The following is a 56,786-nucleotide window of genomic DNA, read 5'->3' on the forward strand; positions in this document are numbered from 1 at the left end:
AGCTGGACAGTCATGTGACCCGGCGGTGCAGTTCAGCCTGCACTTTGGTGTTTGTCGCCGGGCAGCGGCGGTTGCTGGCGCCGGGTGCGCGTCTGGGGTTTCATGGTTATGCACTGGGCGAAGCAGAGAAGCTTCCACGTTTCGATATTGCAGCCGAGCAGGAGCGGGATCGCAGTTTTCTGCGCAGTCGGGGAGTGTCCGAAACCTTCCTTGCCCGGATCTATCAATCTGGCCCGGATGAGATCTGGTTTCCCAGTGTGGAGGAGCTGGAAGCGGCGGGGGTTGTAACGCAATCGCCCTGAAATGGCCGGGGAAATGTTTAAACTTTCAATATGTGGCCCGTGAAAACTTTAAACTTCGGGCTTTTGATAGCATCAAAAGTTTCATGTTTCGAAAATGAAAAACCCCGCCTGAGGGGCGGGGTTTTCCGTGTTCTGTAAGAGAGGGCTTAGCCGATGATCGCGTTCAGCGTGGCCGAGGGGCGCATCACTTTGGCTTTCAGCTCAACCGAGGGGCGGAAGTAGCCGCCGATGTCAGCTGCCGGGCCCTGAGCTGCGGCCAGCTCGGCCAGGATCGCCTCTTCGCCCTCTGCCAGTGCTTTTGCAACCGGGGCAAACTCGGCCGCCAGATCCGCGTCATCGCCTTGTGCCGCAAGGGCTTCGGCCCAGTAGCGGGCGAACCAGTAATGGCTGTCGCGGTTGTCGGGCTGACCCACTTTGCGCGAGGGCGATTTGTTGTTGTCGAGGATACCCTGGGTGGCTTCCTCGGCCGCACGTCCCAGAACACCGGCTTTGGCGTTGCCTTTGACGTCCGCGAGGAAATTCAGGCTTTCACCCAGCGCACAGAATTCACCCATCGAATCCCAGCGCAGGTGGTTCTCTTCCACCAGCTGTTGCACGTGTTTCGGGGCCGATCCACCAGCACCGGTTTCAAACAGACCGCCGCCTTTCATCAGCTTCACGATCGACAGCATTTTGGCCGAGGTGCCCAGTTCCAGGATCGGGAACAGGTCGGTCAGATAGTCGCGCAGCACGTTGCCGGTGATGGCGATGCTGTCATCACCCGCAGTGATGGTTTTCAGCGACTGAGCGGTGGCTTCGCGCGGGGCCATGATCTGGAAAAGGTCAGACTTTCCAGCAGCTTCCAGTGCCGGGGTCACATATTTGATCAGCTCGGCGTCATGGGCGCGACCTGCGTCCAGCCAGAAGATCGCTTCCGATCCGGTCAGGCGCTGACGGTCGAGGGCCAGTTCGATCCAGTTCTCGATCGGGGCCTTTTTCACGGTGCAGGCGCGCCAGATGTCCCCGGCTTCGACGTCATGCGAATGCAGGGTTTCACCGTTGGCGGTGACCACGCGGATGGTGCCGTCTGCGGGGGCTTCGAACGTGGTCGGGTGCGAGCCGTATTCCTCGGCTTTCTGTGCCATCAGGCCAACGTTTGCCACGGCCCCGGCGGTGGCCGGGTTCAGGGCGCCATTGGCTTTGAAGAAGTTGATCGCTTCGTCATAGACGGTGGCATAGCAACGGTCGGGGATCACGCAGTTGGTGTCGCCTTTGTTGCCGGCCTCATCCCAGCCTTTACCGCCAGCGCGGATCACGGCGGGCATCGAGGCGTCGATGATCACATCCGACGGAACGTGCAGGTTGGTGATGCCTTTGTCCGAGTCGACCATATACATTGACGGACGGTCCAGAGCGGCGATTTCGGCTTTGATCTCGTCAGCGTTGTCCATGCCATTGATGGCATCCAGAACCGCGCCCAGACCCGAGTTCGGCGACCCACCGGCCGCGGCAATGGCTGCGCCATGCTTGTCCCAAACCGGCCCCAGCCATGCTTTGACTGCGTGGCCGAAGATGATCGGGTCCGACACTTTCATCATCGTCGCTTTCATGTGAAGCGAGAACATGGTGCCGTCTTTCTTGGTGTCTTCGATGGCGTCTGCCAGGAAGGCGCCCAGAGCTTTTGCCGACATGAAGGTCGCATCCGCAATGGTGCCTTCTTCCAGCGCCCAGCCGTCTTTCAGAACGGTCACAGCGCCGTCACGGCCCACGAATTCGATCTTTGCGTCACCGGCTTGGGCGGCAGTGATGGTGGCCGAAACTTCGTTTGCATAGAAGTCGTTACCCGGCATCGAAGACACTTTGGTTTTGCTGTCCGATGCCCATTCCCCCATCGAATGCGGGTTGTTCTGAGCATAGTTTTTCACGGCTTTTGCAGCGCGGCGGTCCGAGTTGCCTTCGCGCAGAACCGGGTTCACGGCAGAACCTTTGATCGCGTCGTAACGTGCGCGGATGGCTTTTTCTTCGTCGGACTTCGGCTCTTCCGGGTAGTTCGGAATGTTGTAACCTTGCGATTGCAGCTCTTCGACGGCGGCAACCAGCTGCGGCACCGAGGCCGAGATGTTCGGCAGTTTGATCACGTTGGCGTCCGGGGTTTTTACCAGTTCGCCAAGGGCGGCCAGATCGTCGGACTGGCGCTGTTCAGCGGTCAGGTTTTCCGGGAAGGTGGCGATGATACGACCCGCGAGCGAGATGTCCGGGGTGCCCACGGTGATGTCGGCGCTTGATACGAATTTGCGGATGATCGGCAGGAAGGAGGCCGAGGCCAGCTCCGGCGCTTCGTCTACAATGGTATACAAAATATCTGGCTGCGATGTGTCGGTCATGTCAGAACACCCCTTTTTTTCGCTGAAAGGATCACCGCCGGGCACCTGCCCAAAGCTGGTGAGATGTGAGATTTCCCCCCTCCCTTACACAAATTGCGTGAAGAAAAAAAGGGGCGTAGCGCTATCAGCGCAGTGAAAAAAGGCCGCAGCTTGTGCCACGGCCTTCCGGTTCGATCAAAGCCGGTCAATGATGGCCTGGGCGATGGTCATCGTGGTGCCGGTGCCGCCCAGATCCGGGGTCACGCGGTCTTTGGCCTGCACGGTTTCGATCACCGCTTTCTTCAGGCGCTGGGCGTCGTCGGTTTTGCCGACATGTTCCAGCATCAGACCCGCAGCCATCAGAAAGGCGCAGGGGTTGGCCTTTTGCTGGCCTGCAATATCCGGGGCTGAGCCGTGCACAGCCTCGAAAATGGCGGCGTCTGTGCCGATATTGGCACCCGGGGCCAGGCCCAGACCGCCGACAAGCCCGGCGGCGAGGTCAGACAGGATGTCACCGAAGAGGTTGGTGGTGACGATCACGTCAAATGCGTCCGGATACATCACCATCTGCATGGCGCAGGCATCGACAATGCGTTCGTCCCAGGCCACGCGGTCTTCATATTCCTTGGCGATTTTGCGGGCCTCTTCCAGAAACATGCCCGAGAGTAGTTTCAGGATGTTGGCCTTATGCACGATCGAGACCTTTTTGCGTCCATTCGCCAGAGCATATTCAAAAGCGGCACGGGTGATGCGCTGGGCACCTTCTTTGGTATTGTACCCGGTTGAAAAGACTTTGCCTTCCGGGTCGCCATTGTGTTCCATATAGCCTTCGTCCGAGATGTAATACCCTTCCAGGTTCTCGCGGAAGATCACCATGTCCACATTGTCGAACCGACCGTCGAGCTTGATCGTCTTGGTCGGGCGGACATTGGCATAAAGGTTGAAGGCCTGACGCAGTTGCAGGTTGATCGATTTGAAGCCACCGCCCACCGGTGTGGTCAGCGGGCCTTTGAGGGCCAGTTTGGTGTTGCGGATACTGTCGATTGTGGCCTGCGGCAGCGGTTCGCCCGCCGCGTCAATGCCAGCCATGCCAGCCTGCTGCACGTCCCACTTGAAGGGCGCCCCCATGTGATCGAGGATGGCGGTGACAGCTTCGGTGATTTCGGGTCCGATCCCATCTCCGGGGATCAGAGTGGCGTCGATTTGGGTCGTCATGGCGGAAACTCCCTGCTTGTGACTTACCGTTTGGCCTATGGATTCTGCTGGTTGATATAAACGGTATACAATGGAATACAATAGAAAACTAATATTCTGAAATGTGAATGGTATCGGGATTTTAAGCGCGCTCGCCCCGGTTCTCTCTTGCGTAAACACCAAGAAATTATAGGGTTTTCTCAAGAGGATCTTGCCATGACCATCTTTAATCTCGGATCGATTAATATCGACAATTTTTACCAGCTGCCGCATCTTCCGGGGGCTGGCGAAACGATCAGCGCCGCACATCATGCGATTTCGCTGGGGGGAAAGGGGGCCAATCAATCTGTGGCGGCCAGCCTTGCCGGTTGCCCTGTGCACCATATCGGTGCCATCGGATCAGATGGGCATTGGTGTCGCGTGGCGTTGGAGCAGCGCGGTGTGGATGTGCGCGATATCGACGTGACAGAAGGGGCAACCGGCCACGCCAATATCTGCATTGATCCTGATGGCGAGAACATGATTGTGCTGATGCCCGGTGCCAACCATGCGCTGAGTTGGGATTTCGTGCGCTCGGCACTGGAGAGGATGACGGCGCAGGACCTGCTGCTCTTGCAGAACGAGACCAACCTGGTGCCCGCGGCTGCAAAGTTTGCCCATGAACGGGGTGCAAAGGTGATCTATTCTGCGGCACCCTTTGATGCATCCGCCGTGCGAGAGGTGCTGCCATATTGCGATCTTCTGGTGATGAATGAGGTTGAGGCAACCCAGCTTTCCGCCGCGCTGGGCGTTGGGCTTAACGAGATTGATGTGCCTGCTTTACTGGTCACAAAAGGGGCAGAAGGGGCGGTCTGGAGTGATCAGAAAACCGGGCAGGAGCTCCGCGCGCCTGCTTTCAAGGTACAGCCCGTGGATACGACCGGGGCCGGAGATTGTTTTATTGGTTACGTGGCCGCAGGGTTGGATCAGAAACTGCCCTTGGAGCAGGTGTTGCGCCGGGCGTCAGCCGCAGCCGCCCTTCAGGTCACCCGTAAAGGCACGGCCGAGGTGATGCCCATGGCAGAAGAGGTGACAGCGTTTTTGAAGGCGCGAGTTTAGGGGCTTGACGCTACCCCAAGAGCTTGGCCAGCTGCATTGCGGTGGTCATATCCCCCGACAGCTTGATCTTGCCCATCATGACCGCCGTCATTGGATTGAGCTTTCCAGTCAGCAGTTTCTGCAGGTTCTCGGTCGACAGGCGCAGGGTGCAATCCGTGTCACGGTTTTCGGTGCTGGCGGCGTTTTCGGCCAGCACGATCACCCCATCCTCGCCGCAATCAAATTTCAAAGACCCGTTAAAGCTGCGCCCTTCGAGGCCGGATTGTATCCCCTCGGCAAGTTTTTGTAGTGGCATGTCAGTTCCTCCCATTTGCTTCTCGATAGAAAGACGATCCCGGGTCTGGCAAGCATGACCAAAGGGGAGGTGGGGCGCGCCGGGGAATTTCCGGGCGCTGTCATCAGAAATATCAGGCCTGGCTCAATATTTCGATTGTGCGGGCGCAGGGGTGTCCCGCGTAATGAACGTCAAGCACCTGTCGGAACATGTCCGGCGCGTTCGGGACGGCAGCAAACAGCGTCATGCAGGAGCGCAGTTTCTGCGCATCCACAGCCCCCAGGATCTCAACCGGATCCGTGCCAGCGTGTTCCAGCAACAGGGATGCCGCAACGACTAGGCGCCGTTTCAGTTCATCATGCGCCAGATAGGCGGTGGCCTCGTTCAGATCCTCCAGCCCATAAAGCTGCGACATGTCGGACCTGCCCAGCTCGGCCAGTTGCGGAAAGACGAACCACATCCAGTGGCCGGTCTTTTTTCCGGCCTGCAATTCGCTCAGGACATCGCTCCAAACGGTGTCCTGAGCTTCGATGAACATGTCCAGCTCATCGTCGATATCTTCGTCGTCGTAGCTCACTTGCCAACACGACGGTTGCGGTCGGCAATCAGCTTCAGGCGAAGGGCGTTCAGCTGAATGAACCCGGCCGCATCGGTCTGATCATAGGCGCCCATGTCTTCTTCAAAGGTCACATGCGCCTCGGAATAGAGCGAGTGATCCGACCAGCGACCAACCACGCGGGCCAGACCCTTGTAGAGTTTCATGCGCACAGTGCCGGTGACATGTTCCTGCGACAGGTCAATCGCAGCCTGCAGCATTTCGCGTTCGGGCGAATACCAGTATCCGTTATAGATCAGTTCGGCGTAACGCGGCATCAGCTCATCTTTCAGATGCATTGCGCCACGGTCCATAGTGATCGATTCGATGCCGCGATGGGCGTCGAGCAGGATGGTGCCGCCCGGGGTTTCATAGATCCCGCGCGATTTCATGCCCACATAGCGGCCTTCGACCAGATCCAGACGACCGATGCCGTGCTTGCGGCCATATTCATTGAGCTCGGTCAGGATGGTTGCCGGCGACATTTTCACGCCGTTGATACCGACGGCATCGCCCTTTTCGAACTCGATCTCGATGAATTCCGGGGTGTCCGGTGCGTCTTCGGGATGCACGGTGCGCTGGTAGACATAATCTGGTGCGTCCTCAGCCGGGTCTTCCAGAACCTTGCCTTCAGACGAGGTGTGCAGCAGGTTCGCGTCAACCGAGAAAGGTGCCTCGCCACGTTTGTCCTTTGCCACCGGGATTTGGTGCTGTTCGGCGAATTCCAAGAGCTTGGTGCGCGAGCCCAGATCCCATTCACGCCAGGGCGCGATCACAACGATTTCCGGGTTCAGCGCATAGGCCGCCAGTTCGAACCGAACCTGATCGTTGCCTTTGCCGGTTGCCCCGTGGGACACGGCGTCGGCACCGTGTTCTTCGGCAATTTCAACCAGACGCTTGGAAATCAGCGGACGCGCGATCGAGGTGCCCAGCAGGTAAAGCCCTTCATATTGCGCATTGGCACGGAACATCGGGAACACGAAATCGCGCACGAACTCTTCGCGCAGATCTTCGATATGAATGTTTTCCGGTTTGATGCCCAGCATCTCGGCCTTTTTGCGGGCCGGCTCCAGCTCTTCGCCCTGACCAAGGTCGGCGGTAAAGGTGATCACTTCGCAACCATATTCGGTTTGCAACCATTTCAGGATGATCGAGGTATCGAGACCACCGGAATAGGCCAGCACAACTTTCTTGGGTGCAGCTTGCGGTGCAGTGTTGGAAGAAATCATCATATTCCCTTTCACGAGCGTGTCACCGCGCGCTTATCCCGTTTTTGTCCGGGGGGCAAGTATTGCAGGGCCATCCCGTCCTTGCTTTGATCGGCTTTCCGTGATTTTAGAAGTCTAATACACGTATTGATTGAAAGGGGTTGGTGTGTCTGGTCTGGATGTCTTGAAACATTCCTGGAAAATGGTGTGGCGCAACAAGATGGATGCTGCGCGGATTTCTGTGGTGTTGTTGCTGTTGTCCATGGTTGTTGGGTTCGCCCTCAGTTATTCGGTCGCGTTTTCACCTGAGTTGCTGCTGGCATTGGACCCGATCGGGTTCGTTTTGGTGCAGCTTGTTCAGCAGGTATTGTCCCTCTTGATTGGTGCTTGGATTGCGGTGGCCTGGCATCGTTATGTTCTGATGAATGAGGATCCAACAGGCTGGTTGCCGCAACTGCGTGGGCCACAGGTGATGACATACGCGCTCTGGGCGGTCCTGATGATGATTGGGGTCGTTGTGCTGTCTTTTCCGCTGATTTTGGCTTCCTTGCTCATGATTGAAAGTATCGAAGCAGGGGCGGTTCCGAATACCGGGCAGATCGTATTTCTGCTCATCTCCTTTGTGGTTGTGATGACCCTTGCCATGATTGCAATGATGCGTTTGTCGACAGTGCTTGTGTCGCGCGCGCTGGGCGAACGGTTGGGGATCAAAGAGGCATGGGCGGCAACGCGCGGGTCCAGCAAGATGATCTTTGCCCTGTTCTGCTGGATGTTCCTGATCCTGTTCGCCGTGATGTTGGTGGTGGGAATTGTGGCGGGCATTTTGGGATCAATGGGGCTGACGATTTTGGTGTTTGGAGTTGTGGTGCCCATCTATGTGTTTGGGGGGTGGCTGTTTGCCATGCTGCAAATCAGCATCATGACCACGATCTACGGCGTTTATGTTGAAGGGCGAGAGCTGCCGTATTCCGGGGGAAAACTGGCGTAAACCACCTTGCCAAGAGCCTGCCCTTGGGTCAGACATTCCAGATGAGCGATTTTCTGAAAAAAGCCCGTGTGGCAGAACAGCAGATGCGGGCGCTGTTCCCCGCGACGCCCTTGCAGCGCAATGACCATCTGTCGGCCATGTATGATGCCGATATCTGGTTGAAGCGCGAAGACCTCAGCCCTGTGCGCAGCTACAAGATCCGCGGGGCGCTGAATGCGATGGGCAAGGCGCTTGCGAAAAATCCAGATCAGGACGTGTTTGTCTGTGCTTCCGCGGGCAACCATGCGCAGGGTGTGGCGTTTGTGTCGCGTCATTTCGGCGTCAAGGGCGTGATCTTCATGCCGGTCACAACCCCTCAGCAGAAAATTCAGAAGACCCGGATTTTTGGGGGAGACTCGATCGAGATCCGCCTTGTAGGCGACTATTTCGACGATACGCTTGCGGCCGCGCAGGAGTATTGTGACGAAGTGGGCGGGCATTTCCTCTCACCCTTCGATGATAAGGATGTGATCGAGGGGCAGGCCAGCGTCGCAGCTGAAATCTCCGCCCAGCTGGGGCGCAACCCGGATGTGGTTGTCCTGCCTGTGGGCGGTGGTGGCCTGTCTGCCGGGATCACCAGATATCTGGCTGAAGTGGCTCCGGAGACCGTGCTGCATTATGTCGAACCCGCCGGGGGGGCCTCGCTTGCGGCTGCGATTGCGCAGGGGCAGCCGGTCACCCTTGATCGGGTTGATAATTTCGTGGATGGGGCTGCTGTGGCACGGATTGGGGCACAACCCTTTGACGTGCTGCGGGATGTGCCATCCGCGCGGGTCCATGGGGTTCCCGAGGATCGGATCTGCACAACCATGCTTGATATGTTGAACGTGGAAGGGGTGGTGCTGGAACCGGCCGGGGCATTGTCCGTTGATGTGCTGAAGGATCTGCGGGATGAGGTCAGGGGCAAGACGGTGGTTTGCGTGACCTCTGGGGGCAACTTTGATTTTGAACGCCTGCCGGAGGTGAAAGAGCGCGCTCAGCGGTATTCCGGGTTGAAAAAATACTTCCTGCTCCGCCTGCCCCAGCGCCCCGGCGCGCTTAAGGACTTCCTGCAAATCCTGGGACCAGACGACAACATTGCGCGTTTTGAGTATATGAAGAAGTCCGCCCGGAATTTTGGCTCGGTTTTGATTGGGATCGAAACCACGGTGCCTGAGAATTTTGATGCGTTGTTCGATGCGCTCGAACAGAAGGGCTTTGCCTATTCCGATATCACCGATGATGAAATGCTGGCTGAGTTTGTCATTTAAACGAAACGCTGATTTCAGTGCGCGGTGAACACCTCTTTTGAGGCGAAATACGTATCGAAGACCGGCGTGAGATCAACATCGGCGGCCATGCCGCGGGCTGCCATCTGTTCGCCGTCTCCGCATAGTTTTGACAGGGCGTCAAAGCCCAGATTCACGGCAGAGCTTTTCAGAAAATGCAGGTCCTGTTCATATTGTGACGGGTCGGGGTTGTTGCGCAACCGGTCGATGACCTCATCCACCTCCATCAGGAACATCTCTGCTACCTCGGCAAAATCCTCTTCGCCGATCTCTGCTTTCAATTCCGCGACGCGATCCCAGCTGATCATCCTGCCCTCATAAGAAATAAATCGTTGATACTGCGCCTTGAATAGCCGGTGATGGTTAAGCTGGGGTTAGTGTGACAGCAAATTTCCTGCAAATTTTAAATTTAAACCGCCGTTAAATCTCTGGGGGCTATGGCTGAAAGGAATGTAAGCGACTCGCAATGGCGATGAAGGGTAACCCGTGGCAAAATCTGCTATAAATCCAGATATGATCAACTCTGCTGTCAGAGATGGCGCAGCCTTGGGGGAGGCCTCCGTCAACACTGTTCTGGTCGTGGATGACAGCCGCGCGCAGCGGATGATTGTAAGCTCAACCCTCAAACGTCAGGGGTTTACCGTTGTTGAAGCCGGATCCGGTGAGGAAGCGCTGGAGAAGATTGCCACGGAAGATATCGACCTGATCCTGTCTGACTGGATGATGCCGGGCATGGATGGCCTGGAGCTTTGTCAGGCGTTTCGCGCGATGGAGAGAGACAAGTATGGCTATTTTATCCTTCTGACGTCCAAAAGCGAAAAGGGCGCGGTGGCGCAGGGGCTGGATGTCGGGGCGGATGATTTCCTGAATAAACCCGTCAATGCCGAGGAGTTGCGGGCCCGGATCAATGCCGGTGGCCGGATCATGTCCATGGAGCGGGAGCTTCAGGAAAAGAACAGGCTGGTCAACGCAACCCTTACTGAAATCCAGACAATTTACGACTCCATTGATCGGGATCTGATCGAAGCGCGCAACATGCAGCAATCTTTGGTGCGTGAACGGTTTCGTGATTTTGGGTCCTCGGAGATCAGCTTGCTGTTGCAGCCTTGTGGGCATGTGGGCGGCGATCTTGTCGGGATGTTTCAGGCTGATGAGAATACCGTCGCGATTTACTCGATTGATGTGTCAGGCCACGGGATTGCCTCTGCGCTTCTGACGGCCCGCCTTGCATCATATTTGTCGGATGGATCGCCTGAGCAGAATATCACCATGTCCACGGGCCTGCGGGGGAAATTGCGCCTGCGTGATCCGGAAGAAGTGGCCTATCTGCTCAATACCATGATGCTGGAGGATATGCCTACTGAGCATTACTTCACCATGATTCTCGCCTATCTCGACCTGAATACAGGTGTGTTGAAGCTCACCCAATGCGGCCATCCAAACCCCGTGTTGCTGCGCGCAGATGGCAGTGTGGAATATGTTGGGCAGGGCGGTTTGCCGATCGGGTTGATCCGGGGAAGCAGCTATGAGCGTTTTGAAATCGCTCTCGAACCGGGCGACCGGCTCATGTTCTATTCGGATGGATTTACCGAAGCGGAGAATGAGAAGGACCAGATGCTGGAGGAAGAGGGGTTTGAAAGAATGATCTCACGCAATGCCTCATTGAAAGGGCAGCTGTTTCTGGATGGGCTGGTGTGGGAGCTGGATAATTACTGCGGCAGCCGGGAATTCGGTGATGACTTGTCGATGGCAGTGATTGAATACAAGGGCCAAACGCGTTGATGTTTGGGGGATTGGCGAAATAATTCGCGCGCTCCCTCTTTTTCCAACGGTTGCCGCGACCATATAGACGCGGTATGCAAACGAATTGCCGAAAGCTCAGCCGTGGATAGCCCGATGACACTAGGAAACCTGATTGCCTGGGATGATACCATCCTGCCCTTCCAACTGGACAATTGTGACGTGCGGGGACGTGTGCTGCGTCTGGATGGTGTGCTTGACACGATCCTGTCGCAACATGACTACCCTCCGGCAATCGAGGCATTGGTGGCTGAGGCAGCGATGCTGACTGCGATGATCGGTCAAACCATAAAATTGCGCTGGAAACTGTCTCTTCAGATCCGGGGGGATGGGCCGGCCCGCCTGATCGCCACAGATTACTATGCCCCCGCGAAAGAGGGTGAGCCGGCGATGATTCGCGCCTATGCCAGCTTTGATGAAGAGCGCCTGTCGAATGAGGCACCTTCTTTCGGGCAAATCGGCAAGGGCTTTTTTGCGGTCCTGATTGACCAGGGTGATGGCAAGAAACCCTATACTGGCATGACTCCGCTGGTGGGCAGTTCCTTGTCTGACTGCGCGCAGACCTACTTTGCCCAATCGGAACAATTGCCGACCCGTTTCCATCTGACGTTTGGAAAATCCACCTGGGCCGGTGGTCAGGAAAGCTGGCGCGCAGGTGGGGTCATGTTGCAGCATATGCCAAAGGCGGGTTCTCACGTGTCACCAGATGGCGGTTCAGGCAAAGACGGTCTTCTGGTTGCCGACGATCTGATCACTGAGGACAACAAGGAAAACTGGAACCGCGCCAATATCCTGCTGTCGTCGGTGGAGGAGCTCGAGTTGATCGGGCCGTCCGTCGCGCCGACCGACTTGCTGACCCGTCTGTTCCACGAAGAGGCGCCGCGGATCTTTGAACCGCAGGCGATCCGCTTTGGGTGCACCTGTTCCGAAGATCGTGTCCGTGAAAGCCTGTCGATCTACTCTGAAAAAGACATTGCCTACATGACCACGGAGGAAGGGCGTGTGACCGCTGATTGTCAATTCTGTGGTGCGCATTATGATCTTGATCCAAAGACTGTCGGCAAAGATGCCAAAGGACCAGATGGTGACGTCAGAGATTGATCGCATTCGAACTGCCTTGGGCCACTCTGGTGGCGGCAGTTCCGATTTTGACCTCAACCCGGATATCAGACCACCTACGGGGCGCAGTTTGCGCCCCGCTGCCGTTCTGGTGCCATTGGTTCATGAACAGGGCGCGTTGCGACTGATCCTGACCAAACGCGCCTCTCACCTTAAACATCACCCCGGTCAAATTGCTTTTCCTGGCGGAAAGATCGATGCGGAGGATAAATCGCCCGCGGCCGCAGCCCTGCGGGAAGCCTGGGAGGAAATCGGCCTGCCGCGTGATGCGGTAGAGCTGATTGGCGAACTGCCCCCCCATGAAACCGTCACCTCCTACACCGTGACCCCGATCCTCGGGCTTGTCACCCGACCATTTGAGGTGGTGCCAGAGCGTGGTGAGGTCGAAGAGGTTTTCACGGTTCCGTTCGAACATGTCTCTAACCTGGCGAAATATGCGAAACAGGGCCGGATCTGGCAGGGGCGCATCCGGTATTATGAAACCGTCCCGTTCGGCCCCTATTACATTTGGGGGGCAACGGCGCGCATGTTGCGTGCGCTTGCGGAAAGGTTGGCTTTATGACCCGGTTGCAAGGGGATTGGTTTCGGTCTGCGCCCGTACAACAGCTCGCCCATATATTTTCCGAGGCAGGGTTTGCGCTGCATTTTGTAGGGGGGTGTGTGCGCAATGACCTGATGGGAGAGCCGATTTCCGATCTAGATCTGTCCACCAATGCCCTGCCGGATCAAGTGTTGAAACTGGCCGGGTCGGCCGGTCTGAAATCGGTGCCGACTGGCATTGAGCATGGCACCATTACCGTGGTGGTTGACGGCGAAGGTTTTGAAATCACCACCTATCGAAAAGATGTGGAAACGGATGGCCGCCGTGCAGTGGTTGCTTTTGCCCACACGATGGAAGAAGACGCACATCGCCGCGATTTCACCATGAATGCGCTTTATGCAGACGCTGACGGGCGGGTGATTGACCCGCTTGGCGGATTGCCCGACCTTCTGGCGCGCCGCGTGCGGTTCATTGACAATGCCGGGCAGCGTATCCGCGAAGACTACCTGCGCATTCTACGATTTTTCCGGTTTCATGCCTGGTACGGCGATGTGGCGGAAGGGCCGGATGTTGAGGCGCTGTCGGCGATTGCAGAAAATCTGGGCGGGTTAGGGGCTTTGTCCAAGGAGCGAGTTGGTGCAGAGATGCGCAAGCTCCTATCCGCGCCGGATCCCGCACCTTCTGTCGCGTTAATGTCAAGTTGCGGTGTGTTAGGGTCTGTTTTGCCCGGGGCAGAGGCGACTTATCTTGCCGTTCTTGTGCATCTGGAAGGGAACAGGGCGCCAGATCCAATGCGCCGCCTCGCAATCCTTGGGGGGGAGGCCCCAGAGGATCGCCTGCGGCTGTCGCGCAAAGATGCCCGCCGTTACGCTGTTTTGCGTGACCAGATGGGGGCATCGACGTCCCTGTCGGAGCTGGCCTATCGGGATGGGGCTGACATAGCAAATGACGTGGCCTTGCTGCGCGCCGCAATGATGGGGCAGGCTCTTTTGCCGAATACGGATAACGCAATATCACGGGGCGCCCGTGCCGTGTTTCCCGTCAAACCTGCAGATCTGATGCCGGACTACACGGGGCCGAAGCTGGGCGCACACATCAAAGCCCTTGAAGCGCGTTGGATTGCATCGGATTTTACACTCACCCGCGAGGAGCTGTTGAAATGAGCGCCACCACACATCTGATCGAACGTTTGGGCCACCTTGGCGATGGCATCGCCGCCGGACCGGTTTTTGCCGCCCGAACCCTCCCGGGCGAAGAGGTGAGTGGAGAGGTGCAGGACGACCGGATTGAAGCCCCGCGCATTGTGACGCCCTCACCAAACCGGGTCAAAGCTCCTTGTCCGCATTACAATAGCTGTGGGGGGTGTGCATTGATGCATGCCTCCGATCCATTTGTGGCGGAATGGAAGATGGATGTGGTGCGAAATGCCCTGTCTGCGCATGGGTTAGAGACTGATATCCGCCCGATTATCACCTCGCCGGAGCGTTCGCGGCGCCGTGCAACCCTGTCCGTTCGGCGCGGCAAGAAGGGCGTGGTTGCCGGATTTCATGGGCGTCGCTCAGGTGTGATTTCGTCAATTCATGATTGTCGATTGCTGTCCCCGACGCTGCTTGCGCAGCTTCCCGCGATTGAGGCGCTGGCGAGGACGGGAGGATCACGCAAGGGCGAACTTTCTGTCAATCTGGTAGAAACGCTGGGTGGGGTGGATGTCTCTGTCACGGGTGGGAAGTCACTGGAGCGCAGGTTAGAGACTGATCTTGCCCAAGTATTGCATGAATTTGGCCTTGCCCGCCTGACATGGGATGGCGAAGTCATTGCGAGTGAATCGCTACCCCTGCAGCAATTCGGAGCGGCGCAGGTGGCCCCTCCTCCCGGTGCATTCCTGCAAGCGACCCTGGAAGGTGAACGGGCACTGGTTGAGGCGGTTGAGGAAGCCATTCCGCAGGCCGCATCCATCGTGGATCTGTTCGCGGGTGCGGGCACCTTGAGCCTGCCCCTTGCGGGTCGCGCCCGGATCCATGCGGTGGAAGGGGTTGAAGCGATGATGAAGGCCTTGGATGCTGGATGGCGGCGGGCCTCTGGATTGAAGCAGGTTACCACCGAAACCCGGGATCTGTTTCGCCGTCCCCTTTTGCCGGATGAACTTAATCGCTTTGACGCGATCGTGATTGACCCGCCCAGGGCAGGAGCCCTCGCGCAGGTAAGGGAAATGGCACAATGCGAGGTTTCTCAGGTGGCCATGGTCTCATGCAACCCTGTCAGTTTTGCCCGGGATGCCCAGATTTTGGTGGCGTCGGGGTATCAGTTGGCTTGGGTGCGTCCGGTTGATCAGTTCCGTTGGTCCCCCCATGTTGAACTGGCGGCGTCTTTTCGCAGGATCTGACTGCGATAGGGTCCAGAGGCTGCATTGATGTTGCCCAAAGGTGGGGGAATGCGGTATGCCAAGGAAAAACACCCGGGCAAATAACAGGCAACATCCATGCGATTGATCTTTGCAGTTCTGGCAGCCGTTAGCCTGATGGTAACGGCGTCTTGCGGAGCAAAAACCAAAACTCTTCGCCATTATGATGGGCCAGAAGTGACCCAGATTGTGGTGTCGAAGAGCAATCGGAAACTATATCTATTGCACAAACGGGACGTTCTGAAATCCTACGAGATTGACCTGGGCTTTACCCCAGCGGGTGACAAGCAGTTTCAGGGGGATGGGAAGACACCGGAAGGTCGGTATCACATCAACCGCAGAAATGCGCGTAGCACGTTTCACCTCAGTCTTGGGATTTCCTATCCGAACGCCCGCGATATTGCCTATGCAAAATCCCAGGGGCGAGATCCTGGCGGGGATATCTTTATTCACGGTGGGCCACGCAAAGGGATTGACCCCGAAGGCGCGGACTGGACAGCTGGCTGCATTTCCGTTTCGAACCGTGAGATCGAAGAGATCTGGGTGATGGTCAACGATGGCACGGTGATTGACATCCTGCCATGAGGCAGGGCTGATGACCGCGCCGGAAGGATCAAATGAAAAAGCCGCCCTGTCACCAGCGCGGCTTTTATTTTGTGGTGGTGAGATCTCTACCACCGAATGGACAAAAGACCTTATTCCGCCAGTTTCTCTTCAATTTTGGCGGCAAAATCCTCGTAAGACATGTTCGAGTATTTCTCGCCGCCGATCATAAAGGTCGGGGTGGCGCGGATCTCATCTGCGGTGGCGTTCTGCTGATAGGCCGCCACCAGGCTCTGGGCAAAGCTCTCGTCGGTCAGGCAGGTTTCCATTTCTTCATTGGTCATCCCTGCGGTGCGCCCGATTTTGCGCAGATTGTCGAGGATGGTGGCCGGATCCCCTTCGCCAATCCAATCCTTCTGACCCGAATAAATCATGTCGGTCATACCATAATACCGGGTTTCTCCCGCGCATTGGGCAATCATGCCGGCCCAAAGACCGAAGCGGTCAAAATAGACTTCGCGGTGAATGAACTTCACCTTGCCGGTGTCGATATAATCCTTTTTCAGCTTCTTGAAGCTGTCCGTGTGCCAGTTGGCGCAATGCGGGCAGGTGTAGGAGGCGTATTCAATCACGGTCACCGGGGCGTCTTCGTTGCCCAACACGATGTCCTTGGCAGGCATGACGTCCGCGTCCTGCGCCACGGCCATGGAAATGCCCGGAAGGGAAGATTGGTTTTGGGACATGAAAAAAGCACCACCTGCGACAGCGATGGCGGCAGCGGCAATCATGGGGAGGAAACGGTTCATCGGGTCTCAGCCTCTTGGTTTCTGTTTTCTGTGTATATTCTGGCCCAGCGTCTCTAATGCAGCGCGCAGACCCTCATCTCCGATATCAGCGGTTGAGTTTCTGATCTGATTTTTGACGTCTGGATCGAGCGTTTTCTTAGCGGGCGGGGCTGGGGTGAATTGTGCCTGCCCCTCTGCAAATCCGGTGGCGGCGGTCTGGGTGATGCGAATGCGGGAAATGGCGTTGTAGCCGTAACAGCTGTTGACACGGGTGCGCAGCTGTTCCTTCTGCATCTCAAGCATCGGCGCCTGCGCCCCGGTGGTCAATACGGTCAGGGTCGCCCCCATGCCGCCGCGCCCGTAAGACACATCCACAGGTCGGGCAATCGCCGAAACTTCCTGCCCGACAATCTCGGCCCAATGGGTCAGCACCCGCGTCACTGAAAAACCGCGCGCCTCACCCGCCTTGCGAATGCGGGCGGTGAGCAGGCTCGATGTGCGTTCGAACCCGCGTCTGCGTCGTTTTTCTGTGACGGGTTTGGTCACGGCTGGCAACTTCCTCATTTGTCTTTATTTTAGGTGCTTAAACATGCAATGCCAGCGGAAAGCAAACAAGGGGGGTCACAGATGTGTGACGTGGTTGAGGGTGAGCCGAAACCTGCCGATCTTCTGGCGTGGTATGACCGTCATGCACGGGTTCTCCCTTGGCGGGTTGGTCCGGAGGATCGTGCAGCCGGGGTGGTGCCGGACCCTTACGCGGTTTGGCTTTCGGAGATTATGCTGCAGCAAACCACCGTGGCGGCAGTGAAATCCTATTTCACCCGGTTTATGACCCTATGGCCAACCGTGCAGGACTTGGCTGGTGCGCAGGATGAACGGGTGATGGGGGAATGGGCAGGGCTTGGCTATTACGCCCGCGCGCGAAACCTGCTGAAATGCGCCAGGGTCGTGGCGGATAGAGGGGGGAAATTTCCCCAAACACGGGCAGAGTTAGAGACACTTCCCGGTGTCGGACCCTATACCTCTGCGGCTATTTCGGCGATTGCGTTTGACCAGCCGGACGTGGTGGTTGACGGCAATGTTGAACGGGTGATGGCGCGCGTGTTTGAAATCACCACCCCTCTGCCGGACGCCAAGCCAGAGATGAAGGCCGCGGCCGGACGGCTTACCCCTGATCGGCGTCCGGGTGACTATGCGCAGGCGGTGATGGATCTGGGGGCCACCATTTGCACGCCCAAAAACCCCGCTTGCGGCATTTGCCCCTGGCGCGAGGCATGTCAGGCACGGTGTTCCGGTCTGGCCTCAGATCTGCCCCGAAAGCGAAAGAAACCCCCGAAACCAACACGTTACGGTATAGCGTATCTTGCACGGCGTGAAGATGGCGCCTGGTTGGTGGAGCGTCGGCCGGAAAAGGGTCTTTTGGGAGGAATGCTGGGCTGGCCTGGGGCTGAATGGGGGGAAGCACCATTGGAAGATCCGCCCCTGTCTGGGGAATGGCATGACCCCGGTGCGCAAGTGCGGCATACATTTACCCATTTTCATCTGCATCTTTCCCTGCGGGTGGCGGAAGTGCCGATGAGCACTCAACCCGAGCGGGGGGAGTTTCAACACCTGCACCCAGCGGACCTGCCGACCGTCATGCGAAAGGCTTATGATCTTGTTCAGCGCGATGGTGCTGCCAAATCGAGCCCGTCTTCCTGAAATCAATGACCAGTGCGCTGCACCACAACACCGATGGTTTGCAGCATCAGTTTCAGGTCATAGCCAAGTGAGTGTTGTTCGAGATAGTTCTGATCGAAATGGATACGATCCAGAAAATCTGATTGTCCCCGCGCCGCCACCTGCCAGGGGCCAGTTATACCGGGGCGAAGAGAGAAATAGGCCGTCCCCCCCGCCTCTCGATAAAGTGGTTCCTGACTGGCCATGAATGGGCGGGGCCCGACAAAGCTCATATCCCCCAAAAGGACATTGAAGATCTGCGGCAGTTCATCAAGGCTGGTTGCGCGCAGAAAGTGCCCGATAGGGGTAATGCGTGGATCGTTTTCCAACTTCTGTTTTTCGCGCCACTCACGGGCAATTCCCGTGTCCAGGGCGCATAGTTCTTCCAGCCGCTGTTCGGCGTCTTGGACCATTGTTCGCAATTTCCAGCAGCGAAACCGCTGGCCTTTGAGGCCGATACGTTCCTGTGAGTAGAGCCCCGGCCCGCCGTCCCGCCGGATCAAAAGGATGAAAAGTGTAATGATAGGTGCGAGAACGGGTAGCAGGAAAAGCGCCAATAGAATGTCGAAACCTCTTTTCCCAATTGTGCGATAGGGTCTGAGCGTGCCGGTCTGCGATGCGGCTTCACGCTGTTTGTCATGCGAATTTTTGTAACCGAAGTCTTTCACAAGATGACCCTGGAGCTGAAAAGGAGACTTGGAACTTAGACAGGAAGCACGATTAATTGGTTGCCTAATAGTTAAACCCAAAAAAGCACTAATGAAACGTTAAAGGTGATTAAAATTGTATAAACATGCCTTTTGGTTGTGCGTGTGGTTTTTTCCAGCACTCAATACAGAGGTTAAACTATTGGATTTTAGGTGACTCTTCGCTCTCCCCTTCGGCCTCTTCTGGTGAAAGCAATAAATCTGAGGTGGGGTTCCTATTTTCCCAACGAAACGCGGCAAGGTGCGCACAGGAAATTAACGATGCTGAGCGTTTCTGCCTCGCAACAAACCCCAAAGTCGGGATCGCACCGTGCCGCGATGCTTGTGCTTGAAATCGTTCAGGCGTAAGCCTTGTGCAATGAAAGAGGAACTTGCCATGGTCCCCGCTCAGACAGTTGCCAGTTTTCGGCGTGCTGCCCCGTTTGGAATATCAATCCTGCTGCCCTTGCTGGTCTGGGTATCGGCAACACAGGGAGGGTGGTTTCTTTTGTTGCCGCCTCTGGGAACTTGGTGGTTATATACCGGTCTTGACGCGCTTTTGGGGCGCAATACCGAAAATCCCGACCCTGAAACGCCGGACGATCAATTGCTCTGGTACCGCCTGATCACCATGATCTGGTTTCCCATTCAACTGGTGCTGATTTACGGGATGCTGGCCTATGTGATCGAAGCGGATCACCTGTCTGTGGCTGAAAAGTTCGGGGTGTTCTTTGGCGTGGGGGTGCTGTCAGGCACAATCGGCATCGTGTATAGCCACGAATTGATGCATCAGTCCAATAGGTTGGAGCGCTGGCTGGCTGACCTGTTACTGGCCACCGTCCTCTATAGCCATTTCAGAACCGAACATCTGCTGGTCCATCACCCGCATGTGGGCACCACCCGCGACGCGGTGACGGCAAAATATAACGAGGGGTTCCACAGGTTCTTTTTCAGGGTTCTGCGGGAAAGCCCGCGATCTGCCTGGGCTGCGGAAAAAGCGATGCTTGCGCGTCGCAACCTATCGGTCTGGAATGCCAGAAATCCGTTCTGGAGGTATGCCATCCTGCAGGCGCTCGCCCTTTTGCTGGCCGGTCTTGTCGGCGGCGCGCTGGGCGTGGCCCTTTTCCTGTTTCAGGCGCTGGTTGCGGTCTGGCAGCTCGAACTGACCAATTATGTGGAGCATTATGGCCTGACCCGCCGCCATCTGGGAGAGGGAAAATACGAACCCGTGCGCCCACATCATTCGTGGAATGCCGACCACAAGGCAACCAACTGGCTGTTTATCAACCTGCAACGCCATTCGGACCATCATTACAAACCCGCGCGCCGCTTCCCGTTGCTGCAGACCTATCCCGATGACGTCGCGCCACAATTGCCCTTTGGCTATGTGGTCATGACAATGATGGCGATGATTCCTCCGCTCTGGCGCCGCCGCATGAACCCGCGTGTGCGCGCCTGGCGCAAAAGATATTACCCGGACATTGAGGATTGGACCCCCTACAAACGTGGTGATCTGCCGCCACCGGTGATCCGCTGAGCGCGCGCTCCGGGCTTCTTTTTCTTGCTGAAAATACCTCGGGGTGAGCCTCGAAGAGGCGAGGGGCAGCGCCCCTTTTCTGACATGTAAAAAAAGCCCCGCTCACGAAGAGCGGGGCAAGTTATGTGTGCCGTGGATTTTGCCACAGCACGGCGGTACATCGTTATCCGGGCGCCCCAAAGCGCGCCCGAGTTATTCTTGTTTTTGGGGTAATGGTGGCGTCAGACCATCTCGGCGCGCACTTGCTGGCGCAAGACGTCGATCGGGGCTTTCTTGCCATCCTGTTTGAAGTGCCAGTAGGTCCAGCCATTGCAGCTCGGCGCGCTTTCCAGTGCCGCGCCAACCTGGTGGATCGACCCACGGGCGTCGCCGGAAATCAGCGTGCCGTCTGCGCGCACCTTGGCGGTCTTGCCGCGCGGGCTGGTCAGCACCTCGCCCGGGCGCAACATGCCACGCTCAACCAGCTGGCCAAAGGGCACACGTGGTTCCGCGCGTTTGGATTGGGTGGTCTGCAGCGCTTCCTTGTCGAATTTCCGCACTTTGGAAATCCGCTTTTCAGCCACTTTGCGATAGGCTTCTTCGCGTTCGATGCCAATGAAATCCCGACCAAGCATTTTGGCCACGGCGCCTGTGGTGCCGGTGCCGAAGAACGGATCAAGGATCACATCACCGGGATTGGTCGAGCCAACCAGAACGCGATGAAGCAGGCTTTCAGGTTTCTGGGTCGGATGGGCCTTGTCGCCGTTTTCGTCTTTCAGGCGTTCGTGCCCGGTGCAGATCGGCAGCACCCAGTCAGAGCGCATCTGGATGCCTTCATTCAGGGCCTTCAGGGCCTCGTAGTTAAAGGTGTATTTCGCGCCTTCGGATTTCGACGCCCAGATCATTGTCTCATGGGCGTTGGTAAAGCGTTTGCCGCGGAAGTTCGGCATCGGGTTTGACTTGCGCCAGACCACGTCATTCAGGATCCAATAGCCCTGATTCTGCAGCTCGGCCCCCATGCGGAAGACATTGTGGTAGGATCCGATCACCCAGATCGCACCATTGGGTTTCAGCACACGGCGGGCCGCTTTCAGCCAGGCGCGGGTAAATTTGTCATAGGCTTTGAAACTGTCAAACTGGTCCCAATGATCATCAACCGCATCCACCTTGGAATTGTCGGGGCGATGCAGCTCGCCTTTCAATTGCAAATTATAGGGGGGATCGGCGAAAATCAGGTCAACGGAGTTTTCCGGAAGACTGTTCATCACCTCGATGCAGTCACCCGCCAATATCTCATTGAGTGGCAGCTCGAGAGCCGCCTTTGCTTTGGTTTTGGTTGTCATTTCTGCCTCATGTACCGGCGCTATTTGCGCTCTTTAGACGGCGCATTTTTGCGCTCATTCATTACCGTCTAAGATGAGGCCTTGTGGATAACGGGTCAAATTCTTTTTTGAATCAGCCCATTACATTTTTCTGTTGATACAAGATGTTGTGGATCGGTTTAAACGAACGCCTATGATGTGGGGTTATCCCCAGCTTGGCCAACCCCTCCTTGTGGATTTTTGACGGATAGCCTGCGTTTGTTTCCCATCCATATCCGGGAAACTGTTGCGCCAAATCCACCATGATGCGATCGCGGGTGACCTTCGCCACGATGGATGCGGCGGCTATCGACACGGACCGACTGTCGCCTTTAACGAGAGTTTCGTTTGGAATTGTCAGCCCCTTGGGTGCCATATTGCCGTCGATCAACAGGTGATCGGCTGGGGTGGACAGGCCCGCAACCGCACGTTCCATCGCCAGGTGGCTGGCGTAAAGAATGTTCAACTCATCAATCTCTTCGACCGTGGCATGGGCAATCGACACATCCGCCAGGTTCAGAATTTCTGCAAACAGCGCCTCGCGCTTTTTGGCGGTCAGCTTTTTACTGTCGTTCAGCCCGTCGGGGATATGGTTTGGGTCGAGAATGACAGCGGCAGCCGTCACCGGGCCCGCCAGCGGGCCACGGCCCACCTCGTCCACACCGGCAACGCGGCAAAACCCGCGCCCGTGGGCGGCCTGTTCGAAACTATAGTCGGGAATTGTCTTGGTCATGGGGATGGCGTGACTGATCTCATGGGATTTCGCAAGAAAAAAGGCAGAGACCGAGGTCTCTGCCAGTTGCACATGACCGGAAAGGGTGGTCATGCGAAGGCGACGGAATGGATGGGTGGTCGCCTTCCTTACCAAACGGATCAGCGGCGTTTGCGATAGCCGGCTTCGCGCAGGCAGCGGGGGTGATAAACTTTGCGCGAGACCCAGACACCGTTCTTGTTCTTCACCACAACCGTGTCCCGGCAGGCCCTGGGCAGCGAACGCACGTGGTTGTAGCGCTTTTTCAGACAATTCCGCCCCCAATAGCGTTTCTTGCCAAACTGGGTCTTGAAGCTGCGCAGGCATTGGCGCGGGAGCGTGTATTTCGGATCCCTGCGGTATCTGTCGTCATAGCGGTCGTGATCAACAGAGGGGCGCCGGCGATCATCGTTATTGTCGTTGGAGATCACCGCCCCCACCACGGCCAACCCAAGCAGGGCGGCAATCAACGCGCCAATTTCATCATTATTATCACGAGATCCGGCAAAAGACGGCGCGAGAGAGACCGGGTTCAGGCTGAGGGCGGCAACCAGCAGGGGCATCATCAGGAAGCGGTTGACTGAGGGCAGGGCAATGCGGGTCATGGGGGGCTCCTTATCGGGGTCAGTGGATCTTCGGGGGCATCTTTGAAAGGATGCGCGGGTCATGACCCAAGCCTGCCCGGAGCGCGGCGGGACAAGCGATATCGGCGCGTGGTTATCGGATAACGGGGTGCGATTCTCCTGTTTGATATTGAATATCCCATAAGGTCCGCGCATGGTTTCGGCATGAAACAGATCCTCTATTCCCTTGCCCTTGTGGCCATGGCATTTCCGGCTCAGGCCGCGTGTTATGTCGATTACAAAGCCAAACGGGATGACCCGTTGAAACTGCATTATGGTGTGATGGAGCTGCCGGATAGCGCCTGCACGAACAGCTCAAACGCGCGCGAACAGGTGGCCGCGCGACTGGCCCGCCATGGATGGGTGCTTTTGAATGTGGTATCGCAATTTGATACGGATGGGCTTGCGGAAAGGAAAGACAGTGCCGGACAATTTTTCCTTCGCTACTGAGGCGCGCAAGGGGGCGTCCCCCGTGGTCGTGGCCGGGGTTGCGGCAATTGTTGCAATTCTGCTGATGGCGGCCGTGTTCCTGTTTCTGAGCCTGCCTGATGCCAACGCGTTCAATGCGCGGGTTGAGCGGATTTTTATCGAGAATGACAATCTGACTTCAGGGGCCGAAATCAAGCTGCTGGAAATTCTGGCCCAGTCGGGCACGGCTTTTTCCGACACGCTGACCAGCTATCGCATGGTGATCTTTGTCCTGCTGCTCTTTGCCTCTGCCATGCTGATCGCGGCGCTGGTTTTCCTGGTGACAATTATCGGACTTAATCGCCGGATGGGGGAAATCGAACGGGCTGGCATTCAGGTCAATTCGCTTCTGATTTCGCGTGAAGAGCGCACGGTTTATCTGAACAATATGGAACTGAAACTGACCGAGGCGGCGATCGAAACCCTGTCTGCCCTTGCCGAGGCGCGCATGGATGACGATGTTCTGTCGGGGTCTGAGCTGGAAGGGCTGATATCGGGCCGTGACGCTGCGGATTGTGATGAGGCCGCCGGGGCCACCCGGATCAAGCGGCTGCGTGACGCCATGGGCAACCAGATGATGAGCGAGCTGCTGGTCAAGACCATTGCACGGCGCGGCTACATGCTGTCGATCGACAAGGATGTCATCCAGATGGTCTGACAGGACCTGCGCTTATTGCAAACGGTATCTAAGCAACTCCTCTGATCTGGCCTTCGGGCCTTTTGCGGACGGCGGGTCCTCCTGCCGCCCGTTTTTTTTGTGCGTTTCGGAGATAGGGGTGGATATCTTGTAGGTTGTATTTAATTATGGAAATATCACGCTTAGGACGAGTGTTGCGTCTGGGTCTTCGGACTGGCGACATTGGTTCGAGGCTGTCTTGATGGGCTTTCGGCAAGGAGGTCTGAATGCAGATCGTTCCGGTGTTGTTATGTGGTGGGTCGGGCACACGTCTTTGGCCGCTTTCCAGGAAATCTTACCCCAAGCAGTTTTCCCGACTGATGGGGCAGACATCACTGCTGCAAATGTCGGTCCAGCGTCTGACCGGGCCGCAATTTGCACGTCCTGTGGTGCTGACCAATTCGGATTTCCGCTTTATCGTCACCGAGCAACTGGTTGAGGTCGGGGTGGATCCCGGCGCGATCCTGATCGAACCTGACGGGCGCAACACGGCCCCAGCCGTTTTGGCGGCGGCCATGTTGCTGCACAAAGAAAACCCGGATGCGCTGATGCTGGTGGCCCCGTCGGATCATGTCATCCCGGATACTGACGCGTTTCAGGCGGCAATTGAAGCGGGGGTAGAGGGGGCCATGCGCGGCAAGCTGGTCACCTTCGGGATCAAACCAACCCATGCGGAGACCGGGTATGGCTATCTCGAACTGCCACAGGTGCCGGGGAACTGTGTCAGGCTTTCTGATCTGACGGCATTTGTGGAAAAGCCTGATGCGGCCAAGGCGGAAGACATGCTGGCAGATGGGCGGTTTCTCTGGAATGCCGGGATTTTTCTGTTCACAGTTTCCACCATTCTCGAAGCCTATCGTCTGCATGCCCCCGATCTGATCGCGCCGGTTCAGGCCGCCGTGGAGGAGGGAGAGCCGGATCTGGGCTTTTTGCGTCTTGATCCCACCGCCTGGTCCGAGGTCAGAGATATTTCGATTGACTATGCGGTGATGGAACAGGCGGACAACCTGGCAGTTGTGCCCTTTTCTGCAGGGTGGAGTGATCTTGGCGGCTGGGACGCGGTCATGCGGGAATGTGAGGCGGACGAACACGGTGTGGTGACGCATGGCAATGCAGACGCAATTGACTGTCGTGCCAGCCTGCTGCGATCCGAAGATGATGCGCTGGAACTGGTCGGGATCGGACTGGACAACATCATTGCGGTTGCCATGCCGGATGCGGTTCTGGTGGCAGACCGATCACGGGGGCAGGATGTCAAAGAGGTGGTCACCCTGCTGAAGGCAAAAGGCGCGGCTCAGGCAGAGCAGTTTCCGATGGATCACCGCCCCTGGGGCCATTTCCAAAGCCTCGCCCAAGGGGATCGGTTTCAGGTGAAACGGATTGTGGTCAAGCCTGGTGCCTCGCTCAGCCTGCAATCGCATCACCATCGGGCCGAGCACTGGATTGTGGTGCAGGGCACTGCGCAGGTCACAATCGGCAATCAGGTCCAGCTGGTGACGGAGAATCAGTCGGTCTATATCCCGCTGGGGGTCAGGCATCGAATGGAAAACCCGGGCAAGGTGCCGATGACCCTGATCGAAGTGCAGACCGGGGCCTATCTGGGTGAGGATGACATTCAGCGCTTTGATGATGTTTATGCGCGTGGCCAGGGGGCCAGGGGCTGAGATTTGGCCGGGGATCTGAACATGACGCAATCCGCTTTTCACCCCATGACCTGTTTCAAAGCCTACGATATTCGGGGCCGGTTGGGGGAGGAGCTGAATGAGGGGGTGGCCGAGCGTATTGCCCGCGCCTTCGCACAGGTCCTGCAGGCCAAAAAGGTTGTGTTGGGCCATGACCCGCGGGCGTCCTCCACCGCGCTGTCTGGTGCTGTTTGCAAAGGGTTGATGCGGGCGGGTGTCACGGTTGTTGATCTGGGACTTTGCGGCACCGAAGAGGTTTATTTCGGCACTGACTTCCACAATGCAGATGGTGGGATCTGTGTGACCGCATCGCATAATCCGATGGATTATAACGGGATGAAGATGGTCAAGGCAGGGGCCGCGCCGCTGGATCCGCAAGAGGAGTTCGCCCGGATCAAAACCCTTGCAGAACGAGGGGAGTTTACCGCCGACCTGCCCGGTGGGTGCCACGATGCCTCGCAGGCGGAGCTTACCCGGGCGGCATATGTGCAAAAGGTGCTGTCTTTCGTCGATGTCTCGCAGCTTGCGCCGATGAAAGTGGTGGTCAATGCGGGCAATGGGGCTGCCGGGCCCAGTTTCGACGCAATTGCCACAGCCATGAGCGATGCGGGGGCGCCGGTCCGGTTTTGCCGGATGCATCACCAGCCCGATGGCCGCTTTCCAAACGGCATCCCCAACCCGCTTTTGCCTGAAAACCAGCCGGTCACCGCGCAGGAGGTATTGGCGCAGGGGGCTGATCTGGGAATTGCCTGGGACGGAGACTTTGACCGCTGTTTTCTGTTTGACCATGAAGGCCAGTTTGTGCCGGGGGAATATGTGGTGGGGCTGTTGGCTGAAAGCTTTCTGAGCAAAGACCCTGACGCAACGATTGTGCATGACCCGCGTGTGATCTGGAACACACAGGATCTGGTGAATGCCGCCGGAGGGCAGGCGATCATGGCCCGGACCGGTCATGCCTTTGTCAAACAGGTGATGCGGGACACGGGCGCGATCTATGGCGGTGAGATGTCCGCCCACCATTATTTCCGTGATTTCATGGCCTGTGACAGCGGTATGATCCCGTGGTTGCTGGTGATTGAACTTCTGTCCCGCAAATCTGTCCCGCTCGCCGATCTGATCCGTGCGCGGCGCGCGGCTTTCCCGTCATCGGGAGAGATCAATTTCCGGGTGGAAAACGCCGATCAGGCGCTTACCCGTGTGGAGCAGACCCTTGGCGCGGATGCGATCAGGCGGGACGATACCGACGGGATGAGCCTTGATTTCGGGGCGTGGCGGCTCAACCTGCGCCGGTCAAACACGGAACCACTTTTGAGGTTAAATGTAGAAACCTGTGGGGATTTGTCGTTATTAGCCGAGAAGGTGGACTTGCTGCGCCAACTGTTGTCTTCATAAGACGTTTCGGGATAAACGGCAGCACATGTTTATTCTGAAACGCCTACGACATAGATATCTCTGACAGTGTTTCAACTTTTCCCTGTCTTTGGTTAAAGTCGAAACGCTTTAGGGGCTGCTGGTGGCGGGCTACTGCCGCATGAGAACGGTTTAGGATCCAGATTATGAAGATTGCGGTTGCGGGTATTGGCTATGTTGGGCTGTCAAACGCGGTGCTGTTGGCACAGAATTGCGAAGTGGTGGCGGTGGATATCTCACCCGAGCGCGTGGCCATGCTGAATGCGCGGCAATGTCCGATTGTGGATGCGGAACTGGAAGAGTTTCTGGCGCACAGACCTTTAGACCTCAGCGCGACGGTTGATCCCATCGAAGCCTATCGGGATGCAGATTTCGTCATCATTGCCACGCCCACCAATTACGACCCCAAGGACAATTATTTCGATACCAGCTCAATCGAAGCTGTCGTGCGGGATGTGATTGCGGTGAACCGGCGGGCGACGATCGTGATCAAGTCGACAATTCCCGTGGGCTATGTCGAACGGATACGGGAAGAGCTGAACACGGATCAGGTGATCTTTTCCCCCGAGTTCCTGCGGGAAGGGCGCGCGCTTTATGACAACCTTCACCCCTCGCGGATCATCGTGGGGGAGCGGTCAGAGCGGGCGGCGCGTTTTGCTGACCTCCTGTTGCAGGGCGCGGTGAAGAAAGATGTGCCGGTCCTGTTCGTGGATGCGCGCGAAGCCGAGGCGATCAAGCTGTTTGCCAATACCTATCTCGCCATGCGGGTGGCCTATTTCAATGAGTTGGACAGCTATGCCATCGCCGGGGGAATGGACACACGCCAGATCATTGATGGCGTGTCCTTGGATCCTCGGATTGGCGGGCATTACAACAACCCGTCTTTTGGCTATGGGGGCTACTGCCTGCCAAAGGATACCAAACAGCTTCTGGCGAATTATTCCGAAGTGCCGCAAAACCTGATCCGCGCAATTGTTGACGCCAACCGCACCCGCAAGGATTTTCTGGCAGAACAGATCCTGCAAAAAGAGCCCAAGGTGGTTGGGGTCTATCGTCTGGTGATGAAAGCTGGTAGCGACAATTTCCGCCAATCCTCGATCCAGGGGGTCATGAAACGGATCAAGGCCAAGGGGATTGAGGTCATCGTTTATGAACCGGTGCTGGAGGAGGAAACCTTTTTCGGCTCCCGCGTCATCCGGGATCTCGATGCGTTCAAGAACGAGGCGGATGTGGTGCTTGCCAACCGGATGACGGATGACATTCGCGATATCGAGGACAAGGTGTTCACCCGCGATCTGTTCGGTGCCGACTGATCCTGCCCGGATGATGTTTCGGGTTTAGCCCGCACCGGGGATGACGCGCAGCGCCAAACTGCCGGTATGGGGGCTGATCCACTGTCGGGATTGAACAATCCCGCCGCGCTGTCGGTCCAGCCAATACAGATTTTTCAGTGTGGTATTGCCGTTTGTGCAATCCGCGACCATCAGGTCGGTCTGGGCCACATAGGGCCCCAGATCAACCGACCGGGCGCCCCGGTTGCTCAGACGGCAACGAAAGGTGCTGAAGCTGGTTTCATCATTGGCGTTGAGATGGGACAGGTAAAGCTCTGTCACGGTGTCCCGGCGTGACAGGATTGCGGGAAGAAGGCGGGAAATGTCGGCAGACATCAGGTCCCCTCCCAAACCACGCGTGGCCAGCACCAGCCCCTCTTTCATGCCCAAAGACACCCCGTCCCCTGATATCCAGGTCTCTTCGCCCCGGATATTTACCTGCTGGCGCAGAAATTGTGCATAGGCGCCCGGGCGATTTTCAACCGATACGACATAGGCGGGCGCACCGGTTTTGGCGAGGGCGACAAACTCTGGATTGGGGTCAGGCAATGTGTTGCGCTGCCAGATCCCGGCCATCAGGGCCTGTTGCTGCGGATCCGAGGAACAGGCCGTCAGAACCAGCACCAGCAAACTGAGCAGGCGGGAAAAGTGCGTCAATTTCATCTCCAGAACCTTCCCCATCCATCTTCCAGTTCCGTCACATGACTGTCGCGGATCAGATCATACAGACGGTTTCGAACCTCCAGCCGGGCACCGCCGTCGCGCTGGACCGGCCTTATGGTTGTTGAAAACCCGCTGCGGGCGGGGGCGCCCACCAGCCAGGTGATCGGGATGTCAAAGCGGATCCCCTTGTCGAACGACCCTTCGCCAAACGTATCAAACGGCACATCGGTCAGGGTGAAAAAGGCCCCCACCCGGAACCCGTTGTTGAATTCGCGATCAAATGAAACAGTTGCGCCCCAATCCCCGGCCAGATAGCGCCCGGCATCCAGCTGCCCCAGATAACCACCGCCAAAATCATAATAGGCGGAAACGTGGCCGGTCACGATGTCGCGGCGCTGAAACCCGAACAGCTGATCGAAATTGCGCTGCCGCGCATAGTTGATCTCGGCCCCGAGAGCGAGCGGCCCTTCGACGGGTTTCCACAAGACCTCACCAGAGAGGCCGCCATACATGGTTTCAAAATACCCTGCGCTCAGCCGGCCATACAGATCGGGCCCCGGACGGAAAAAATACTCGCCGGTCAGATGTTTGATCTGCAGGTCGGATTGCTTGGCATATTCGGTGATGTCGGTGCGCACATGGGGCAGTTTCGAGTTCGAGGGCCTCGTGCTGGTGTTCAGGTTGCCGAAAGCCCGCTGGCGCAGGGCGCCGGAAAAGATCAGTCCGCGCACGGGTTCGAACGAGGCAAAGGCCTGCAGCCCCAGATCCGCGCGCACGGGATTGTCCGGGTCAAACAGTTCCGGCTCCAGATAGGGGGTGAGGGACCAGTCAAACAGGGGATAGGTTTCTGCGACGGGCGGGATGGCCTTGCCGCGGGCATCAGAAATGGAGGTGCGGGCAAAGCTTTTCCACGCCCCGTCGAGGTCATATTCCAGCTCTTCCAGATCCTGTCGCCTCAGGCTGCTGCGGGACAGGGCCATGCCGTGACGCACCAGTTCGATGTGAAAGGTGGTGATGGAAGAGGGCAGGGTGTTGGCAGCCACGCGCGCTGCGCGTCCCAGCGCCTGGGAAGCGGCGGGGTAGCGGGTGTTGATCAGGCGCAGTGTGGCCTCGGACCCTGAAAGGGACACCCCTTCCAGGATCAACCCCTGATCGCGAAGTGCCTGTGTCAGGCGAGCTTTTCCCTGATCTGCGCTGTGCCCCTCCCAACCTTGTGCCCGGCGAAATGCGGCAGGGATGAGCGCAGGCGGGGCGGCCTCGATCCCTCCGGGAATGGCTGCGCGCTTTGGATCGGTGATGAAACTTGCCGAAATGCCAATTTCAGACCCGTGCAGAAGATAGGCGGACAGATTGGCATATCGTGAGCTGTAGGTCAGGCCGAAATTGAAAGGGGTTTGGTGTGTGAACCCGGCATTTGTGCCTTCAACCTCATAGGCATCCGAGGAATATTCTGCCTTCAGGGTCAGGTTTGGGGTGATCTTGTAAGACAGCCCGCCAAAAAGCGCGGCATCACCCCGAAACCATTGGTCAAAGTCCAGCTGGCCGGTGTCTCGGCCATGTGAAAGGGCGTTTTCTGAGCGGGATTTGAACCTGTTCGAAAAAACCGAAAGCGGGTTTTGAAATCCGCCATAACTGCCGAGGCGCCCCCACCCGATCCCACCGGTAACTGCCAGTCGATTGTCCAGAAAATGTTTGGTTCCCGCTAGGAATTCAGAGGCATAGGCCCCGGTGCCGCCAAAATCACGCAACCCGATCACGATGGACGGCCAGTTCAGGCTCTCTTCCGTGAGCAGATAACCGACATCAAAGCTACGGTCATATCGCGCGCTGCCATTGCCATCAAAATTGTCGATGATGGCGTATCGGAATGTGCCGTAGAGTCTGGGGGTCAGTTGAAAGGTCAGGTTGTAGCGCTGGCTGCCATCATGCCGTGCGATTGAGCTGATCAATGCCCCGTCGGTCAGCATCTCGCCTGTGGGCATGTCGATCAGTCCGGGTGTGCCGAATGTCGAAAGGGGCACCGTTGCCGGGGCCTCGGCAAGGGCGCCTGTGGACAGCCCTGCCAGGATCAAACCCGCTTCAACTATGACGCGATTTATGCTCACGACCCATTCCCGGTTTGTCGCGCGGATTTCAGGCCGCAACAGATGGTGAAACACATTCCGACCCAATTATGCGAGATCTGTTCGCGTCTTGGCTATGATGTGATGTGCTTGCGTTCAGGTATTTGTAACCTGAAAGAATTCCGTCCTACAATCTTGGATTGTGGCAGCCGTAAGTTTCCCGTTTGCAAATGCACCGGTGTCGACAGAGATGACCCCGGCCTGAATGGTGGGGGTGGTGACAACCCGATGGCCCCGCACCACCCAGATCCCATCCTGGCGTGGTCTCTTTCCAAAATCCGGGTGCCCCCATGTCAGGGCGCGGGCGGGTTGTGCGGCAATGGGGCGTGCGGGATCTGCGCCTGCGTGAACAACGGCGATGTTTCCTTCGTGCCACATGCGCCTCAGCCTGCGAAGCCAGGCCTCCAACCCGTCCGGCATAGCATCACGTAAAGCCTGCTGCATGTGACGTAATGTGCGCTCATCCGTGCTTTGGCAAAGATCGGACAGCCCAAAGCTCGCCATGGTTTGCAGCCCGCCAAATTGCAGCCAGCGGCTGCCGGCTTTCACGGGGTGGTCCAGGAAATCAAGCATCATTTCCTCGTGGTTTCCCATAAGGAATATGCTGTCCGGGCGCTGTTGCTCCAACTCTCTGAGGCAGGACAGGACATCGGCGCTATGGTCGCCGCGATCAATATAGTCACCGACAAAAATACGGCGGGTGGTGGGCATTTCCCTGTCCAGAAAGGTCAGCATTTTTTCGAGGCAGGAGATTTGCCCGTGGATGTCACCAATCACCGAAATGGGTGTCTCAGGCTGCGGTGGGGCGCCCGAAAACTCAGCATGGGTCCCGGCGGAGCGGCGGTTCCTGAACAGGTTTCCAAACATCCGAATGCCCCTGAGTGATGCCCCTAAAGCCAGCAGGTATCGCAAGGTGCAACCTGCCTGCTGAGATACAATAGGCGTTGTCGCCCCGGTTGTGAAATCTGAATTGGGTTGGGTGTTGCCTGCGGGGCGGGGAACAGAACGGTCGGTTTCAGAATTGGTAAAGGCGCATTGATAGGTCCTTTGTCTCGCAACATCGTCAATGCGACGAGTTTGTTGTGGTTGGATGAACTCCGAATAAAAGGAAATACACATGTCAGACCCTTTCAAGAGCCGTTCCCCCGGTTTGAATGGCCCCGCCACCGATCTTCTGCCTGTTGTGCCTTCGGACAGTGTGGACCTTGATACGGTTGCCATTGCGTTGCTGGTTGAAACCGGAGGCACCGTCAGTTTCGTGACCCAGTCTGGTGCCGCGCGGACCGTGACGCTGGGGGATCAGACCATTCTTCCGGTTGGCACACGTCGGGTGAATGCAACTGGAACGACCGCTTCGGGCATTCACGCCTTTATTGTCGGGTGAAATATGCGTGGGCTTGATTTCAGCATTGCATCCCTGGCGACGAGGCGGAAACGCTCTGCGTTTTCCCCAAGTTCGATCGCCGGGCTTGTCGCCTGGTATGATCCAAGCGACCAAACGAGTTTGTTTCAGGACATCGCGATGACGATCCCGGTCACCCAGTCAGGTGATCCGGTTGCCGTGATGTTGGACAAGAGCGGCAATGGCCACCACATGACCCAGGCCACCAGTGCCTCCCGCCCGGTTTACCAGACGGATGGGACGCATCATTGGTTATGGGCAGATGGGGCGGATGACTTCCTGACCGCCCCCCCGATGATTTCCGATTATGATTTTACCATGCTGGCAGCGGTTGAGGCGATGGCGGCCAATGGCGGCATTGTCACCCTGCATTCCAGCAGCAGCCGATACTGGAGCCTGCATACCGGCGCAGTTGATGCAAACACGGTTTACCGTGCCCTTGACCGACAGGGGGCCGGCACCACGATCTCTGTTTCCGAGACGGTTGCAACCGCACCGGCGATTGTGCTGGGTCAATGGCTGGCCAATCAGGTGTCCCTGTCCGTTGATGGGTCGCCTTTTGTCTCAGCCGCCACCAGCGGGACGGCAAATGACGCAATTAACCTGCGACTGTTTTCGTTTCGCGATGGCAATCATACCAGCGGCAAACTCCATGCTGCCGCCGTATATGACCGGTCTCTGGATGCGGGTGAGCGGGCCGCGCTTGTATCTGCGTTTGCGGATCAGCAAGGCCGTTCGCTTTAGGGGTATCTGTGGGCAAACTGGGAAGAGATTAGCCGGGCAAGTGGCTCGACAGGGCTCGGAGCAGGGACTAATTTGGGGGGGCAGGAAGTATAAGGCTGATCAATGTCCCCCCCTCCCAGTTCCCATTCAGACCTCCCCCTATCCGACGGGCCTTTGTCCGAAGAGGTCATGGCCAGACGGGATGCCCCCTGTTTTCCGTTGCGCCACCGCCTGCTGCGCCTTGTCTGGATGATCGTGTGGAAACTATTTGCCTCATGGACCCCGCCGCAACTGGCGGGGTGGCGGCGTTTCCTGCTGCGCGCTTTCGGGGCAAAGATCCATCCAACCGCCATGGTGCGCGGAGGGGCCAAGATCTGGTATCCACCAAATCTGGAAATGGCCGCCTTTTCGGTGATGGCGGGCGGTGTGAACTGTTACAACATGGATAGGGTCGTTCTGGATGAGGGGGCCATCGTCTCGCAAGGGGCCTATCTGTGTGGCGGAACACATGATTACACGCTGGCCACACGTCCGTTGGTCACGCGCCCGATAACAATCGGTGCACATGTCTGGGTCGCGTCAGAGGCCTTTGTCGGGCCCGGCGTAACGGTTCCGGAAGGGTGCGTGATTGCAGCACGTGCTGTTGTCAGCGGAAAGCTGTCCTCTTGGGGGATATATGCCGGCAACCCCGCGGTTCGGATCAGGGACAGGGTGTTTGATGCGTCCGCATAGGCTGGATCTGAAAGGTATCTCACTTTTTGCGGTCAGGGATCAAAGGGGCGCCGTGACCACGAGGGTGCAATGCAGTGACCGGCGGCAGACCCAACCCGTTTGGTGCCCCCGTCTGGTGCGCCCGTGCGTCTGGAGCGTGGGCCTGACATGATCGTTTCGCATAAGAAGAACCTGATCTATTGCCGATTGCCGAAATCAGCGAGCACCAGTTTTTCCACCGCTCTCGCGCCGTTTGCCGATCCATTTCCCCGCAGCTTCCCGGCCCGTATGCTGCGCAGGATCGGGCTTGAAGCGATGCACCCCCGGCTGTTTGATTTTCGCCACCACAGTCATCTAAGCCTGATGGGCGCGCGCGAGGTTCTGCCTGAAGCGTCGTTCCGGCGGGCCCTGAAGCTGACCGTTGTGCGCCACCCGGTAAGCTGGGTGTATTCCTACTACACGCACCTCCTGCGCGACAGTTTCCCGGCGGAATATGCCGCAGCCTTTCATGAGGTGCGCGCGGCCCGGTCCTTTGATTATTTTCTTGATTGGCTCACCGACAGGCCTCGGCGTCCGATATCAACGCAATTGATTGACGAAAACGGCAATTACCTCGTGGATGCGGTGGTGCGTTGTGAAAATCTGGCCGAGGAGGCGGCGATATATCTCGCCCCGCACGGGATCCGTGTTTCGGTTTCGGTTCTGAATGCCGGAAACTATCAGCCCCCCACGTTCTCTTCTTCGCAGATCGAAAAGATAGTTGCGTTGTATCAAGGGGATATGGCGGCGTTTGGGTATGGGGAAAATGGGGTGCTCACACAACCGGATCTCAGGCCCAATGCCGCCACGCGGCAGGTTGCATCCGAGCTTGGCCGGGCGGGGCTTGCGCATTATGACTGCTGGAAGCCGTTTTCATCGCCACCGCAACGGGACTGATCCGCGCCGAGCGCCTCGTCAATCTGATCTTGCAGATCCGCATAGGCGCTTTTTACGGAAAACAGCCGTTCATAGGTGGGGCGGGCGGCCTGTGCCATGGCCTGACGGTCCTGATCGGGCAGGCTAAGAAAACGGGTCAGCATCTCTTTGGTGCCCTGCAAGCTGTCCGCGCAGACCAGACCGACGCCATTTTCTGAAACCTCTCGATGAATATTGACCTTGTCGGAAATCAGAACCGGGGTGCCGGCTGACAGGGCTTCTGCAACCACTTGTCCAAAGTTTTCCTGATGAGAGGGCAGGACAAAGGCCGCTGCCTCGGCAAACAGGGTCTGCTTTTCGATCCCGGCAACCTGTCCCGTCCAGAAAACCCGCCCGTCCAGTCCAAGTGATGCGGCCTGCGCCTTCAGCTGGTCGGCATAGCGGTTCTTGTCCGGGCCTGCGATGATCAGGTCCACTTCGGGGAAGATGTGGGCGATCTTCGCAAAGGTGGTGAGGAGCGTGTCTACGGCCTTTTTCGGGTGAATGCGGCTGAGAAAGAGAAGGTAGGGGCGAGAGCTGTCGCGCCCGTGCAGGCCGGATATTTGCACCGGTCGTGACTGCGTGATCTTCTGATCCGCCGCACAATAACGCACGGCAATACCGGAATAGTCATTATGGCCCCAAAAGGCATTCTGCGCGAGGGTCTGCTCCTCCTTGCAGGTGAACAGGACCTTTGTCGCACCGCTCAGCATCCGCCCCTGCCACAAAAGCCAATAGACCTGTTTGATCAGGTGCTTGACCGGTTTGATGCGTCGAAAATAAGGGTCCAGCATCCCATGAGGATAAAGCAGCCAGGGCACCGCGTTGCGGCGTAGGGGGTTGTATCCCCCGATACTGGCAACATTCCAAAGACCATGCACAATTGCGACGTCGCAGGACGGGCAATGTTCAGCCACGGCACGTTCGATCCCGCGGCGGGAGTTTGGCGCCGTCACGATGGGAAACGGGAACGCCGTGACCCAGTCTGCGTCGGGTGGATCGGTTGAGATGAAAAGTGAGCTGTGCCCGTGGGTTTCCCGTTCGCGCGCCATATTGAGGGCAAAAGCCAACGGTCCGCCCTGGTCGGGGTTTACGGAGGAGAGGAGGTGCAGAACCTTCATGAGCGCGCCCCGATGGTGTCCGGGCGCTGGGCATATGTGTCCAGATAGGTCTGATAGAGCTGCGTTGCGCGGGCAAGATCGCGGCGAAATCCGGCATTGGTTTCGATCAGCAGCTCCAGTTCCGCCGCCAGCTTTCGCTTGATCTCATCGCGCAGCGGGGTGGGTTTTGCGTGATAGCCCAGAGCGCGTTCGGACCGGCCTGCGGGCAGGGCGGTGGCAAACTGGGTTCCGAACCGTCTGTTCACATCTGAGATGAGGGGGGCAACCGATTGCGTGACCTCTTCAAAGGGGGCGATCACCACATGGGAAAGCTGAGGTCGCAATGTGTCATAAAAGGTCAGCCAGGCTTTCAGGGCGTCTTCGAACGCCTCGCCACTGCGGCCAGCCTTCTCGCGGTTTTGCGCCTCGGCCCTAAGGGCGCGAAGCGACAGAATGGCGGATTTCGGGTCCCGGATCAGCACCACGCAAGGCATGCCCAGCCGGATCCCTTCAAGCAGTTGCGCCACATGATGCAGGTGATGGGCGACGCTGATGCCGGGTTCCTGCCGGTCGATGAACGCGTGGGCGGTGGCGCTGTTGGCCGAGCGCGGAAATCCCTCAATCACGATATCGGTCTGCGGCCCGACACACCGCGCATTCATCCGGCCCGTCAGCCGGCGCAGCGCAAAATACAGCCGGGGGGAGCGGGTTGACCAGATGATCAGTTTATAGCGGAGACGGTGCAGTGACATGTTGGGGAAACCTGTGGAGCCTCACGTTGTTTTGGCAGAAGGGGGCCTGGTAGAAGGGGGCGCGTGTCGGGCGAAAATGAAATCCACGCTGGCGGCGATGGTGATGATCACGGCAAACCCGAGCTGAAGCTGAAACGCCCCGATCAGGGTGGACAGATCAAACAGAAGGGGGGCTGCCAGAACCCAAAGGATGAACAGGGGGATCTGCAGGATGTTGAAGCGGATCCAGCCGCGGCTGCCAACCAGATTTCTATAGGTGGTCGCCAACCGCATCGCCACGGACACGCCGACGGCCCAGATCACCTCGGTTTGCAGGCCGGCGTAGTTTTCCCCAATCAGCCACAAAACAGCATGGGGATAGAGAGAAGTCAGGGCAATGAAACCCAGCCCGGGCAGGGCGGACAGGAGTGTCAGCCCGAACAGAAGCGTGGCAAGATTGCCTGTTGCCCGCGTATAAATCGGGATCAGGAAAGCGGTGGTAAACATCGTGACGGGCACCAGGATCTGCCCGATACGCCCCAAGGCGCCGAAACTTGCAACTTCGGTCCCGCTTCCGAAAATAGTGAGTAAAACCAATATGATCTGCGCCTGAAGCACCATGTAGATCTCAACCGGCAGCTGCTGTTTTACACTGGTTTTCAGGGCTGAGATGTCCTCAGGCCGGGCAATCACGCCTTGAAGCGGGGCAATCTTTGCCACCCATTTTCGGATCAATGGGATGCGGGCAAGGGCGGTGGCGGCGCTTAGGCAAATTGCGGGAAGGACGCTCAGGCCGCCCAGCAGGAACAGAAGGCCCGCCCCGGCAAGGCGCAGGGCGGCAAGGCTGGTGTCAAGCAGCTGCACGCGTGTTGTCTGATGAGCGTGAAACAGCACCTGATCCACCAGCCGGGTCTGCATATCTGCCCACCAGATCACGCAAAGCAGGGTGCAAAGCCCGATGATTTCGCCGGATGAAGCCCCGTTCCTGTGCAGAAGCCAGCCCGCCACCACCAGAACCGGGGGCAGGGTCCAGAGTGATACTTTCCGACGGATCTGCAAAACGGCCACCACCGCCTGAGCAGTCCGCTCCCTGTCTGGCCAGACCTTCCCCAGAATGGCGGCAAAACCATAATGCGCGCCGCCTTTGGTCAGAATGTTCATGGCGCTGATCAGGGTGATCATCACGGTGAACAGGGCATAATCGGGCACAGATAGCCAGCGGGCCAGAAACAGGCCCGTCAGGGCTGCGATCCCCTGTGCCCCGGCGCTTCCGGTCAGGAATGTCAGGGCGCGGGGGGTGTGGTGCAGGATCTTGCGGGCGGGGGCCATCATGCGGAATGCCCCCGCTCTTTCAGGGCCTGAGCATAGAGGGCAATCATCCTCTGCCCATAGACATCCCACCCGCCCAACCGGGTGATCGAGCGCAGGGCGGCCTTGGACATTGCGCGCTGCCGGTCGGGGTCGGTGGCCAGCCCCTCCAGCCTCTCTGCAATTAACTCAGGCGAGCGGATCGGCACGACATAACCATTTTCACCATCGGCCACGATGTCCGCTGCGCCTGTATGGTTTGAGACAATCACCGGACAGCCACAGGCCATCGCCTCCCCCACCACCATGCCAAACCCATCCTCGATGCTTGGCATTACCATGACATGGGCGCGGGACATGTGGTGTTTGAGCTGGTCATGCGGCACGTGGCCAAGGCGGTTGATGGTGGGATGAGACAGCCGCGCGCCCAACAGGGCTTCGACCTGCGGATCGACCCGCCCGATGATTGTCAGCCGCTTGTTCGCAATGTCAGCGGCTTCGAAACCCGCAAGCAGATCCATGGCCCCCTTGCGCAGGGACAGACCGCCCACAAACACGACCTCAAACCGCTCTGCGCTGGGCTTGCCCACCGGGTGGAACCGGTCGAAATTCACGCCATATGGCACAACCCTGACCTTTTGCGCGTCGATCCCTTCTGCCAGAAACGAGCGTTTCGCCATCTCGGACGCCACCACAATCAGGTCGGCTTGGTGATATTCCTCGATCTCGCGCACATAGGTCCGGGGGCGCGGGCGGGCGGGCAAGCCAAACCGGGCATTCTCCTCGTTCATCAACCTTTCGCGCCAGGCCATATGCGCACAGCCCCGGTCGCAGATATAGAGCATGCCCCGGTTTTGGGCGGCGGCCCCGCTGATCAGCCCGACCCCTTCATGGCCCACGAAAATATCGCTGTCGGGCAGGGTGCGGGCCACGTAGCGATCCAGTGTGACCACGGAAAGCTGGTGCAGGCGGTCCAGCATCGCTGCGGGAACCTGAAAGGGCAAAACCCGCGTTCCCATCAGAATGGGCCGCACATAGGGAAACCGCGTCACCCGTGATTTCGACACCCCCTCGCGGGCCAGTTTCGACCAGGGAAACCCGCTGTAGATCCGGTTCAGAACCCCGTGGCGCTCAAGCTCTCGGGCCAGTGGAAACATGTGGAACCGGCCGATGGTTGAAAGGGTGACTTTCATGATGATCTCTCTAAGATCTTGAACAGACGCGGGGTGTGGTGAATCAACAGCAGCATCAGAAAGCATGTTGCCCATAGCAGCGGCAATTCCCGCACCAACATGCTAAGAAACCGGGTAAATTCTTTTTCGCCCAGGTTCATCATGTAAAAGCAGCCAAGAGCCCCAAACGGGCTGTTGATGGCGGATCCGAAAAAGTAGTTGGCGATCAACAGAAAGGGAAAGACAGCCAGGAATGGTATTATGGCTACTGATACCACCCCTTGCAGTGCCACTGAGACAGCCATTAGCCCTAATACAGGCCGCCCTATTGATCCCTCAGATCTTATGCCACGGTCCCATGCGATGAGATCGACTAAAGCTTCAGGGTCTTTTGAGATTATGAAGGATGGTAGGATAAGCTCAGCGGTTTCTTCGATTGCATCACCCCATGTGACTTGGCTGAGTTTATCCAAGGACCGGACTACTTGGTCAGTGGGAAATATCATCATGAAGCGGTCGATGTTCGCAGTGCTTGGATAAACATAGCTGCTGTTCGGCGCATACACGTATTGATAGGCAGAAAAATGGGCGGCTTGAAGGCGTGCTAAAGTTGCAGGATCGAAGTCTGCTTCTTCTATAATGTCCCAAGCTGCGGCCAGTCTTTGGCTTACTGGAATGTCAGATAGTGAACTGCGCATGAGCTGTATTGCCGGAACAATCAGTGCGACAGAGACGAAACAAACAACTGTGCCAACAAGGAAGTATCTTATTCGAATCTGCAGATTCAAAAACATTACACCGAAGAAGATCGCCATGAAGATATTGATAACTTCAACCTTGACGTTACCAATAATTGCAAGGGAGAAACTGGCTACGGTGCACGCTATGAGGCACAGCTTGGCCAGACGTGATCCATTTGCTGCATGAATTATGGCCATAAAAATAGCAAACATAAAGATTGGGTGCAGCAAATTGATATAGGCACCAAATGGTGAACCGTTTTCCTGACCTTTTACGATCACGATAAAAATGAACTGTCCGTCGTCAGATAATTTGGGACAGCTGAGCGCGTTTCGTTTTGGAGGCTCTGGCTCATCCTTGATTGAGTTTATGCGTTTTCAGTTTGGTGGCGCAAGCGCCGGGTGAGCATGGTTTTTCGTTTGATCTCCTCTCGCTGTTTCAGGATCTGCTTATCGCGCCCGAAGTAGACATCGGCGGGGGTCAGGTTGCCCAGGCTCTCGTGATAGCGCTGGTTGTTGTAGAACTCGACGAATGCGTCGATCTGCCGTTCGAGGTCACCGGGCAAGAAGTAATGCTCCAGCAGAACGCGGTTCTTCATGGTCTGATGCCATCGCTCGATTTTGCCCTGAGTCTGGGGGTGGTAAGGTGCGCCGCGGACATGCGTCATGCCCTTGTGTTCGATATAGTCCGCCAGATCTCCTGCAATGTAAGATGAGCCGTTATCACTGAGCAGCCTGGGCTTGGCGACCACGGTTGCACTGTCACAGCCGGAGGCTGCAAGTGCCAGGTCGAGTGTGGCGGTCACGTCCTCAGCTTTCATCGTCGCACAAAGCTTCCAGGCGATGATGTAACGGCTGTAGTCGTCCAGGATCGTGCTGAGATAGAACCAGCCCCACCCCAGAACCTTGAGGTAGGTGAAGTCGGTCTGCCAGAGTTCGTTGGGACGCGTCGTCTTATCCTTGAACTCATTGGCGGCCTTCATCACGATGTGCGCCGGTGCCGTGATCAGATCCTCCGCCTTCAGGATACGGTAAACCGATGATTCAGAGACAAAATACTGCTTCTCATCGGTATATTTCACCGCCAGCTCCCGGGGCGTCAGATCCTCATGCTCGAGCGCGAACTCGATAATGTCCGCCCGGGTCTCATCCGGAAGGCGGTTCCACACAGACCCAGGATGGGGTGCCGTATCGTCAAGCGCGTCAAGCCCACCTTCGGTCCAGCGGTCATACCAACGATAATAGGTTGTGGTGGGTATGCCGAGCATCGCCAGCGTCTGACGGGCAGGCAGATGCGAAGCTTCGACAGTGCGGATGATCTCCAGCTTTTCCGTTGCGGGATACCTCATACCTCGTACTCCCCATCCCCGATCATGCTTTTTTTGAGCAGACGGTTTTCCAGGGTCAGTTCAGCAACGACCTCCTTGAGCGCCGCTGATTCTGAGCGCAGTTCATTGACCTCAGGCGAGGTCGCCTGGCGCGCGGTATCACCGGCCAGACGCTGCTTGCCCGCTTCTAGGAATTCCTTCGACCATGTGTAATACAGGCTCTCGCTGATGCCTTCCCGGCGACACAGCGCGGCAATGCTTTCCTCGCCGCGCAGACCCGCCAACACAATCCTGATCTTCTCTTCGGCTGAATACTGTTTGCGCGTCTTGCGGCGGATGCCTTTGACCAGCTTGTCAGCCGCGTCCTTCGATGTTCCGGATTTCTTGTTCATCTTCGCTCCATAATGGCTGCGATGAACCAGAAATCCTCCGTTACGAAAACCTCAAATCTGTCCCACAAGCGCTGACGTCAGACACAATGACACGGCCTGATCGATCCGTGCCGCCGTCTCAAACATGAACCGGACCAGCGCGGCGTTGTAGGGATCAGCGGCACGGCAAAATGCCTCGATCCATTCCTTGTCAGCTGGCGTGCGCTCTACGCGGCTAAGCTTCCCCCGCCGCTTGTCCTGGGCGATCCGTTCAAAATTGTCGTAAGGCTTAACCCGGATGAGGGGCGTGCCCTCCAACTCGTGCGCATTGTTGATGACCGCACTCGCGGGCGTCACGATTTCACGCCACCAAGTATCGGTCGACGCTTTGGGTTTCAGTTTCGGCCCAAGGCTCTTCAGCAAAGCTCCGGAAATTGCACTTAACGACAGGTCGCCGATTGCTTCGACAATAGGGATCAACTGCTTCGCCGCCTTGGGGGACGCGTTGTAGAGCATGATTGCATCGGAAAACGTCTTACTCGGCTCGTCACCCACGACATAGCGACGGATCTGACGTTCGGTCTCATGGTTTATCCAGTCCCGTGCGCCCTCTTCTGTAGATGCCTTAGTGCTTCGCCGGTATGGGCCGGCGATTGGCCTGCCGTTGTATTCAATCCACCCCTTGGCCCAGTAGACACGGCCCCTCTTGTAAATTTGGAGCGGCATGACTGGCCTCCTTCAAAAATCGTATCAATCTGAGCGGGCGTGATCAGCATGGTCCGCCCAAGGCGATAAAATGCGCCCGTCTCATTGGCGCGTTCGCGCAACGTACGTTCTGAAATATCGATCCCCATTCCGGCCATAACTTCGACCCACTGCGCGGGCGTTTTTCCAAGCCCCAGGATCTGAGAGCTGTCTGAATAGTTGGTCTCTGCCATTTCAGTCGTCCTTGTCCGCTTAAGTTGAATCGGCGACACGCATGGAATCGCTTGTTCTGCACCTTCTGACGTGGTCAGATGGGTGAAAACGTAAATATGCGTCATTTTGTGCTATGTTTATACAAAATTGCGCACCCGTCAATTAGGAAACTTGCATGGTGCGAGATGATGCTGAATTGTTTGCAGAGATTGGCGCTCGCCTCGCGATCTGTCGCAATGAAATAGGCGTCTCACAGGCTGCTATGGCTGAAGCCATTGGCGTGTCACATCGTGCCTACCACAGCTACGAAAAAGGCAAACGCGGTGTCCCGGTAGAGGCCCTCGTCAAGATGCAAAGCCGTTATAATATTGACGTCGCCTGGCTGCTACTCGGCACAAAATCCATTCGGGCTGGGCATGATTTCGAGGCCCTCAAGCACATCGAAAGCTCGCTGGATAAACACCTCACCGATGAGGGCATAAAAATCAAAAGCGAAAAGCGCGGGGCCATCGTCGCGCGCTGGTATCAATCGCATGTCGAAGGCCGTGAAGTGACGGATGATGACGTGCACACATGGATCGAGCTGGTAAGGGAGTAATCTGGTGAACAAGGCAAGCAAACGCTGGAACATGTTGCGGCATTCGGTCTTGGAGCGCACTCGCCGTGAGGTGATCGAACCCTTCGGGCCGCTTTACCTGATCTTCCTGGGAACCAGTGTGTTCTACTTAATTGGCTTGGGTCGACTATCACTGGCACAACAGACCGCCGAATACTCGGTTTTGGCCACCATCATGATTTTTGCAATCGCTGCAGCAGGCTTGGCACTTCCATTTTTGACAGGTGCGGTGCTGACCCTACGCGCGGCCGATCGAAGACTGGAACGTCTTCAACACGGGTGATCCGATGGCCTTCGGTATCTTCATCCATCGCAGCGACTCGATCTACGACGACATTCCGTCGGAGCGATATCAGTTTCCCAAGCAATACCTTTCACGTGCCCAACAGTGCCAAGGGGATTGGATCGTCTACCTGGAGCCAAGCAAGGTCAAAGAGACCAAAGGGTACTTTGCGGTCGCCAAAGTCCAGGAGATCATTCCGGATCCTAGGAAGCAGAACATGTTCTTGGCGGTGATCGAGCCGGGAACGTATCTTGATTTCGGCGACCCAGTTTCATTCCGGGACGAGAATTCAATCATCGAAAGAGGATTACTGAACGATCAAGGCAAGATATCCGGACGCGCACAAGCCGCAGTAAGAACCCTTTCAGCTGAAGACTTTGCCCGAATAGTCGAACGTGGTCTTGGACGAGATGAGGACATCCTGCCCCGCGTGGGCGAGACGATGCAGTCGCCAGGGTTTCAGGACGCGCAAACACCTTTCCAGCACATGCCCGCACGGGAACGCGTCAACCAGCTGACCAACCGCGCGGTTCGCGACCGAAACTTCAGGAAGAATGTCCTGCGCGCCTACGGCGAACGGTGTGCCATTACGGGCTTGCGTCTGATCAATGGCGGCGGTCGTGCAGAGGTGGAAGCCGCTCATATCAGACCCGTAGAGCACGACGGCCCTGATATCGTGAGCAATGGGCTCGCCTTGTCTGGAACAGCGCATTGGATGTTTGATCGCGGCCTCGTTGGGTTGGCAGACGACCTAACTATTCTGGTTTCCCGCCAGAGCAACGATATCGAAGCCGTAACATCGATGATCAACTCGTCCGGCAAGATCTTGGTGCCGGACCGCCTCGCCAACCGGCCAAGGACTGAGTTTGTAACCTGGCACAGAGAGAATTGTTTTAAGCAGTAATGGCCTATCTATTTTTAGACGACAGCAAGCATCATAGATCCGGATTCTCACTTGCCGCATTCGCCATTTGCGATGTGGATCCCACAGAGGAAATGGGCGTCCTTTTCCGTAAGCATGGCTTCGATCCGAGCACGTTCGAATTCAAGTCTTCAGCGACAATGAAAGATCACAATGATCTTCAAGCGCTGCGTGACAGCTTGAAGCACTTTATCGCACGCAACTGCCGAATGGCCCTGTGCGTTGTAGATAGTGAAGAAGACACTAGGAAATTAGGCCCAGCTTCGTTGACGCTATTGCGTAGCGCACTGAAGCATCCCTTGCTCGAGGGGCGGCAGCATGAGGTCTTCTTTGATGAAGGCCTCTTCAAACATAAAAGTGCGGCCGAGGCTTTAGTTGCAGGCGATCCGGAGCTCGCAGGCTGCATCTTCCACTTTGAACAGGATTCCAAGGCGGTCATGGGTATCCAACTTGCGGACATTATGGCCCATACGTGCAGCATTATGCTGTTGGAAGCACTCGGTGACATTGCCAAAAAGGTAATCGTTAACGCCCCTGGCGACAGCGTATATGATGGCCTCGAGGTCGAGCTCGGCTTCGAGATGTGGGCAGGGATCCGCTACGCATTTCTCAGCCAAAACAAGCCGAACCCAAAAGACGATTTCGACCTAGCAAACGTCGACGTTTATCCTTGGGGGTTATTCATTGATGAGAGCGTTAACGAACGAGTTGCTACTGTCGCAATGAACCGCTTCGGGGAAAACTATCTGGGATGTATTCATTGACCGCACAAAAAGGTAAATCTGGAAGCGCATCCAACGCTGCATAGCAACTTCCGCAAAGCAGTCTTTCGTTGATTGGTGCCGTTTGACGGATACGCACGGAACACGAAACCTGAATTGTGAGTCAGTATCGCCTGTGGGCCCGCAATACTACTCCGACTGGCAATCCATCATCTGAGTTCACGGCGACGACGACACGCGTCTTCGGTTCTTTCAGTACTTTGACGGCATCAAAGAACGACGATCCTGCCAGCATTACCTTAAAGCCGTCCGCGACTGATGGATTATTCAAGATGTCTGTGACTGTGTGGTCCCCTAAGTCGATCATGCCATCCATTTCCAAGGCTTTGGCCGCTATATAATGCGCCAGTTGCTGGTGGGTGATTGCACCAACAACATCGCCCTGATCGATGCAAACGAATGCTGCACATGTTTGCGCCTCTTGTCTCGCCAATCTGACGAGCGTGGAAGTCGGATCGACGATTTCGAACCTCAGATCAGCTCTACTCGCCAAGGTGACAGGCGCGGATCCTGCCAGATTTGGTCGGCTGCGCATCACAATACTCACGGTTGAGTGATGCCGCATCCAGTCGGCCGTGGCTTTGCTCCGAAGTTCCACCAGCTTGATGATTTTCGAATGCAGGTCAGGGACGTTCATGTCCAGAATTGGCTCATGATGCGCGACCCTGTTTCTCAGGCGGTTGATCTCTCTGACAAGCGACTGGATTTCATGTCGCCCCTCACCATGGGCAAGGCCCGGAAACGCGACATTGGCCTTGGTTCGCCAAAGACCTGCGTATTCGTTACGAAACAGGTTTGACCAGAAATCAAAGGTGAGTTCCGCTATCACCTTGCCGCGCTCTATTGACCGAGCTCGTTGCATTGCCTTATCCAAGGCGCTCAGGCTTTCTGGTGTCAAAACTGTATCACGAAAGTTAGCATCCCGATGCCAATCAGCCCCAAAAAGCTGAAGCAGGACGCCATCCACGGTATTGCGCAGGGTCACTTCCGCTACGCTAAGCGGAAAAAGGAACGATTTTGCAAGCCTTGCGTTGTAAAGGTATAGCGCGAACGCGAAAGCCTCATTGCCACTGGCTTTCGCGAGGTAGGTTGCGAATCTTGGCTCAGAAAGCGACGCCTTGAGTGAAGCGATCGTTGCCGCATCGTACGGGTATGGAACTTGACTCTCGGCCATCGCGGCGATACATACCCTTCTAGAGCAGTCGAACTGGCCCCACTGGCATTTGCTACGCGCCGTCGACATCAGATTAGAGCACCAGGTCGGGCGAGCCCCCACCTGGTGTTTCTCTTTTGACGGGACTACTCCCTGAATTCAACCGCTTTAGTTCGCGAAGGTTGGTGCAGGGAGTGCCCTTTCCACTCGTTCAAGAAGCGCCGCCAAGTCATCTTAAACCGGTAATGGTAAGATCGTCATCTCCGTTGCTCTCCCACGCGCGCTTAAGAACGCGATTTCCAATCGACCGCTAGTAACGCATGCGTCTGCGGATCATGGCTTCATTGTCATGCCACTCGGCTTCAGCGATGTACTTGCGAACCATTTCACGCAGAATTTTCGCCATGCGTGGGTGATCGAACTCGCATGCTTGAGCCCAGCTCTCATACTGTTCTGCTAGCTCACGCTCTTGCGCGCCCCCTTCACCTCGCCAGGTCGCACCGCGCGCATTATAACGTCCGATTGTGACGCCCCGCTCTATCTCGACGGTATAAAGATCGTTAACAGCCTCTCGGACAGGCTCGCAGGGCCACGAACCGTCTTCCGCCAAAGGCGCGTGTGCTAGAATTTCCCCAATCTGATAGTCAAGCATGGCGCGATGACCTGTCTTCTCGCTGATGCGCCTTGCCTCGATAATCCATTCCTTCAACTTCTCGGCCTGAATGACCCCATGCTCATCAATGCCAGGCACTGATGAAAGCGCATCAATAAATGTGTTCGCGTTTCTGGCTGCCGACTTCTGTTCCTCAGTAAGTTCCACATCTCTGGGATCATCCTTGCCCCTGTAGGCCATACGTATGGCCTCGCAGAAGAGAGACGGGTTGTCATTCACCTCGGCCTCAAGGTTAGGGATACGCCCCCTATCGAACCTGAAGACCTCCAGATACAGGAACTCAAGACCGGCCATTCTCTCACGCCCAATTGTTCCGCGAGAATTGAGGATCTTGAACACCTCCTCAATAGAGTGACGGTCCATTGAGGATGCTCTCAGATCTGCTTCATCGCTTCGGGGAAGAGCCTGTAGAATTTCGTAGAGCTGCTCGGACTCGATGCTCTTCAGGTCCAGATGAACGAACTGCAACGCAGTTAGACCGCGGCGGGCTTCGATGAGCTTTGTTACAGCGTAGCGCAGCTCATCTTCTGTCTGCATCGCCCAGTGTGCGGACACGGCCTTCCAGTACCCCTTGGACACCGCCGGGCTTGAAGCATCTACCGCGTCCCAAACTGTCTGTCCAAAGCGGCAAAGGCAGAAGAGGCGCACGAGCTGATCATCGCTCAATTCACCGCGCAGTTCATCGATAAAGCCGACTGCCTTTTCGTCACCCAACGAGTAAAAGAACCCGTCCAGCAAGAACTGTAGCTTCGTCGATGCCAAGAACTCGGGATCGTCTATGATGCGCCGAATGAAGGCGAGTTGATCCTTCTCGGAGCTCATGATCTGTGCGAGGTTGTTCCCTACTACGTGCGAAGCGTTCCCAGATAGGGCAAGGCGCACCGCTCCGGGGACACCTTCTTGCGCCAACACAGCTTCTACAGCCGCTTTTCGTTGTTTGGCGATGCGCACATCTCGCGCCTCGAAATCGTGCTCATCGTCATGGATATCTTCCCACGAATTCTCTACCCATGAATTCTTGAAAAGCCATGCGTGCTTCCAGACGATATCGCTGGGCTCCAACTCATCATAAATATCGCGCGCCTTGCTCACCTTGGCCTTCGTGGCCGTCTTAGGCGCTCCCTTCTTGCTAAGGCGGCGGGCACTCCTACTGACACCCACGCGGATTTGCTCCCTTAGCCATGCGCGATCCTCGTCGGTGGCCTCTTTTGCCCAATCTACTACGCGCTCCCATACGCGCGCACGATAGTCCTCTCCGAAACCCTCAAGGCTATCCACCAAATCGGCAAGTTTCTCTCTTGTCATAGGCGCCCAAGAAAGGGCGACCTCAAGGCAGTGTTCCTCGAATTTCCAGCGCTCTGCGTTGGTTACCACTTCGCCGCTCCCAAAGGCATAGTCACGCCATTTTGGCTTAACGCTGTACTGGCCGGTGCGTGACCGCACGTCGTATTGGTCCCTGGCAACCGCCCATCCGACTTCTGGATAGTGCTTCACCAATTGATTCAAGACTGCGATCCGCTGCTCTACGGAGGCAGAGGTCTGGGGCATCCAGCTACGGAAGATCGAAAGCAGGCTTTGCATTGCGCTGTTGCCGCTGCGATCCTCGGGCTCCAGTTCGCTAAGCCTTGCAAGTACATCCACGACACGCTGCAGGTATTCCGGAGACCATGCCAACAAATCCAGCGCCCAAAATAAACCAACCCGTGGATTGCTCGAAAACAGGGGGTCATCGACCGGGCGCATCAAGACTTGCGTACTCGGATCATTTCTCGCCAAGTCGCACTCGATTATGCTCAGGAATTCCTCTGGAGCAGCCTCCGCATATCGCTGGAATTCATCGGACTGAGACTCCATCGTCTCGCCGTCCATGGTAGCGAAGAGCTTTCTCACGAGTAGCGCTGCCTGAGATTGCGTATCCACACCCAGTCGGCCCCTGAAAAGTCCTTTGCCGTGGATCGCCAGAATAACCAGGCTATCGGCAATGCCTTCTCTCAGCGCAGAAGATATGTCGCGGGTCTTACCGTGGATACTTGCCGCCCAGCGTTCGCTTTCTGGAAGTTCGAGTGAGGGATCGGGCTCCGAAAGCACAAGGTCGGCTGCCTGGTAGAAGCGTTCAAGGTCCTCTGCCGTCACCCACTGATGCACCGCGTAGAGGGCATCAATCTTGGATACGATCCCCCGGAAGGAACCTATCGACCAGACAGGCGCACTCTCGACAGGTAAAAGATCACCGAGTTTCCTCTCGACCTCGGCATAACTGTCCTCACCCATCAGATGGCAAAGGACAATTCGGTCAGCTTCGTTATCACTCTTCCATGCACCTGCCAGCATGAAAGGAAACACGGAACGCGCCAGTGCTTTGTCAGAGCCCCAAGCAGGTGACTTGATTGCCTGATCTCTTGCCAGGCGGCGGCGTAGTACCGTAAGCGACCGTCCTGACTCGTTCTTTAGACGCTCTATCTCATCGCCGCCGAGCCCCATCGATTCGAGACCTTCGCGGAAGGCTTCTCCGCTAAGGGTATCAAGAACAATATCTGCTTCGCTTTGTACCATCGTACGCGGCACGATGGATATTCCGCCAAGGCGTGCCCCGGTCTCAGCCAGTTCCACCTCAGTTTCACGGTTGGTAACAATCGGTATGAAGTGAGATGACTTGCTGGCAAGTTCAGTGATTGGCCCGGTTTCGGAGAAGACAACAGCGCGGTCGCGTATCGCTGAAAGCTCAGGGTCGTCACCGCTCAACATCGCGTAAACGAACGCAAGACCTTCGAGTACCGAGTCTGTCGCGATCCGAAGTGTTCGATCCGCCCCTCTCAGATGTGCAAGGAGCTTCTTACCGGCGATAATTGACGCTTCGTCGAAAATCTGTGTTGTGAAGGCTGGATCGCAGTCTGCATTCCACTTCACCCAACAACGTTCCAGTGACTTCGTACCACGAAAGTCTTTGCCGCTTTCGTTGGCAAACCAAACCTGAGTAGGAATGGACTGTTCCATCCATTGCTCAAGATCGCTGGAGTCCAGGACGACAACATCTTTCCATTGTTTTTTGGCCAGCTGTGCTGTTTTCCATGCATCCTTTCCTGGCCAACGCCGGGGCGTGACAAAGACAAATGTCGTTTTAAGTCTTTGGGTTTTTGAGATTGCTTTTACGCTCTTTGAAAAGTCGCCGTCCGCTTTCTCTTTGATATTCCGGTTTGTTCCGAACTCCCAGCCGGACGCGCCAGTAGGCACCCACGGATTACCCGTCGGCGTCTCGACCTCTCCGTCCCAGCCGGGACGCTGGGAGTCGTCATGAGCTGGGAAATCCACTTTCTGAAGACCATCACAGGTCGAGTGAACTAGCATCCTCAACAACGCCGCTAACTTGGAGCGTGAATCCAAATTGTTTGCCCACTGCTCGATGTCATTTGCCTTTGGGGCAGCAAACGGCGGCACGAAGCTCCTTACAGTGTTCATGCTTGTCGTCGCCGCACTCATTCCGGCATCGAAATCACTCTGCATCGCAAGCAGTTCACTCGCGCTTACACCAAATACTTTCTCGAGTTTCATGGCCATTTCACTCGAAAGACTTGAGTTGCCGTTTAGGAGATTCGAAAGAGCTGGCCGTCCGACACCAAGCGCCCTGGCGGCTTGGGTTACGTTCAAGCCTTTCGGGATGACTTTGCTTTTGATGTACCGACCGGGATGGTCGGGTTTGGCCAACTTGCTCGACATGACTCACTCCAAAGCGAATTACTTAATGGCAATTGTATCGTGTAACGCTACACAATACAATTGCATTCTTGCCCGTACCCGACATACCGCATTGTGTATCTCTTTCGGCCGGTAATAGCTGTCGTTTACAGGTCGACTTACGCAGTCGATCAGAGGTGAACTCACACGGGTAGCGAACCTGCTCCCCCGTGCCAAACGGCTAGTAACGACAAAGCAAACGGTCAGCGAATCAAAAAGATCCGCTTTTGCGCAGCATCTAATGCGTCAGCCTTTGATCCCGACTCCGCGTAGCTAGTTCTCGTTCAGCCGTTTCTCGGCGTCTTTCGCTAATTTCCAGCTGGTCTCTAATCCCGCATGAAGCGTATCGTAGTTCTGCTCCTCGCGCAGCAAGTCGGCTAATGTGGTGACGGACGTGAGATGTGATTTCATCAATAGCGCCACGCAATGCGCCAAGCCATTCACCTTGCTTTCGATCCTGCTGGACGAGCGTTTCTCCAAGGCGTTCAATTCCTTGGCCGAGCTCTCGCAGGCCGTCACCAACCGCTCGACGGATGCGAGCAATTCGCGCTCCAATGCTGTCAGGGGTGTTGTAGGTGTCTGCGTCATCTAAGGTTCCTTTATCTCGATGCAGATGATTGGCGTTTGCGCCATCGTGCAGGTCTTCAGCTCGGTCCGGTTCGGGTCCAGCGTCACCCATGTCTGCCCGGACCGTTCGATCCGGGTCAGGCCAAGCCTCGTCATCTCCGAGCGCGTGATCAAACCCGTCCACAACCAACTCGCCATCAGCACCGTCGCGATCCAGGCTGAAACCATCCCCATTATCACCCAGGGCGAAATCGTCAGCCAGCGCCGGATCGTGTCGCTCCGCCTCTCCAACTCGCTCTTGCTGTCGCTCAGAAAGAACCTGATATCGGTTTCGATTGTATGCAGCGCGCTGGTCGCAATGCTGCTGAAATCGCTCCTGAAGCTCTCGAGTTGAGATGCCATCAAGGCGGCGTGATCGCTGCGTACTGTCTCTAGGTCCGCGTTCAATTTCTCGGCGAGGCGGTTCGGCTTGCCAGTCGTCATGGAAAATCTCTCCTTTCAAACGCCAGCGCTCGCCGGTGTCGGGGTCTTTGGCGGTGATGTAATTCTTGTTGGCGCGGGGGATATCGAAGCCTGCTTCGGTGAGCGCATCGATCATGCTGGCGCGGTCAGTGATGCTTCCGACGCTGATCTGATCGAGGATCCAATCGTGCAGCGCCTCACGACCTTGCGCGCGCGTCGGCGCTTCAATCGTTTCCCTCACTTCGCGAGCGCGTTCTGGCTCCAAAGGGTCTGCCCAACCGTGCGTCTTGTTCAAAAGATCGCGCAGGCTGGAAAAGGCGTTTTCATGGCCTGGCGGCGCGATGTTCAGCGCCTTGCCCGTGCTAAGCTCAAGGCGTGGCGCGCAGAAGTGCAGCTCGACATTGCCCTCGTGTGAGTGGCGCACCCAAAGACAATCGTATTGATCCCTGTCCAGTCCAGCAAAGGCCAGAGCCTCAAATAGCTCAATGGCCTCTTGCTGGGCGTCGGGACTGGGATAGTCGTTGTCGGCAAAGCTGATCACACCCGCCGTGTAGCTCCACTTGTTGGGGCTCGCGTCGATCAGGTCGCGGGTCTGGTCTGGATTGCCGTGCAGCACCTCGGGCAGCGGGTCGCGGATCTTGGTTTGCGGCTGGCCGTTGTCGTCGCGGATCAGATTGCGGTTCTCGTCATAGGCTAGAACTTCGCGCGCGGTCAGGTATTCAACGGGGGCCGCACCGCTACCGGTGCCAGTGGAGAAGAACGAGATGATCAAGCGTCACCGCCAGTGTACGCCGCCACGATCTGCGCCAACTGCCGCTCGATGACCACCAGCTGTGCCGCGACCCTGAGGGCATCGATCTGGCTCGCACGTCCGGATTTGACCGCGCTGTTGATCCAACGGGAGAGCTGATTGAGGTTGCCGCCCACACGGGCAATCGCAAAGGTCAGCTTCGGATCAACGCGAGGGACGGGCTTGCGCCGACGTGCCTCGACCAGCCCCAAGGCCTCTCGCATCAGCGTGGCATTAGGCAGGCCAGCGGCGCGCGCCTTGGCCACAAGCGCTGCCTTTTCGGACGGGGTGCATCGAAAGATCACACTCTCGGAAAGGCCCTCTTTGACGCCGCTTGCGCGCGTCTGGTTGGGGTTTGAAGGGGAGGCTTGCCGCCCCTCACAAGTCCCGCCGATGTAATCGGTGGGTAACCTTGCTCTCTGCTCTTTGTGGGCATCGGTCGCACTCATGCTCTGAGCCCCGCCGCCTCGATTTCAGCAGGGCTGACCAGGTTTGCAGCCAGCAAAGCGGTCACTTGGCCGGGTGTGATGTGGCGGCATAACGGATGGCGGTCCGTGACCCAATCGGCCAAGCCTTTCAGCAGTTCGGCCTCTTTGGCTTTACCTGTTTCTCGTGCCTCCTCGACGTCGTGAAGGTATTTTAGCCAGCGGCCAGAGCTGAACCAGTTGTCGGAGAAGCACACTTTCGAGCGGGTGAAGCCTTCGCTCTCGATCGCATAGGACCGCACGGCGTCCTCTAAGTCTTTGGCATCCACTCCGTCGGCCAACGCTTGGCGGATTTGTGAAATGCAAACCGCTTTGCCGCGAATGCGATCCTCGGGATAGGCGCACAAAATCTTCTCTGAAATCTCATCCTCCACCGCCGCCTTTGCGTGCGAAGGAATTGGTTTTTGATATGGTTTATATCTGTTCTTATAGGATTTGCCCTCTGGGGCAGACGGTTTGCCCTCAGGGGCAAATGCATCATTTTCCCTTTCGGTCGTGTCGATTTGCCCATTTGGGCAAATGGAGTTGCCCAGGGCATACCAACAGGTTCGGTCATAGCGATCATCGCTAAAATTGCCCTTGATGATAAGCTCTGCACTGACCAGTTTTTCGAGCGCTGTTCGTATCTGCTTCTCGCTCAGATAGGGGAACAACTCGCCAAAGGCCGAGATCGAATTGTAGGTCCAATACCGCCCGTCGCGCAGGTTGCGACGGTTGGCTTGGTTCTTCTCGATCCAGAAGGTGATGTTCTGGAAAATCACCGCCGCGTTTAGACCAACACGTCCGGCGATTTCGGGATCAAAGCTATGGCGGCTCATGATCGCCCCCCGAAATACGCACAAACGTGCGAATTTTGTACAGGTTTTGTACGAGAAATCGGCCGTTTCAGCCGATTTCGGCCTGAAAGCTCACGGGCCTTTTTGCAAGCTTCCGCACAACGTCCTGTAAATAAGCCATATTTTTCAGGAGTTTTTGGCGACCCCGGCAGGATTCGAACCTGCAACCTGCCCCTTAGGAGGGGGCTGCTCTATCCAGTTGAGCCACGGGGCCGTGTTGGTGCCTGCCAGTCGTCTAATCTGCAGGGCGCGGGATGTCTAGCGCCGCTTCAGTGTCTCGCCAGGTTCGATCTTGGGCGCAAGTTCCACCCGTTCGCCACCGGCAACCCCGCCATCCTGGGCGCGTTCGGCGATGATTTTGGCCGCGGCGCGCCCGATTTCAAGCCTGCAGGCATCCATTGTGGCCAACCGGCGCGGCAGGCCCTCCAGCAACTCCACCCCGTTAAAGCCCGCAAGCCCCAGTTTGCCCGGCACGTCGATGCCTTTGTCAAGGCAGTAAAGCAGCCCACCGGCGCCAATCATGTCATTGGAATAATACAGAAAATCCAGGTCAGGGGAGCGGGTCAGAATGGTCTCGGTCATCTCGCGCCCCTTGGCCAGCGCAGATCCGCCCTCATAAAACTCCTGATCCATGATCTCGATGCCCTCTTTCGCGAGCGCCTCGGTGAAGCCTTCAAACCTTTTGCGGGCGCGGTGATCCAGCGGCATCTTGGTGCCGAGAAAGCCGATATTGCGATAGCCTGCCTTGAGGATCGCCTTGGCCATCATCCGGCCGGCGCGGCGATGTGAAATGCCGACACAGGCGTCGATGGCAGGCCCGTCCGTATCCATGATTTCCACCACCGGAATTCCAGCCGCGCGCAGCATCGCCTTGGCGTTTTCGCTGTGTTCCAACCCTGCGATGATCACGCCGGAGGGACGCCAGGACAGCATTTCGTAAAGCACTTTTTCTTCGCGTTCCGGGTCATATTTGGTCACGCCGAACACCGGCTGCAGGGGGGTTTCATCCAGCACCTGATTGATGCCCGTCAGCACTTCGGGAAACACCATGTTCGACAGCGACGGGATGATCACCGCAACCAGATTTACCCGTTGTGATGCCAGCGCGCCGGCAATCTTGTTGGGCACGTAACCCAGTTCCTTTGCAGCGGCGAGAACCTTTTCCCGTGTGGCCTGACTGACATCCCCGCGATTGCGCAACACCCGGCTGACCGTCATCTCACTGACGCCGGAGGCTTCGGAGACATCGCGCAGGGTCAGGGGACGGCGGTTTGCAGAAGGGGCGGGGGAGGTCTTCGGATCAGTCAAAGCAGGCACCTTTCTCAAATTCGGTGCCTATAGTGTTAGCGTCTGATATCTGATCCGCAAAGCCAAATTTTATTGAATGTTAGTTCTAACAAAACCTTACCAGATCTGATCAAAGTAACCCTGCGACAAGGGCGTGGTGAATGTCGGGGTTCCCGGCCACCAGGCCATTGATCATCGGGGTCGGATTGTTGAAACGCACAAGCCCCGCGCGGCGGTCGCTCACATCGCCGCCAGCCTCTTCGACAATCAGGTTGCCAGCGGCAATGTCCCATTCCCAGGTGCCGCGCAGGCTCATCATCGCGTCAAACCGCCCTTCGGCCACCAAAGCCAGACGATAGGCAAGAGATGAACGAAAGGCGCGGGTCACCGGCGGGGCCTTGGCCCCTTTCCAGAACCACGGATCCAGATTGGGTTTGGCGGCAAGCACGGTGGCCCCGTCAATATCTCGCCGGCCGGAAACGCGCAGTGGCGCGCCGTTCAACGTGGCCCCCTTGCCCCGTTCGGCAGCATACAGCTTGTCAGCGGCGGGCAGGTAAACCACCGCGGCCTGCACAATTCCGCCCTTGGCCACAGCCAGCGAATGGGACCAGTGATAGGCCCCTTCGATAAAGGCGCGCGTGCCGTCGATCGGGTCGACGATAAACACGTGCTCAGCATCGAGCCGCGCCTTGTCATCCTCGGTCTCCTCGGACAGCCACGCGTAATTGCGCGCCGCCAGCAATTCGCCATGCAGCATGCGGTCAACGGCGAGGTCGGCTTCGGTCACCGGACCCTGGCCGCCCTCCTTGTGCCAGATCTCCGGGTCGTCCTGAAAGAACCCCATCGAGATCTCGCCCGCCGCACGTGCTGCCTTTATCAGAAGGTCGAGGTCGCCCACTTACGCCCCCGCAAGTGTCATGCCATCCACCAGCAGGCTGGGCACCAGGCGGCTCAGATGCGGTTCGGCGTCATTGGCGGGCACGAGGGTGCGCAGCATCTCGATCAGGTTGCCCGCGATGGTGCATTCATTGACCGGATAGGCAATCTCGCCGTTTTCCACCCAGAACCCGGACGCCCCGCGCGAATAATCCCCTGTGGTCGGGTTAATGGTTGATCCGATCATCGAGGTGACGATCAGCCCGGTCCCCATCTCGCGGATCAGGTCTTCGCGGCTTTGTGGGCCCTGTGTCAGGGCCACGTTGGAAATCGACGGGCCGGGCGGTGAGGAGGTGCC

At 57.0% G+C, this 56,786-nt stretch carries 55 protein-coding genes and 1 tRNA gene (2 of these 56 cut by a window edge); 25 read left to right on the top strand and 31 right to left on the bottom strand.

Annotation, left to right across the window (positions count from 1 at the left end):
* A protein-coding gene (locus XMD517_RS10755) for a hypothetical protein (protein ID WP_173487843.1) crosses the window boundary here: on the top strand, positions 1–302 show its 3' end. The gene continues 559 nt to the left of window position 1, outside the view; the window shows 302 of its 861 coding nt (coding positions 560–861); its start codon lies off the left edge, out of view; the stop codon is at positions 300–302.
* A gap of 146 nt (positions 303–448) precedes the next feature.
* Here XMD517_RS10755 and XMD517_RS10760 read toward each other — a convergent pair whose 3' ends face one another.
* Positions 449–2,665 carry an NADP-dependent isocitrate dehydrogenase gene (locus XMD517_RS10760; RefSeq protein ID WP_173487842.1) on the bottom strand — a complete coding sequence of 739 codons (2,217 nt, stop codon included), beginning with the start codon at positions 2,663–2,665 and terminating at the stop codon, positions 449–451.
* 174 nt (positions 2,666–2,839) lie between these two features.
* Positions 2,840–3,859: an isocitrate/isopropylmalate dehydrogenase family protein gene (locus tag XMD517_RS10765; protein ID WP_173487841.1), complete on the bottom strand. Its 1,020-nt coding sequence runs from the start codon at positions 3,857–3,859 to the stop codon at positions 2,840–2,842.
* A gap of 195 nt (positions 3,860–4,054) precedes the next feature.
* On the opposite strand from XMD517_RS10765, the gene XMD517_RS10770 reads away from it, so the two are divergent.
* The gene (locus XMD517_RS10770) at positions 4,055–4,936 is read left to right on the top strand and encodes a ribokinase (RefSeq protein WP_173487840.1); all 882 of its coding nucleotides are present in this window, start codon (positions 4,055–4,057) and stop codon (positions 4,934–4,936) included.
* A 10-nt stretch (positions 4,937–4,946) separates the two neighbouring features.
* Here XMD517_RS10770 and XMD517_RS10775 read toward each other — a convergent pair whose 3' ends face one another.
* From XMD517_RS10775 to XMD517_RS10785, 3 genes are all read right to left on the bottom strand, one after another.
* Complete coding sequence (locus XMD517_RS10775; protein ID WP_055192920.1) at positions 4,947–5,231, bottom strand: SCP2 sterol-binding domain-containing protein; 285 nt, start codon at positions 5,229–5,231, stop codon at positions 4,947–4,949.
* 112 nt (positions 5,232–5,343) lie between these two features.
* The gene (locus tag XMD517_RS10780; RefSeq protein ID WP_173487910.1) at positions 5,344–5,748 is read right to left on the bottom strand and encodes a DUF1810 domain-containing protein; all 405 of its coding nucleotides are present in this window, start codon (positions 5,746–5,748) and stop codon (positions 5,344–5,346) included.
* 35 nt (positions 5,749–5,783) lie between these two features.
* Positions 5,784–7,034 (bottom strand): argininosuccinate synthase, encoded by a 1,251-nt coding sequence (locus XMD517_RS10785; RefSeq protein WP_173487839.1) that lies wholly within the window; start codon positions 7,032–7,034, stop codon positions 5,784–5,786.
* 145 nt (positions 7,035–7,179) lie between these two features.
* On the opposite strand from XMD517_RS10785, the gene XMD517_RS10790 reads away from it, so the two are divergent.
* Together XMD517_RS10790 and ilvA are read left to right on the top strand one after the other, a co-directional pair.
* Positions 7,180–8,001: a hypothetical protein gene (locus tag XMD517_RS10790; protein ID WP_173487838.1), complete on the top strand. Its 822-nt coding sequence runs from the start codon at positions 7,180–7,182 to the stop codon at positions 7,999–8,001.
* Positions 8,002–8,042: 41 nt separating this feature from the next.
* The gene (gene ilvA / locus XMD517_RS10795) at positions 8,043–9,290 is read left to right on the top strand and encodes a threonine ammonia-lyase IlvA (RefSeq protein WP_173487837.1); all 1,248 of its coding nucleotides are present in this window, start codon (positions 8,043–8,045) and stop codon (positions 9,288–9,290) included.
* Between the two features lie 14 nt (positions 9,291–9,304).
* Here ilvA and XMD517_RS10800 read toward each other — a convergent pair whose 3' ends face one another.
* On the bottom strand, positions 9,305–9,616 hold the full coding sequence (locus XMD517_RS10800; RefSeq protein WP_055192922.1) for an Hpt domain-containing protein: 312 nt from the start codon (positions 9,614–9,616) through the stop codon (positions 9,305–9,307).
* A gap of 205 nt (positions 9,617–9,821) precedes the next feature.
* Here XMD517_RS10800 and XMD517_RS10805 point away from each other — a divergent pair, with 205 nt between their 5' ends.
* The 6 genes from XMD517_RS10805 (at position 9,822) to XMD517_RS10830 (ending at position 15,754) form a co-directional block, all read left to right on the top strand.
* Complete coding sequence (locus XMD517_RS10805; RefSeq protein ID WP_173487836.1) at positions 9,822–11,090, top strand: PP2C family protein-serine/threonine phosphatase; 1,269 nt, start codon at positions 9,822–9,824, stop codon at positions 11,088–11,090.
* 114 nt (positions 11,091–11,204) lie between these two features.
* Positions 11,205–12,209 carry an Hsp33 family molecular chaperone HslO gene (locus XMD517_RS10810; RefSeq protein ID WP_173487835.1) on the top strand — a complete coding sequence of 335 codons (1,005 nt, stop codon included), beginning with the start codon at positions 11,205–11,207 and terminating at the stop codon, positions 12,207–12,209.
* Positions 12,190–12,789 (top strand): CoA pyrophosphatase, encoded by a 600-nt coding sequence (locus tag XMD517_RS10815; protein WP_173487834.1) that lies wholly within the window; start codon positions 12,190–12,192, stop codon positions 12,787–12,789. The genes XMD517_RS10810 and XMD517_RS10815 overlap by 20 nt, the downstream gene beginning before the upstream one ends.
* On the top strand, positions 12,786–13,931 hold the full coding sequence (locus XMD517_RS10820; RefSeq protein WP_173487833.1) for a CCA tRNA nucleotidyltransferase: 1,146 nt from the start codon (positions 12,786–12,788) through the stop codon (positions 13,929–13,931). The genes XMD517_RS10815 and XMD517_RS10820 overlap by 4 nt, the downstream gene beginning before the upstream one ends.
* Positions 13,928–15,151 carry a class I SAM-dependent RNA methyltransferase gene (locus XMD517_RS10825; RefSeq protein ID WP_173487832.1) on the top strand — a complete coding sequence of 408 codons (1,224 nt, stop codon included), beginning with the start codon at positions 13,928–13,930 and terminating at the stop codon, positions 15,149–15,151. Before XMD517_RS10820 ends, XMD517_RS10825 begins: the two co-directional genes overlap by 4 nt.
* 96 nt (positions 15,152–15,247) lie before the next feature.
* Positions 15,248–15,754, top strand: coding sequence for a murein L,D-transpeptidase family protein (locus tag XMD517_RS10830; RefSeq protein WP_173487831.1), 507 nt, complete (start codon positions 15,248–15,250; stop codon positions 15,752–15,754).
* A 110-nt stretch (positions 15,755–15,864) separates the two neighbouring features.
* On the opposite strand, the gene XMD517_RS10835 is transcribed toward XMD517_RS10830, so the two are convergent.
* Both XMD517_RS10835 and XMD517_RS10840 read right to left on the bottom strand, forming a co-directional pair.
* Positions 15,865–16,518 carry a DsbA family protein gene (locus XMD517_RS10835; RefSeq protein WP_173487830.1) on the bottom strand — a complete coding sequence of 218 codons (654 nt, stop codon included), beginning with the start codon at positions 16,516–16,518 and terminating at the stop codon, positions 15,865–15,867.
* A gap of 6 nt (positions 16,519–16,524) precedes the next feature.
* Positions 16,525–17,043 (bottom strand): DUF721 domain-containing protein, encoded by a 519-nt coding sequence (locus XMD517_RS10840; protein WP_259773431.1) that lies wholly within the window; start codon positions 17,041–17,043, stop codon positions 16,525–16,527.
* 81 nt (positions 17,044–17,124) lie between these two features.
* On the opposite strand from XMD517_RS10840, the gene mutY reads away from it, so the two are divergent.
* The gene (mutY, locus tag XMD517_RS10845) at positions 17,125–18,198 is read left to right on the top strand and encodes an A/G-specific adenine glycosylase (RefSeq protein ID WP_173487829.1); all 1,074 of its coding nucleotides are present in this window, start codon (positions 17,125–17,127) and stop codon (positions 18,196–18,198) included.
* A 2-nt stretch (positions 18,199–18,200) separates the two neighbouring features.
* On the opposite strand, the gene XMD517_RS10850 is transcribed toward mutY, so the two are convergent.
* Positions 18,201–18,884, bottom strand: coding sequence for a sugar transferase (locus XMD517_RS10850; RefSeq protein WP_173487909.1), 684 nt, complete (start codon positions 18,882–18,884; stop codon positions 18,201–18,203).
* A gap of 415 nt (positions 18,885–19,299) precedes the next feature.
* Here XMD517_RS10850 and XMD517_RS10855 point away from each other — a divergent pair, with 415 nt between their 5' ends.
* A complete protein-coding gene (locus XMD517_RS10855) occupies positions 19,300–20,439 on the top strand; it encodes an alkane 1-monooxygenase (RefSeq protein WP_173487828.1) in 1,140 nt (379 codons plus the stop codon).
* Positions 20,440–20,660: 221 nt separating this feature from the next.
* Here the strand turns inward: XMD517_RS10855 and XMD517_RS10860 are convergent, their stop codons facing one another.
* The 3 genes from XMD517_RS10860 to XMD517_RS10870 form a co-directional block, all read right to left on the bottom strand.
* Positions 20,661–21,761: a site-specific DNA-methyltransferase gene (locus tag XMD517_RS10860; protein ID WP_173487827.1), complete on the bottom strand. Its 1,101-nt coding sequence runs from the start codon at positions 21,759–21,761 to the stop codon at positions 20,661–20,663.
* Between the two features lie 112 nt (positions 21,762–21,873).
* Positions 21,874–22,512: a ribonuclease HII gene (locus XMD517_RS10865; RefSeq protein WP_173487908.1), complete on the bottom strand. Its 639-nt coding sequence runs from the start codon at positions 22,510–22,512 to the stop codon at positions 21,874–21,876.
* Positions 22,513–22,652: 140 nt separating this feature from the next.
* Complete coding sequence (locus tag XMD517_RS10870) at positions 22,653–23,135, bottom strand: hypothetical protein (RefSeq protein WP_173486285.1); 483 nt, start codon at positions 23,133–23,135, stop codon at positions 22,653–22,655.
* 183 nt (positions 23,136–23,318) lie between these two features.
* Here XMD517_RS10870 and XMD517_RS10875 point away from each other — a divergent pair, with 183 nt between their 5' ends.
* From XMD517_RS10875 to XMD517_RS10895, 5 genes are all read left to right on the top strand, one after another.
* Entirely contained in the window at positions 23,319–23,603 is a 285-nt protein-coding gene (locus XMD517_RS10875; protein WP_173487826.1) for a hypothetical protein, read from the top strand.
* On the top strand, positions 23,551–24,279 hold the full coding sequence (locus XMD517_RS10880) for a hypothetical protein (RefSeq protein WP_173487825.1): 729 nt from the start codon (positions 23,551–23,553) through the stop codon (positions 24,277–24,279). Before XMD517_RS10875 ends, XMD517_RS10880 begins: the two co-directional genes overlap by 53 nt.
* Positions 24,280–24,524: 245 nt before the next feature.
* Positions 24,525–25,961 carry a mannose-1-phosphate guanylyltransferase/mannose-6-phosphate isomerase gene (locus XMD517_RS10885; protein ID WP_173487824.1) on the top strand — a complete coding sequence of 479 codons (1,437 nt, stop codon included), beginning with the start codon at positions 24,525–24,527 and terminating at the stop codon, positions 25,959–25,961.
* Positions 25,962–25,982: 21 nt separating this feature from the next.
* Complete coding sequence (locus XMD517_RS10890) at positions 25,983–27,371, top strand: phosphomannomutase (RefSeq protein WP_173487823.1); 1,389 nt, start codon at positions 25,983–25,985, stop codon at positions 27,369–27,371.
* 164 nt (positions 27,372–27,535) lie between these two features.
* The gene (locus XMD517_RS10895) at positions 27,536–28,702 is read left to right on the top strand and encodes a nucleotide sugar dehydrogenase (protein ID WP_173487822.1); all 1,167 of its coding nucleotides are present in this window, start codon (positions 27,536–27,538) and stop codon (positions 28,700–28,702) included.
* Between the two features lie 24 nt (positions 28,703–28,726).
* Here XMD517_RS10895 and XMD517_RS10900 read toward each other — a convergent pair whose 3' ends face one another.
* The 3 genes from XMD517_RS10900 to XMD517_RS10910 form a co-directional block, all read right to left on the bottom strand.
* The gene (locus tag XMD517_RS10900; RefSeq protein ID WP_173487821.1) at positions 28,727–29,383 is read right to left on the bottom strand and encodes a YjbF family lipoprotein; all 657 of its coding nucleotides are present in this window, start codon (positions 29,381–29,383) and stop codon (positions 28,727–28,729) included.
* Positions 29,380–31,488 (bottom strand): YjbH domain-containing protein, encoded by a 2,109-nt coding sequence (locus tag XMD517_RS10905; RefSeq protein ID WP_371734347.1) that lies wholly within the window; start codon positions 31,486–31,488, stop codon positions 29,380–29,382. The genes XMD517_RS10900 and XMD517_RS10905 overlap by 4 nt, the downstream gene beginning before the upstream one ends.
* Before the next feature lie 114 nt (positions 31,489–31,602).
* Complete coding sequence (locus XMD517_RS10910) at positions 31,603–32,373, bottom strand: metallophosphoesterase (RefSeq protein ID WP_173487820.1); 771 nt, start codon at positions 32,371–32,373, stop codon at positions 31,603–31,605.
* A gap of 250 nt (positions 32,374–32,623) precedes the next feature.
* Here XMD517_RS10910 and XMD517_RS10915 point away from each other — a divergent pair, with 250 nt between their 5' ends.
* The 4 genes from XMD517_RS10915 (at position 32,624) to XMD517_RS10930 (ending at position 35,278) form a co-directional block, all read left to right on the top strand.
* On the top strand, positions 32,624–32,890 hold the full coding sequence (locus XMD517_RS10915; protein WP_173487819.1) for a hypothetical protein: 267 nt from the start codon (positions 32,624–32,626) through the stop codon (positions 32,888–32,890).
* A 138-nt stretch (positions 32,891–33,028) separates the two neighbouring features.
* On the top strand, positions 33,029–33,652 hold the full coding sequence (locus tag XMD517_RS10920) for a hypothetical protein (protein ID WP_173487818.1): 624 nt from the start codon (positions 33,029–33,031) through the stop codon (positions 33,650–33,652).
* Positions 33,653–33,820: 168 nt separating this feature from the next.
* A complete protein-coding gene (locus XMD517_RS10925; RefSeq protein ID WP_173487817.1) occupies positions 33,821–34,363 on the top strand; it encodes a putative colanic acid biosynthesis acetyltransferase in 543 nt (180 codons plus the stop codon).
* A 147-nt stretch (positions 34,364–34,510) separates the two neighbouring features.
* Positions 34,511–35,278 carry a sulfotransferase family 2 domain-containing protein gene (locus tag XMD517_RS10930; protein WP_173487816.1) on the top strand — a complete coding sequence of 256 codons (768 nt, stop codon included), beginning with the start codon at positions 34,511–34,513 and terminating at the stop codon, positions 35,276–35,278.
* On the opposite strand, the gene XMD517_RS10935 is transcribed toward XMD517_RS10930, so the two are convergent.
* The 7 genes from XMD517_RS10935 to XMD517_RS10965 form a co-directional block, all read right to left on the bottom strand.
* Positions 35,233–36,417 carry a glycosyltransferase gene (locus XMD517_RS10935; protein ID WP_173487815.1) on the bottom strand — a complete coding sequence of 395 codons (1,185 nt, stop codon included), beginning with the start codon at positions 36,415–36,417 and terminating at the stop codon, positions 35,233–35,235. The genes XMD517_RS10930 and XMD517_RS10935 overlap by 46 nt on opposite strands.
* The gene (locus XMD517_RS10940; protein WP_173487814.1) at positions 36,414–37,148 is read right to left on the bottom strand and encodes a hypothetical protein; all 735 of its coding nucleotides are present in this window, start codon (positions 37,146–37,148) and stop codon (positions 36,414–36,416) included. Before XMD517_RS10940 ends, XMD517_RS10935 begins: the two co-directional genes overlap by 4 nt.
* 21 nt (positions 37,149–37,169) lie before the next feature.
* The gene (locus XMD517_RS10945) at positions 37,170–38,459 is read right to left on the bottom strand and encodes a hypothetical protein (RefSeq protein ID WP_173487813.1); all 1,290 of its coding nucleotides are present in this window, start codon (positions 38,457–38,459) and stop codon (positions 37,170–37,172) included.
* Complete coding sequence (locus XMD517_RS10950) at positions 38,456–39,628, bottom strand: glycosyltransferase family 4 protein (RefSeq protein WP_173487812.1); 1,173 nt, start codon at positions 39,626–39,628, stop codon at positions 38,456–38,458. The genes XMD517_RS10945 and XMD517_RS10950 overlap by 4 nt, the downstream gene beginning before the upstream one ends.
* Positions 39,625–40,629 (bottom strand): hypothetical protein, encoded by a 1,005-nt coding sequence (locus XMD517_RS10955; RefSeq protein WP_173487811.1) that lies wholly within the window; start codon positions 40,627–40,629, stop codon positions 39,625–39,627. Before XMD517_RS10955 ends, XMD517_RS10950 begins: the two co-directional genes overlap by 4 nt.
* An 86-nt stretch (positions 40,630–40,715) precedes the next feature.
* Positions 40,716–42,067 (bottom strand): IS3 family transposase gene (locus tag XMD517_RS10960; protein ID WP_371734363.1). Its coding sequence is split into 2 segments (ribosomal slippage): positions 40,716–41,729 and positions 41,732–42,067, totalling 1,350 coding nucleotides; the frame shifts between segments, so codons are not numbered across the junction.
* Positions 42,068–42,118: 51 nt separating this feature from the next.
* Positions 42,119–42,772 (bottom strand): hypothetical protein, encoded by a 654-nt coding sequence (locus XMD517_RS10965; protein WP_254450027.1) that lies wholly within the window; start codon positions 42,770–42,772, stop codon positions 42,119–42,121.
* Positions 42,773–43,139: 367 nt separating this feature from the next.
* On the opposite strand from XMD517_RS10965, the gene XMD517_RS10970 reads away from it, so the two are divergent.
* Genes XMD517_RS10970 through XMD517_RS10985 form a run of 4 tightly spaced genes read left to right on the top strand, consistent with a single transcriptional unit; the run spans position 43,140 to position 45,549 of the window.
* A complete protein-coding gene (locus XMD517_RS10970; RefSeq protein WP_173488226.1) occupies positions 43,140–43,562 on the top strand; it encodes a helix-turn-helix domain-containing protein in 423 nt (140 codons plus the stop codon).
* A 4-nt stretch (positions 43,563–43,566) separates the two neighbouring features.
* Entirely contained in the window at positions 43,567–43,863 is a 297-nt protein-coding gene (locus XMD517_RS10975; RefSeq protein WP_173488227.1) for a hypothetical protein, read from the top strand.
* 4 nt (positions 43,864–43,867) lie between these two features.
* Positions 43,868–44,767 (top strand): HNH endonuclease, encoded by a 900-nt coding sequence (locus XMD517_RS10980; RefSeq protein WP_173488228.1) that lies wholly within the window; start codon positions 43,868–43,870, stop codon positions 44,765–44,767.
* A complete protein-coding gene (locus tag XMD517_RS10985; RefSeq protein ID WP_173488229.1) occupies positions 44,767–45,549 on the top strand; it encodes a DUF3800 domain-containing protein in 783 nt (260 codons plus the stop codon). The genes XMD517_RS10980 and XMD517_RS10985 overlap by 1 nt, the downstream gene beginning before the upstream one ends.
* A gap of 121 nt (positions 45,550–45,670) precedes the next feature.
* Here the strand turns inward: XMD517_RS10985 and XMD517_RS10990 are convergent, their stop codons facing one another.
* The 9 genes from XMD517_RS10990 to XMD517_RS11030 form a co-directional block, all read right to left on the bottom strand.
* Positions 45,671–46,741 carry a hypothetical protein gene (locus tag XMD517_RS10990; protein WP_173488230.1) on the bottom strand — a complete coding sequence of 357 codons (1,071 nt, stop codon included), beginning with the start codon at positions 46,739–46,741 and terminating at the stop codon, positions 45,671–45,673.
* A gap of 289 nt (positions 46,742–47,030) precedes the next feature.
* Positions 47,031–51,107, bottom strand: coding sequence for a HigA family addiction module antitoxin (locus XMD517_RS10995; protein WP_173488231.1), 4,077 nt, complete (start codon positions 51,105–51,107; stop codon positions 47,031–47,033).
* Positions 51,108–51,363: 256 nt separating this feature from the next.
* Positions 51,364–52,926, bottom strand: coding sequence for a relaxase/mobilization nuclease domain-containing protein (locus XMD517_RS11000; protein WP_173488232.1), 1,563 nt, complete (start codon positions 52,924–52,926; stop codon positions 51,364–51,366).
* Positions 52,923–53,393 (bottom strand): plasmid mobilization relaxosome protein MobC, encoded by a 471-nt coding sequence (gene mobC / locus XMD517_RS15730; RefSeq protein WP_254450028.1) that lies wholly within the window; start codon positions 53,391–53,393, stop codon positions 52,923–52,925. Before mobC ends, XMD517_RS11000 begins: the two co-directional genes overlap by 4 nt.
* Complete coding sequence (locus XMD517_RS11010; protein WP_173488233.1) at positions 53,390–54,247, bottom strand: hypothetical protein; 858 nt, start codon at positions 54,245–54,247, stop codon at positions 53,390–53,392. The genes mobC and XMD517_RS11010 overlap by 4 nt, the downstream gene beginning before the upstream one ends.
* A gap of 155 nt (positions 54,248–54,402) precedes the next feature.
* Positions 54,403–54,479: transfer RNA gene (locus XMD517_RS11015), tRNA-Arg, on the bottom strand.
* A gap of 44 nt (positions 54,480–54,523) precedes the next feature.
* Entirely contained in the window at positions 54,524–55,573 is a 1,050-nt protein-coding gene (locus XMD517_RS11020; RefSeq protein WP_254450029.1) for a LacI family DNA-binding transcriptional regulator, read from the bottom strand.
* A gap of 109 nt (positions 55,574–55,682) precedes the next feature.
* Entirely contained in the window at positions 55,683–56,450 is a 768-nt protein-coding gene (locus XMD517_RS11025; protein ID WP_371734361.1) for an inositol monophosphatase, read from the bottom strand.
* Positions 56,451–56,786, bottom strand: partial view of a TldD/PmbA family protein gene (locus XMD517_RS11030; RefSeq protein WP_173488234.1) — the final stretch only. 1,029 nt of this gene lie beyond the right edge of the window; the window shows 336 of its 1,365 coding nt (coding positions 1,030–1,365); the start codon falls outside the window, past its right edge; its stop codon occupies positions 56,451–56,453.

The sequence above is a fragment of the Aliiroseovarius sp. xm-d-517 genome, assembly GCF_013283135.1.
Taxonomy (GTDB): Bacteria; Pseudomonadota; Alphaproteobacteria; order Rhodobacterales; family Rhodobacteraceae; genus Aliiroseovarius; species Aliiroseovarius crassostreae.

Coding starts and splice junctions, on each gene's coding strand:
- XMD517_RS10760 (WP_173487842.1), bottom strand. CDS start 2,665: ATGACCGACACATCGCAGCCAGATATTTTGTATACCATTGTAGACGAA.
- XMD517_RS10765 (WP_173487841.1), bottom strand. CDS start 3,859: ATGACGACCCAAATCGACGCCACTCTGATCCCCGGAGATGGGATCGGA.
- XMD517_RS10770 (WP_173487840.1), top strand. CDS start 4,055: ATGACCATCTTTAATCTCGGATCGATTAATATCGACAATTTTTACCAG.
- XMD517_RS10775 (WP_055192920.1), bottom strand. CDS start 5,231: ATGCCACTACAAAAACTTGCCGAGGGGATACAATCCGGCCTCGAAGGG.
- XMD517_RS10780 (WP_173487910.1), bottom strand. CDS start 5,748: ATGTTCATCGAAGCTCAGGACACCGTTTGGAGCGATGTCCTGAGCGAA.
- XMD517_RS10785 (WP_173487839.1), bottom strand. CDS start 7,034: ATGATTTCTTCCAACACTGCACCGCAAGCTGCACCCAAGAAAGTTGTG.
- ilvA (WP_173487837.1), top strand. CDS start 8,043: ATGAGCGATTTTCTGAAAAAAGCCCGTGTGGCAGAACAGCAGATGCGG.
- XMD517_RS10800 (WP_055192922.1), bottom strand. CDS start 9,616: ATGATCAGCTGGGATCGCGTCGCGGAATTGAAAGCAGAGATCGGCGAA.
- XMD517_RS10805 (WP_173487836.1), top strand. CDS start 9,822: ATGATCAACTCTGCTGTCAGAGATGGCGCAGCCTTGGGGGAGGCCTCC.
- XMD517_RS10810 (WP_173487835.1), top strand. CDS start 11,205: ATGACACTAGGAAACCTGATTGCCTGGGATGATACCATCCTGCCCTTC.
- XMD517_RS10815 (WP_173487834.1), top strand. CDS start 12,190: ATGGTGACGTCAGAGATTGATCGCATTCGAACTGCCTTGGGCCACTCT.
- XMD517_RS10820 (WP_173487833.1), top strand. CDS start 12,786: ATGACCCGGTTGCAAGGGGATTGGTTTCGGTCTGCGCCCGTACAACAG.
- XMD517_RS10825 (WP_173487832.1), top strand. CDS start 13,928: ATGAGCGCCACCACACATCTGATCGAACGTTTGGGCCACCTTGGCGAT.
- XMD517_RS10830 (WP_173487831.1), top strand. CDS start 15,248: ATGCGATTGATCTTTGCAGTTCTGGCAGCCGTTAGCCTGATGGTAACG.
- XMD517_RS10835 (WP_173487830.1), bottom strand. CDS start 16,518: ATGAACCGTTTCCTCCCCATGATTGCCGCTGCCGCCATCGCTGTCGCA.
- mutY (WP_173487829.1), top strand. CDS start 17,125: ATGTGTGACGTGGTTGAGGGTGAGCCGAAACCTGCCGATCTTCTGGCG.
- XMD517_RS10855 (WP_173487828.1), top strand. CDS start 19,300: ATGGTCCCCGCTCAGACAGTTGCCAGTTTTCGGCGTGCTGCCCCGTTT.
- XMD517_RS10860 (WP_173487827.1), bottom strand. CDS start 21,761: ATGACAACCAAAACCAAAGCAAAGGCGGCTCTCGAGCTGCCACTCAAT.
- XMD517_RS10865 (WP_173487908.1), bottom strand. CDS start 22,512: ATGACCAAGACAATTCCCGACTATAGTTTCGAACAGGCCGCCCACGGG.
- XMD517_RS10870 (WP_173486285.1), bottom strand. CDS start 23,135: ATGACCCGCATTGCCCTGCCCTCAGTCAACCGCTTCCTGATGATGCCC.
- XMD517_RS10875 (WP_173487826.1), top strand. CDS start 23,319: ATGAAACAGATCCTCTATTCCCTTGCCCTTGTGGCCATGGCATTTCCG.
- XMD517_RS10880 (WP_173487825.1), top strand. CDS start 23,551: ATGGGCTTGCGGAAAGGAAAGACAGTGCCGGACAATTTTTCCTTCGCT.
- XMD517_RS10885 (WP_173487824.1), top strand. CDS start 24,525: ATGCAGATCGTTCCGGTGTTGTTATGTGGTGGGTCGGGCACACGTCTT.
- XMD517_RS10890 (WP_173487823.1), top strand. CDS start 25,983: ATGACGCAATCCGCTTTTCACCCCATGACCTGTTTCAAAGCCTACGAT.
- XMD517_RS10895 (WP_173487822.1), top strand. CDS start 27,536: ATGAAGATTGCGGTTGCGGGTATTGGCTATGTTGGGCTGTCAAACGCG.
- XMD517_RS10900 (WP_173487821.1), bottom strand. CDS start 29,383: ATGAAATTGACGCACTTTTCCCGCCTGCTCAGTTTGCTGGTGCTGGTT.
- XMD517_RS10910 (WP_173487820.1), bottom strand. CDS start 32,373: ATGTTTGGAAACCTGTTCAGGAACCGCCGCTCCGCCGGGACCCATGCT.
- XMD517_RS10915 (WP_173487819.1), top strand. CDS start 32,624: ATGTCAGACCCTTTCAAGAGCCGTTCCCCCGGTTTGAATGGCCCCGCC.
- XMD517_RS10920 (WP_173487818.1), top strand. CDS start 33,029: ATGACGATCCCGGTCACCCAGTCAGGTGATCCGGTTGCCGTGATGTTG.
- XMD517_RS10925 (WP_173487817.1), top strand. CDS start 33,821: ATGGCCAGACGGGATGCCCCCTGTTTTCCGTTGCGCCACCGCCTGCTG.
- XMD517_RS10930 (WP_173487816.1), top strand. CDS start 34,511: ATGATCGTTTCGCATAAGAAGAACCTGATCTATTGCCGATTGCCGAAA.
- XMD517_RS10935 (WP_173487815.1), bottom strand. CDS start 36,417: ATGAAGGTTCTGCACCTCCTCTCCTCCGTAAACCCCGACCAGGGCGGA.
- XMD517_RS10940 (WP_173487814.1), bottom strand. CDS start 37,148: ATGTCACTGCACCGTCTCCGCTATAAACTGATCATCTGGTCAACCCGC.
- XMD517_RS10945 (WP_173487813.1), bottom strand. CDS start 38,459: ATGATGGCCCCCGCCCGCAAGATCCTGCACCACACCCCCCGCGCCCTG.
- XMD517_RS10950 (WP_173487812.1), bottom strand. CDS start 39,628: ATGAAAGTCACCCTTTCAACCATCGGCCGGTTCCACATGTTTCCACTG.
- XMD517_RS10965 (WP_254450027.1), bottom strand. CDS start 42,772: ATGCCGCTCCAAATTTACAAGAGGGGCCGTGTCTACTGGGCCAAGGGG.
- XMD517_RS10970 (WP_173488226.1), top strand. CDS start 43,140: ATGGTGCGAGATGATGCTGAATTGTTTGCAGAGATTGGCGCTCGCCTC.
- XMD517_RS10980 (WP_173488228.1), top strand. CDS start 43,868: ATGGCCTTCGGTATCTTCATCCATCGCAGCGACTCGATCTACGACGAC.
- XMD517_RS10985 (WP_173488229.1), top strand. CDS start 44,767: ATGGCCTATCTATTTTTAGACGACAGCAAGCATCATAGATCCGGATTC.
- XMD517_RS10990 (WP_173488230.1), bottom strand. CDS start 46,741: ATGGCCGAGAGTCAAGTTCCATACCCGTACGATGCGGCAACGATCGCT.
- XMD517_RS10995 (WP_173488231.1), bottom strand. CDS start 51,107: ATGTCGAGCAAGTTGGCCAAACCCGACCATCCCGGTCGGTACATCAAA.
- mobC (WP_254450028.1), bottom strand. CDS start 53,393: ATGAGTGCGACCGATGCCCACAAAGAGCAGAGAGCAAGGTTACCCACC.
- XMD517_RS11010 (WP_173488233.1), bottom strand. CDS start 54,247: ATGAGCCGCCATAGCTTTGATCCCGAAATCGCCGGACGTGTTGGTCTA.